The organism is Stutzerimonas sp. Brlt_14, from assembly GCF_051948915.1.
GTDB classification, from domain to species: Bacteria; Pseudomonadota; Gammaproteobacteria; order Pseudomonadales; family Pseudomonadaceae; genus Stutzerimonas; species Stutzerimonas stutzeri.
Genome location: NZ_JAYJLM010000001.1, coordinates 56839 through 113650, shown reverse-complemented (window position 1 = coordinate 113650; position 56812 = coordinate 56839). Strand labels below are relative to the sequence as shown.

Annotated in this window: 51 protein-coding genes and 1 pseudogene (2 of these 52 running past the window's edge); 30 read left to right on the top strand and 22 right to left on the bottom strand. The window is 66.0% G+C overall.

The annotated features are described in order from the left end of the window. The 10 genes from scpB to VF716_RS00485 form a co-directional block, all read left to right on the top strand. On the top strand, positions 1-425 hold the 3' portion of the coding sequence (scpB, locus tag VF716_RS00530) for an SMC-Scp complex subunit ScpB (RefSeq protein ID WP_041755548.1). The gene continues 343 nt to the left of window position 1, outside the view; only the last 425 of its 768 coding nucleotides appear in the window; its start codon lies off the left edge, out of view; it ends in the stop codon at positions 423-425. A 172-nt stretch (positions 426-597) separates the two neighbouring features. Further along, on the top strand, positions 598-2427 hold the full coding sequence (gene edd / locus VF716_RS00525; RefSeq protein WP_011913559.1) for a phosphogluconate dehydratase: 1830 nt from the start codon (positions 598-600) through the stop codon (positions 2425-2427). Next, the gene (locus VF716_RS00520) at positions 2424-3386 is read left to right on the top strand and encodes a glucokinase (RefSeq protein ID WP_011913558.1); all 963 of its coding nucleotides are present in this window, start codon (positions 2424-2426) and stop codon (positions 3384-3386) included. Before edd ends, VF716_RS00520 begins: the two co-directional genes overlap by 4 nt. Positions 3387-3443: 57 nt before the next feature. Next, a complete protein-coding gene (locus VF716_RS00515) occupies positions 3444-4178 on the top strand; it encodes a response regulator (RefSeq protein ID WP_017245224.1) in 735 nt (244 codons plus the stop codon). Further along, complete coding sequence (locus VF716_RS00510) at positions 4162-5613, top strand: ATP-binding protein (protein WP_125865494.1); 1452 nt, start codon at positions 4162-4164, stop codon at positions 5611-5613. Before VF716_RS00515 ends, VF716_RS00510 begins: the two co-directional genes overlap by 17 nt. A gap of 159 nt (positions 5614-5772) precedes the next feature. Beyond that, positions 5773-7020, top strand: a complete 1248-nt coding sequence (locus VF716_RS00505) for an ABC transporter substrate-binding protein (protein WP_017245222.1) — start codon at positions 5773-5775, stop codon at positions 7018-7020. Between the two features lie 109 nt (positions 7021-7129). Next, positions 7130-8047: a carbohydrate ABC transporter permease gene (locus VF716_RS00500; RefSeq protein ID WP_019406089.1), complete on the top strand. Its 918-nt coding sequence runs from the start codon at positions 7130-7132 to the stop codon at positions 8045-8047. Beyond that, the gene (locus VF716_RS00495) at positions 8040-8882 is read left to right on the top strand and encodes a carbohydrate ABC transporter permease (protein WP_013983051.1); all 843 of its coding nucleotides are present in this window, start codon (positions 8040-8042) and stop codon (positions 8880-8882) included. Before VF716_RS00500 ends, VF716_RS00495 begins: the two co-directional genes overlap by 8 nt. An 11-nt stretch (positions 8883-8893) precedes the next feature. Beyond that, positions 8894-10066 carry an ABC transporter ATP-binding protein gene (locus VF716_RS00490; protein WP_011913552.1) on the top strand — a complete coding sequence of 391 codons (1173 nt, stop codon included), beginning with the start codon at positions 8894-8896 and terminating at the stop codon, positions 10064-10066. A gap of 104 nt (positions 10067-10170) precedes the next feature. Further along, complete coding sequence (locus VF716_RS00485) at positions 10171-11394, top strand: maltoporin (protein WP_013983049.1); 1224 nt, start codon at positions 10171-10173, stop codon at positions 11392-11394. Between the two features lie 4 nt (positions 11395-11398). On the opposite strand, the gene VF716_RS00480 is transcribed toward VF716_RS00485, so the two are convergent. Together VF716_RS00480 and VF716_RS00475 are read right to left on the bottom strand one after the other, a co-directional pair. After that, complete coding sequence (locus VF716_RS00480; protein ID WP_011913550.1) at positions 11399-12178, bottom strand: hypothetical protein; 780 nt, start codon at positions 12176-12178, stop codon at positions 11399-11401. A gap of 80 nt (positions 12179-12258) precedes the next feature. Further along, entirely contained in the window at positions 12259-13221 is a 963-nt protein-coding gene (locus tag VF716_RS00475; RefSeq protein WP_017245218.1) for an alpha/beta hydrolase, read from the bottom strand. A 156-nt stretch (positions 13222-13377) separates the two neighbouring features. On the opposite strand from VF716_RS00475, the gene aroC reads away from it, so the two are divergent. From aroC to VF716_RS00440, 7 genes and pseudogenes are all read left to right on the top strand, one after another. Beyond that, a complete protein-coding gene (gene aroC, locus VF716_RS00470; protein ID WP_013983046.1) occupies positions 13378-14469 on the top strand; it encodes a chorismate synthase in 1092 nt (363 codons plus the stop codon). Positions 14470-14534: 65 nt separating this feature from the next. Further along, on the top strand, positions 14535-15686 hold the full coding sequence (locus tag VF716_RS00465) for an MFS transporter (protein WP_011913547.1): 1152 nt from the start codon (positions 14535-14537) through the stop codon (positions 15684-15686). A gap of 7 nt (positions 15687-15693) precedes the next feature. Continuing rightward, a pseudogene (locus VF716_RS00460) lies at positions 15694-15877 on the top strand (methylthioribulose 1-phosphate dehydratase); the annotation flags it as partial. Positions 15878-15929: 52 nt separating this feature from the next. After that, positions 15930-16475 carry a 1,2-dihydroxy-3-keto-5-methylthiopentene dioxygenase gene (locus VF716_RS00455; protein WP_017245216.1) on the top strand — a complete coding sequence of 182 codons (546 nt, stop codon included), beginning with the start codon at positions 15930-15932 and terminating at the stop codon, positions 16473-16475. Positions 16476-16686: 211 nt separating this feature from the next. Then, a complete protein-coding gene (locus tag VF716_RS00450; protein ID WP_011913545.1) occupies positions 16687-16896 on the top strand; it encodes a PLD nuclease N-terminal domain-containing protein in 210 nt (69 codons plus the stop codon). Between the two features lie 6 nt (positions 16897-16902). Beyond that, positions 16903-17094: a PLDc N-terminal domain-containing protein gene (locus VF716_RS00445; protein ID WP_011913544.1), complete on the top strand. Its 192-nt coding sequence runs from the start codon at positions 16903-16905 to the stop codon at positions 17092-17094. A gap of 3 nt (positions 17095-17097) precedes the next feature. After that, on the top strand, positions 17098-17658 hold the full coding sequence (locus VF716_RS00440) for a histidine phosphatase family protein (protein ID WP_048328902.1): 561 nt from the start codon (positions 17098-17100) through the stop codon (positions 17656-17658). Positions 17659-17666: 8 nt separating this feature from the next. On the opposite strand, the gene VF716_RS00435 is transcribed toward VF716_RS00440, so the two are convergent. After that, on the bottom strand, positions 17667-18542 hold the full coding sequence (locus VF716_RS00435) for a DNA-3-methyladenine glycosylase family protein (protein ID WP_440551247.1): 876 nt from the start codon (positions 18540-18542) through the stop codon (positions 17667-17669). A gap of 186 nt (positions 18543-18728) precedes the next feature. On the opposite strand from VF716_RS00435, the gene speE reads away from it, so the two are divergent. Both speE and VF716_RS00425 read left to right on the top strand, forming a co-directional pair. Next, complete coding sequence (gene speE / locus VF716_RS00430; RefSeq protein ID WP_125841512.1) at positions 18729-19589, top strand: polyamine aminopropyltransferase; 861 nt, start codon at positions 18729-18731, stop codon at positions 19587-19589. Between the two features lie 313 nt (positions 19590-19902). After that, positions 19903-20244, top strand: a complete 342-nt coding sequence (locus VF716_RS00425; RefSeq protein WP_011913540.1) for a ribonuclease E inhibitor RraB — start codon at positions 19903-19905, stop codon at positions 20242-20244. A gap of 3 nt (positions 20245-20247) precedes the next feature. Here the strand turns inward: VF716_RS00425 and VF716_RS00420 are convergent, their stop codons facing one another. Continuing rightward, complete coding sequence (locus tag VF716_RS00420) at positions 20248-21204, bottom strand: LysR family transcriptional regulator (protein ID WP_440551243.1); 957 nt, start codon at positions 21202-21204, stop codon at positions 20248-20250. 109 nt (positions 21205-21313) lie between these two features. Here VF716_RS00420 and VF716_RS00415 point away from each other — a divergent pair, with 109 nt between their 5' ends. After that, positions 21314-22066, top strand: a complete 753-nt coding sequence (locus tag VF716_RS00415) for a sulfite exporter TauE/SafE family protein (protein ID WP_440551240.1) — start codon at positions 21314-21316, stop codon at positions 22064-22066. 6 nt (positions 22067-22072) lie between these two features. Here the strand turns inward: VF716_RS00415 and chrA are convergent, their stop codons facing one another. Together chrA and VF716_RS00405 are read right to left on the bottom strand one after the other, a co-directional pair. After that, a complete protein-coding gene (chrA, locus tag VF716_RS00410; RefSeq protein WP_084904664.1) occupies positions 22073-23293 on the bottom strand; it encodes a chromate efflux transporter in 1221 nt (406 codons plus the stop codon). A gap of 58 nt (positions 23294-23351) precedes the next feature. Further along, a complete protein-coding gene (locus VF716_RS00405) occupies positions 23352-24314 on the bottom strand; it encodes a DUF1853 family protein (protein WP_011913536.1) in 963 nt (320 codons plus the stop codon). A gap of 201 nt (positions 24315-24515) precedes the next feature. Between VF716_RS00405 and VF716_RS00400 the strand changes: the two genes are divergently transcribed. The 8 genes from VF716_RS00400 (at position 24516) to VF716_RS00365 (ending at position 35123) form a co-directional block, all read left to right on the top strand. Further along, positions 24516-25403, top strand: a complete 888-nt coding sequence (locus VF716_RS00400; protein WP_013983038.1) for an NAD(+) kinase — start codon at positions 24516-24518, stop codon at positions 25401-25403. After that, positions 25403-26374, top strand: a complete 972-nt coding sequence (locus VF716_RS00395; RefSeq protein WP_440551237.1) for a metallophosphoesterase — start codon at positions 25403-25405, stop codon at positions 26372-26374. The genes VF716_RS00400 and VF716_RS00395 overlap by 1 nt, the downstream gene beginning before the upstream one ends. Further along, positions 26371-27231, top strand: coding sequence for a rhomboid family intramembrane serine protease (locus VF716_RS00390; protein WP_440551234.1), 861 nt, complete (start codon positions 26371-26373; stop codon positions 27229-27231). Before VF716_RS00395 ends, VF716_RS00390 begins: the two co-directional genes overlap by 4 nt. A gap of 71 nt (positions 27232-27302) precedes the next feature. Beyond that, the gene (locus VF716_RS00385; protein WP_011913532.1) at positions 27303-27581 is read left to right on the top strand and encodes a YeaC family protein; all 279 of its coding nucleotides are present in this window, start codon (positions 27303-27305) and stop codon (positions 27579-27581) included. Continuing rightward, positions 27581-28420 (top strand): DUF2797 domain-containing protein, encoded by an 840-nt coding sequence (locus VF716_RS00380; RefSeq protein ID WP_440551231.1) that lies wholly within the window; start codon positions 27581-27583, stop codon positions 28418-28420. Before VF716_RS00385 ends, VF716_RS00380 begins: the two co-directional genes overlap by 1 nt. A gap of 219 nt (positions 28421-28639) precedes the next feature. After that, complete coding sequence (gene pepN / locus VF716_RS00375; RefSeq protein WP_440551228.1) at positions 28640-31300, top strand: aminopeptidase N; 2661 nt, start codon at positions 28640-28642, stop codon at positions 31298-31300. A 441-nt stretch (positions 31301-31741) separates the two neighbouring features. Continuing rightward, on the top strand, positions 31742-32740 hold the full coding sequence (locus VF716_RS00370; RefSeq protein ID WP_014596959.1) for a WD40/YVTN/BNR-like repeat-containing protein: 999 nt from the start codon (positions 31742-31744) through the stop codon (positions 32738-32740). Positions 32741-32756: 16 nt separating this feature from the next. Then, positions 32757-35123: an efflux RND transporter permease subunit gene (locus tag VF716_RS00365; protein WP_440551225.1), complete on the top strand. Its 2367-nt coding sequence runs from the start codon at positions 32757-32759 to the stop codon at positions 35121-35123. An 81-nt stretch (positions 35124-35204) separates the two neighbouring features. On the opposite strand, the gene cobA is transcribed toward VF716_RS00365, so the two are convergent. From cobA to nirB, 4 genes are read right to left on the bottom strand one after another with little or no spacing between them, the layout of a single operon-like run. Beyond that, a complete protein-coding gene (cobA, locus tag VF716_RS00360; RefSeq protein ID WP_048328911.1) occupies positions 35205-35942 on the bottom strand; it encodes a uroporphyrinogen-III C-methyltransferase in 738 nt (245 codons plus the stop codon). Between the two features lie 25 nt (positions 35943-35967). Next, complete coding sequence (locus VF716_RS00355; RefSeq protein ID WP_437208343.1) at positions 35968-38673, bottom strand: nitrate reductase; 2706 nt, start codon at positions 38671-38673, stop codon at positions 35968-35970. Positions 38674-38715: 42 nt separating this feature from the next. After that, the gene (gene nirD / locus VF716_RS00350) at positions 38716-39045 is read right to left on the bottom strand and encodes a nitrite reductase small subunit NirD (protein ID WP_013983030.1); all 330 of its coding nucleotides are present in this window, start codon (positions 39043-39045) and stop codon (positions 38716-38718) included. Between the two features lie 23 nt (positions 39046-39068). Next, positions 39069-41534: a nitrite reductase large subunit NirB gene (gene nirB, locus VF716_RS00345; RefSeq protein WP_440551220.1), complete on the bottom strand. Its 2466-nt coding sequence runs from the start codon at positions 41532-41534 to the stop codon at positions 39069-39071. Positions 41535-42022: 488 nt separating this feature from the next. Here nirB and VF716_RS00340 point away from each other — a divergent pair, with 488 nt between their 5' ends. Beyond that, positions 42023-42331 carry a hypothetical protein gene (locus tag VF716_RS00340; RefSeq protein WP_011913523.1) on the top strand — a complete coding sequence of 103 codons (309 nt, stop codon included), beginning with the start codon at positions 42023-42025 and terminating at the stop codon, positions 42329-42331. A 1-nt stretch (position 42332) separates the two neighbouring features. Here VF716_RS00340 and VF716_RS00335 read toward each other — a convergent pair whose 3' ends face one another. Beyond that, positions 42333-44006 carry a bifunctional protein-serine/threonine kinase/phosphatase gene (locus tag VF716_RS00335; protein ID WP_125841503.1) on the bottom strand — a complete coding sequence of 558 codons (1674 nt, stop codon included), beginning with the start codon at positions 44004-44006 and terminating at the stop codon, positions 42333-42335. Between the two features lie 61 nt (positions 44007-44067). Continuing rightward, positions 44068-45279 (bottom strand): nitrate/nitrite transporter, encoded by a 1212-nt coding sequence (locus tag VF716_RS00330; RefSeq protein ID WP_011913521.1) that lies wholly within the window; start codon positions 45277-45279, stop codon positions 44068-44070. Between the two features lie 350 nt (positions 45280-45629). On the opposite strand from VF716_RS00330, the gene VF716_RS00325 reads away from it, so the two are divergent. Next, on the top strand, positions 45630-46565 hold the full coding sequence (locus tag VF716_RS00325) for a 1-phosphofructokinase family hexose kinase (RefSeq protein ID WP_011913519.1): 936 nt from the start codon (positions 45630-45632) through the stop codon (positions 46563-46565). Here VF716_RS00325 and VF716_RS00320 read toward each other — a convergent pair. From VF716_RS00320 to VF716_RS00275, 10 genes are all read right to left on the bottom strand, one after another. Beyond that, entirely contained in the window at positions 46562-47005 is a 444-nt protein-coding gene (locus VF716_RS00320) for a thioesterase family protein (RefSeq protein ID WP_011913518.1), read from the bottom strand. The two genes, VF716_RS00325 and VF716_RS00320, sit on opposite strands and share 4 nt — an antisense overlap. A gap of 205 nt (positions 47006-47210) precedes the next feature. After that, positions 47211-47909 (bottom strand): hypothetical protein, encoded by a 699-nt coding sequence (locus VF716_RS00315; protein ID WP_125841502.1) that lies wholly within the window; start codon positions 47907-47909, stop codon positions 47211-47213. A 289-nt stretch (positions 47910-48198) separates the two neighbouring features. Beyond that, positions 48199-48777: an ANTAR domain-containing response regulator gene (locus VF716_RS00310; protein ID WP_125841501.1), complete on the bottom strand. Its 579-nt coding sequence runs from the start codon at positions 48775-48777 to the stop codon at positions 48199-48201. 13 nt (positions 48778-48790) lie between these two features. Beyond that, on the bottom strand, positions 48791-50008 hold the full coding sequence (locus tag VF716_RS00305; RefSeq protein WP_440551213.1) for a CmpA/NrtA family ABC transporter substrate-binding protein: 1218 nt from the start codon (positions 50006-50008) through the stop codon (positions 48791-48793). A gap of 136 nt (positions 50009-50144) precedes the next feature. After that, on the bottom strand, positions 50145-51773 hold the full coding sequence (locus VF716_RS00300) for a BatD family protein (RefSeq protein ID WP_125841500.1): 1629 nt from the start codon (positions 51771-51773) through the stop codon (positions 50145-50147). Next, on the bottom strand, positions 51770-53479 hold the full coding sequence (locus VF716_RS00295) for a VWA domain-containing protein (RefSeq protein ID WP_053527233.1): 1710 nt from the start codon (positions 53477-53479) through the stop codon (positions 51770-51772). The genes VF716_RS00300 and VF716_RS00295 overlap by 4 nt, the downstream gene beginning before the upstream one ends. Next, a complete protein-coding gene (locus tag VF716_RS00290) occupies positions 53476-54495 on the bottom strand; it encodes a vWA domain-containing protein (protein ID WP_020307856.1) in 1020 nt (339 codons plus the stop codon). The genes VF716_RS00295 and VF716_RS00290 overlap by 4 nt, the downstream gene beginning before the upstream one ends. Next, positions 54488-54982: a DUF4381 domain-containing protein gene (locus tag VF716_RS00285; RefSeq protein ID WP_011913511.1), complete on the bottom strand. Its 495-nt coding sequence runs from the start codon at positions 54980-54982 to the stop codon at positions 54488-54490. The genes VF716_RS00290 and VF716_RS00285 overlap by 8 nt, the downstream gene beginning before the upstream one ends. Next, a complete protein-coding gene (locus tag VF716_RS00280) occupies positions 54979-55941 on the bottom strand; it encodes a DUF58 domain-containing protein (RefSeq protein WP_125871766.1) in 963 nt (320 codons plus the stop codon). Before VF716_RS00280 ends, VF716_RS00285 begins: the two co-directional genes overlap by 4 nt. Then, positions 55941-56812: the 3' portion of an AAA family ATPase gene (locus VF716_RS00275; RefSeq protein WP_013983016.1), read on the bottom strand. The gene runs 88 nt beyond the window's last position; only the last 872 of its 960 coding nucleotides appear in the window; its start codon lies off the right edge, out of view; the stop codon is at positions 55941-55943. The genes VF716_RS00280 and VF716_RS00275 overlap by 1 nt, the downstream gene beginning before the upstream one ends.

Genomic DNA, 56812 nt, shown 5'->3' with positions numbered 1-56812 from the left:
AGGACATTCGCGGCGTTGCGGTCAACAGCCAGATCGTCAAGACCTTGCAGGAGCGCGAGTGGATTCGCGTGGTTGGCCATCGTGACGTGCCGGGGCGCCCGGCGATGTTCGCCACCACCCGACAATTCCTCGACCATTTCAATCTGAAGAACCTCGACGAATTGCCGCCGCTGGCCGTGCTGCGGGAAATGGAGCCCGAGCTGCGCCCGTTGCTCGACGAAGATGCGGCCGTGCCGGTCGCCCTGCAAGCCCGCGCCGACGAGACGTTGGACGAGCCGCAGGCGCCCGCGCGCGAGCAGACCAGCTTCCGTAGCCTGCTGGCCGAACTCGATGGCATGGAACAGGGGCTCAAGACCGACTTCGACGACCTGCTCGAAGCGCAAGCCGCGGATATCGACTCCGACGAGGAGCAATCGACCCCCTGAGCCCAGGCATGTCGCCGGGGCGCCGGCGGCCTCGCTGCAGCCGGCCGCTGGGGGCATAGCTCTGCAGTCGCATGTCGTGCGCAACCATTGGCCTTGCGTCCTGTCCGAACGCCAACCGACTCCGGATGGTTTATGGTTGTCGAAGAACAAAATTCCGCAGCAGGAGAGACGCATGCACCCGCGAGTTCTGGAAGTCACCGAGCGCCTGGTCGAGCGCAGCCGCAAGACGCGTGAGCGTTACCTCGCGATGATGGCCGCCGCTGCCAGCGAGGGCCCTCAGCGAGGCGGGCTGCAATGCGCCAACTTCGCCCATGGCGTCGCCGGCTGCAATTCCACTCAGGACAAGCAGAGCCTGCGCCTGATGAACGCGGCGAACGTCGCAATCGTTTCCGCGTACAACGACATGCTTTCGGCGCATCAGCCCTACGAGCATTTTCCGGAGATGATCCGCCAGGCGCTGCGCGAGATCGGTTCGGTCGGCCAGTTCGCCGGCGGCGTGCCGGCAATGTGCGACGGCGTGACCCAGGGCGAGGCGGGCATGGAGATGAGCCTGGCCAGTCGCGAAGTGATCGCCATGAGCACCGCGGTGGCGCTGTCGCACAACATGTTCGACGCCGCGCTGATGCTCGGCATCTGCGACAAGATCGTCCCCGGGCTGATGATCGGTGCGCTGCGCTTCGGCCATCTGCCGACGATCTTCGTACCGGGTGGGCCGATGCCATCGGGCATCCCCAACAAGGAAAAGGCCGCGGTGCGCCAGCGCTACGCCGAAGGCAAGGCGAGCCGCGAGGAGCTGCTGGAATCGGAAATGAAGTCCTACCACAGCCCGGGCACCTGCACCTTCTACGGCACCGCCAACACCAATCAGGTGGTGATGGAGATCATGGGCCTGCACCTGCCGGGCTCCTCGTTCGTAAATCCTTACACGCCGCTGCGCGATGCGCTGACCCGCGAAGCCGCGCAGCAGGTCACCCGCCTGACCCATCAGGCTGGCAATTACACGCCGCTGTGCCAGGTGGTCGACGAGAAGTCCATCGTCAACTCGGTGGTCGCGCTCAACGCCACCGGCGGTTCGACCAACCACACCCTGCATATTCCCGCATTCGCCCGCGCCGCCGGCATCCAGCTGACCTGGCAGGACATGGCCGACCTTTCCGAGGTGGTGCCGACCCTGGCCAAGGTCTACCCCAACGGTCAGGCCGATGTGAACCATTTCCATGCCTGCGGCGGCGTGCCCTTCATGGTGCGCACGCTGCTCGACGCCGGCTTGCTGCATGAGGATGTGCACACGGTGGTCGGCAAGGGCCTGCGCCGCTATATCCAGGAGCCGTTCCTCGACGGTGACAAGCTGGTCTGGCGCGATGGGCCCGCTCAGAGCCTGGACGAAACCATCCTGCGCCCGGCAGAGCGGCCCTTCTCGCCGGAGGGCGGCCTGCGTGTGCTGGAAGGCAACCTGGGACGCGGCGTGACCAAGATCTCGGCCGTGGCGCCGGAGCATCGTGTGGTCGAGGCGCCGGCACGGGTGTTCATCGACCAGAGCGAGCTGGCAGCCGCTTTCAAGGCCGGCGAGCTGGAGCGCGATTTCATCGCCGTGGTGCGTTTCCAGGGGCCGAAGGCCAATGGCATGCCGGAGTTGCACAAGCTCACGCCCTTCCTTGGCGTGCTGCAGGACCGCGGCTACAAGGTGGCGCTGGTTACCGACGGGCGCATGTCCGGCGCCTCCGGCAAGGTGCCGGCGGCCATCCATGTCTGCCCGGAGGCGCTGGACGGTGGGCCGCTGGCGCTGGTCCGTGATGGCGACATCATCCGCGTCGATGGCGAGACCGGCGAGCTGCGGGCGCTGGTCGACCCGGCCGAATGGGCGACGCGCCAGCCGGCCATCCGCCCGGAAGACATGGGTATCGGTTGCGGTCGCGAGCTGTTCGCCTTCATGCGCGCGTCCTTCAGCACGGCAGAGCAGGGCGCCAGCGCGTTCACCGAGAGTCTGGAGGCGCTCAAGTGAAGACAGCGCTGGTTGGCGACATCGGTGGTACCAATGCACGCTTCGCGCTGTGGCGCGATCAGCGGATCGAGCAGATTCGCGTGCTGCCCACGGCAGACCATGCGCGTCCGGAGCTGGCAATCCGCGCCTACCTCGACGAGGTGGGCCAGCCGCTGGATGCGCTGGAAGCAGTATGCCTGGCCTGTGCCGGGCCGGTGAGCGGCGATCACTTCCGCTTCACCAACAACCACTGGCAGCTGAGCCGACAGGCGTTCTGCCGCGAACTGGGCCTGAAGGATCTGCTGCTGATCAACGACTTCACCGCCATGGCCCTGGGTATGACCCGGCTGCGCGATGACGAGCGCGTCACGGTCCGCGAGGGCGAGCCTGAACCCGGCCGGCCGCGTCTGGTCATAGGCCCCGGCACCGGGTTGGGGGTTGCCGGGCTGCTGCCGCTGGTGGGCGGCGGCTGGCGCGCGTTGCCGGGCGAGGGCGGGCATATCTGTCTGCCGATCGGCAGCGAGCGCGAGGCGGCGATCTGGACCCAGCTGCACCGCGCACAGGGCCACGTGAATGCCGAAGCCGTGCTTAGCGGGCCGGGTTTGCTGACGCTCTATCGTGCCTGTTGCGCGCTGGATGGCCGAGCGGCCGAACACGACTCCCCGGCTGGGATCACCAAGGCCGCGCTGGCTGGCGAGCCGTACGCCGTGGCCGTGCTGGAGCAGTTCTGCCGCTGGCTTGGGCGCATCGTCGGCGACAACGTGCTGACGCTCGGTGCACGCGGCGGGGTATATATCGTCGGCGGCGTGGTACCGCGCTTCGCCGAGTTCTTCATGCACAGCGGCTTTTGCGATGCCCTGTGCGAGAAGGGCCAAATGAGTGGCTATTTCGATCGCCTGCCGGTATGGCTGGTGACCGCGCCTTATCCGGGCCTGGAAGGCGCCGGCGTGGCGTTGCAATCGCTGCTGGAGGGCGTCTAGGCGGCTGGCAGGGAAAGGCGACGGGCGATCGGATAACAACAAGAAAAGGGACGTGACGTGAGCCAAGCAGGTAAGAACATCCTTCTGGTCGACGACGATCAGGAAATCCGCGAACTGCTGCAGACCTATCTCAGCCGCTCGGGCTTTCAGGTCCGCGGCGTGCCGGACGGCGTGCAGTTTCGCAGCGCGCTGTGCGCCGAACCGGCCGATCTGGTGATACTCGACGTGATGCTGCCCGACGAGGACGGCTTCAGCCTCTGCCGCTGGATTCGCCAGCACGAGCGGCTGGCCTCGATGCCGATCATCATGCTCACCGCCAGTTCCGACGAGGCCGACCGGGTGGTCGGTCTTGAGCTGGGCGCCGACGATTACCTCGGCAAGCCGTTCAGCCCACGCGAGCTGCTGGCGCGGATCAAGGCCTTGCTGCGGCGGGTCAGCTTCGCCCAGGAGCGCGGCAGCGACGTGCTGGCCTTCGATGAATGGCGGCTGGACATGATCAGCCACCGTCTGTTTCACGCCGATGGCGAGGAAGTCTTTCTGTCCGGTGCCGATTTTGCGTTGCTCAAGCTGTTTCTCGATCATCCGCAGCAGATCCTCGACCGCGACACCATTGCCAACGCCACCCGCGGGCGCGAGGTGATGCCGCTGGAGCGCATCGTCGACATGGCGGTGAGCCGTCTGCGCCAGCGCCTGCGCGACACCGGCAAGTCGCCCCGGCTGATCCGCACCGTGCGCGGCTGCGGCTACCTGCTGGCTACCCAGGTGACGCCGCACCATGAATCTGCGCACTGAGCGGCGGCGCCTGCGGCTGGTGCCGCGCTCGCTGCTCGGGCGCATGCTGTTGCTGACCCTGCTCGCGGTGCTGCTGGCGCAGGGCCTGTCGAGCCTGATCTGGCTATCGCAGCTGCGCGCCAGCCAGATGGAAGGGCTGTTGGCCAGCGCCCGCAGCCTGGCGCAGTCGATGGGGGCGAGCGTCAGCTACTTCCGATCGCTGCCGCTGGGCTACCGACCGCTGGTGCTCGACCAGCTGCGCAGCATGGGCGGCACGCGCTTCTTCGTCTCGCTCAACGACAAGCCGCTGGAGATGAAGATCCTGCCGGAGACGCCACGCAAGCGTGCGGTGCTGCACGAGGTGGAGCAGGTGCTGCGCCAGCGTCTGGGTGGCGCGGTGGACCTGACCATCGAGTTCGTCAGCCCGGACGATCTGCGCATCTTCAACAGCGGCATCAAGCTCGAGGAGCTGCCGCGCTCCTGGGCCCACTACGCGCTGGGCTTCGAACCACTGGCGCCACCGGTGCTGGTGACGCAGATCCAGATCGCGCCGCAGGAATGGCTCTATCTCGCCTCGCTGATGCCGGCACCCTACGTCAGCCTGGAAGACGAGGGGCTGCCGGTGCAGCAGCTGTGGTTCATCGTGCTGACCAGCGCCTTCCTGCTGCTGTTCATCGGCCTGCTGGTGCGCTGGCAGAGCCGGCCATTGAAACGCCTGGCCAAGGCGGCGCGGGAGCTGTCGGTGGGAGGGGAAGTGCGGCCGCTGGCCGAGATCGGTGCCAGCGAGATCGTCGAGGTCAGCCGCGCCTTCAACAACATGCGCGAGCGCATCAGTCGCTATCTGACCGAGCGCGGCCAGTTGTTCAGCGCCATCTCCCACGACCTGCGTACGCCCATCACACGGCTGCGGCTGCGGGTCGAGCTGCTGGAGGACGAGGCCCAGCAAGTCAAGTTCAACCGCGATCTCGACGAACTGGAGCTGCTGGTCAAGGGCGCCCTGCAGTGCGTGAAGGACACCGATATCCACGAGAACATCGAGGCCGTGGACCTCAATCTGTTGCTCGAACACATCGTGGAGCCCTACCAGGCCTGCGACCAGACCCGCGTGACCCTGGATGGACGCGCGCTGGCGACTTACCCCGGCAAGCCGCTGGCACTAAAGCGCTGCATCGGCAACCTGCTGGACAACGCCCTGAAGTATGGCGAGCGCGCCCACCTGCACGTCGAGGATGGCAAGGAGGCGCTGGTGCTGCACGTTGACGACGAGGGGCCGGGCGTGCCGGAGCAGCGCCTGGAGCACGTTTTCGAACCCCATGTACGGCTCTCCGGCCAGCAGCAGGGCTACGGCCTGGGGCTGGGTATCGCGCGCAACATCGCTCACGCCCACGGCGGCGAGCTGAGCATGCGCAACTTGCAGCAGGGAGGGCTGAGGGTGACCCTCACACTACCGAGCTGAAGCCCGCCGGGCGTGCCTGTTACCTGTGGCGTGTCTTTGTAACCGGTTGGTGACCATCGGCCATCCCTTCGTTACCCAGTGTCCATTTTTCCGGGCATAGACTCGGTCCATCGCAAGCGACCCACGACTTGCCGGATAAAAACAAGAAGGTACTCCTCCATGAATGCGATCCATCGTCTCGCTCTTTCCGTTTCCCTTGCCCTGCCATTGCTCGCCCACGCCGGCGAGGTCGAAGTCCTGCACTGGTGGACCTCCGGCGGCGAGAAGCGCGCCGCCGACACCCTGCAGAAGATGGTCGAGCAGAAAGGCCACACCTGGAAGGATTTCGCCGTCGCCGGCGGTGGTGGCGAGGCTGCCATGACCGTGCTGAAGACCCGCGCGGTTTCCGGCAACCCGCCGTCCGCCGCACAGATCAAGGGCCCGGACATCCAGGAGTGGGGCGAACTCGGCCTGCTCGCCAACCTTGACGACACCGCCAAGGCCGAACGCTGGGACGAACTGCTGCCCGAGCAGGTCAGCAAGATCATGCAGTACGACGGCTCCTACGTGGCCGTGCCGGTCAACGTGCACCGGGTCAACTGGCTGTGGATCAACCCGGAGGTATTCGAGAAGGCCGGTGCCACGCCGCCGAAGACCCTCGACGAGTTCTTTGCCGCTGCCGAGAAGCTCAAGGCAGCCGGTTTCGTGCCGGTCGCCCACGGTGGCCAGCCGTGGCAGGACGGCACCGTGTTCGAGGGCTTCGTGCTCAGCATTCTCGGGCCGGACGACTACCACAAGGCATTCGTCGAGCTGGACGAGGACACCCTGACCGGCGACAAGATGGTCCAGGCCTTCACCGCGCTGAAGAAGCTGCGTGATTACCTCGACGCCGATGCCGCAGGCCGTGAGTGGAACCGTGCCACTGGCATGGTCATCGACGGCAAGGCCGGCATGCAGATCATGGGTGACTGGGCCAAGAGCGAGTTCACGGCCGCCAACAAGGTCGCGGGCAAGGACTACCAGTGCCTGCCATTTCCCGGCACTCAGGGCAGCTTCACCTTCAACATCGATTCGCTGGCGATGTTCAAGCTGAGCAGCGATGAGAACCGCAAGGCCCAGGAAGACCTGGCGCGCGCGGTGCTGCAGCCGGAGTTCCAGACGTTCTTCAACCAGAACAAGGGCTCCATCCCGGTTCGCCAGGACCAGGACATGAGCGAGTTCGACGCCTGCGCCCAGCAGTCGATGAAGGACTTCAAGGCGGCGGCCCAGGGCAGCGGCCTGCAACCCAGCCTGACCCACGGCATGGCCGCTTCGAGCTACGTGCAGGGCGCGGTGTTCGATGTCGTGACCAACTTCTTCAACGACCCCAAGGCCGATCCGCAAAAGGCGGCCAGGCAGCTGGCGGCGGCGATCCAGGCCGTGCAGTGACGCCAAGGGCGGACCGCGTCCGCCCGATTTCCCGAACCGTTGTCCCGGCACAGGCCAAGGCCCGTGCCGCGGGCGACGACATCCCGGATTCTGACGAGGGATCACCTCCATGAGCTCCATCGCGCTTCCCGCCAGGCCCGCCAAGGTCTCGCCGCTCGATGCCCTGCAGCGCTGGCTGCCCAAGCTGGTGCTGGCGCCGAGCATGCTGATCGTGCTGGTCGGCTTCTACGCCTACATCGGCTGGACCTTCCTGCTGTCGTTCACCAACTCGCGCTTCATGCCCAGCTACAAGTGGGTCGGCCTGCAGCAATACGAGCGCCTGTGGGACAACGACCGCTGGTGGGTGGCCAGCCAGAACCTGCTGGTGTTCGGCGGCCTGTTCATCGCCATCAGCCTGATCATCGGTGTCGTGCTAGCCGTGCTGCTGGACCAGCGCATCCGCCGCGAGGGGCTGATCCGCACCATCTACCTGTACCCCATGGCACTGTCGATGATCGTCACCGGCACCGCCTGGCAGTGGTTGCTCAATCCCGGCCTGGGCCTGGACAAGCTGCTGCGCGACTGGGGCTGGGAAGGCTTTCGCTTCGACTGGCTGGTTGATCCGGATCGGGTCATCTATTGCCTGGTGATCGCGGCGGTGTGGCAGGCCTCGGGCTTCGTCATGGCGCTGTTCCTCGCCGGTCTGCGCAGCGTCGATCAGTCGATCATCCGCGCGGCCCAGGTGGACGGTGCGAGCCTGCCGACCATCTACCTGCGCATCGTGCTGCCGAGCCTGCGTCCGGTGTTCTTCAGTGCGTTGATGATCCTCGCCCATATCGCCATCAAGAGCTTCGACCTGGTGGCGGCGATGACCGCCGGTGGGCCGGGTTATTCCAGCGATCTGCCGGCGATGTTCATGTACGCCCACACCTTCACCCGCGGCCAGATGGGCCTGGGTGCGGCGAGCGCCATGCTGATGCTCGGCGCGGTGATGGCGATCATCGTGCCCTACCTGTACTCCGAGCTGAGGAGCAAGCGCCATGTCTGATTTCGCGCAACCGCGCCTGACGCTCGGGCGCCTGACCATCCACGCTACGCTGCTGCTGGCTTGCGCCGTCTACCTGGTGCCGCTGATCGTGATGCTGCTGACCAGCTTCAAGACCCCGGAAGACATCCGTACCGGCAACCTGCTGAGCTGGCCGGAGGCGTTCACCGCCATGGGCTGGCTGACAGCCTGGGATGCCGTCGGTGGCTACTTCTGGAACTCGGTGAAGATCGTCATCCCGGCGGTGCTGATTTCCACCGCGCTGGGCGCCATCAACGGCTACGTGCTGTCGATGTGGCGCTTCCGCGGCTCGCAGCTGTTCTTCGGTCTGCTGTTGTTCGGCTGCTTCCTGCCGTTCCAGGTGATCCTGCTGCCGGCGTCCTTCACCCTCGGCAAGCTGGGCCTGGCCAATACCACCACCGGTCTGGTGCTGGTGCACGTGGTATACGGCCTGGCGTTCACCACACTGTTTTTCCGCAACTTCTATGTCAGCGTGCCGGAAGCGCTGGTGCGGGCGGCGCGGCTGGATGGCGCCGGTTTCTTCACCATCTTCGGGCGCATTCTGCTGCCGATGTCGGTACCGATCATCATGGTCTGCCTGATCTGGCAGTTCACCCAGATCTGGAACGACTTCCTCTTCGGCGTGGTGTTCGCCAGCGGCGATACCCAGCCGGTCACCGTGGCGCTGAACAACCTGGTCAATACCAGCACCGGCGCCAAGCAATACAACGTCGACATGGCCGCCGCGATGATTGCCGGCCTGCCCACGCTGGTGGTTTACGTGATCGCCGGCAAGTACTTCCTGCGCGGGCTCACTGCCGGCGCCGTCAAGGGTTGAGGAGAACAACGATGGCTTCCCTGGAACTGCGCAACGTTCAAAAGAATTATGGCAACAGCCAGATCGCAACGCTCAAGGACATCGCGCTGAAGATCGACGCCGGTGAGTTCCTGATTCTCGTCGGCCCCTCCGGCTGCGGTAAATCCACCCTGATGAACTGCATCGCCGGGCTGGAGAACATCACCGGCGGCGAGATCCTCGTCGACGGTGAGGACATCAGTCAGGCCAGCCCGAAGGATCGGGACATTGCCATGGTGTTCCAGTCCTATGCGCTCTATCCGACCATGAGCGTGCGCGACAACATCGCCTTCGGCCTGAAGATGCGCAAGGTGCCGGCGGCGAAGATCGAGGAGGAGGTGGCACGGGTCGCCAAGCTGCTGCAGATCGAACCGCTGCTGGAACGCAAGCCGTCGCAACTGTCTGGCGGTCAGCAGCAGCGCGTGGCCATGGGTCGGGCGCTGGCGCGGCGGCCGAAGATCTATCTGTTCGACGAGCCGTTGTCGAACCTCGACGCCAAGCTGCGGGTGGAGATGCGCACAGAGATCAAGCTGATGCACCAACGGCTGAAAACCACCACGGTGTATGTCACCCATGACCAGATCGAGGCAATGACCCTCGGCGACAAGGTCGCGGTGATGAAGGACGGCGTGATCCAGCAGTTCGGTACCCCCCACGAGATCTACAACAACCCGGCCAACCTGTTCGTCGCGAGCTTCATCGGCTCGCCGCCGATGAACTTCGTGCCGCTGCGCATTCGTCAGCGTGACGGCCGCTGGGTGGGCGTGCTCAACAGCGAGCAGGGCAGTTGCGAGCTGCCGCTGCCGATCACCAGTGACGAAGGTCTGCGTGACCGGGAGCTCATTCTGGGCATTCGCCCCGAACAGATCGGCCTGTCGAATGGCTCTGCGGCGGACCTTTCGCTGCTGGTGGATATCGAAGTGGTGGAGCCGACCGGCCCCGATACGCTGGTCGTCTTCGCGCTCAATCAGGTCAAGGCCTGCTGCCGGCTGGCGCCGGATCAGGCGCCGCGGGTGGGGGAGACGCTCAACCTGCAGTTCGATCCGCGCAAGGTCCTGCTGTTCGACGCCCAGAGCGGCGAACGGCTGGGCCTGGCGCAGCCTGCAGCCACGCGCGAAAGCAAGGTCACCCGGCTGGTTTCCAACGGAGCGGGGCCGGTGCAGTGAGGTACCGGCCTGCCTTGCCAGCAGGCTGGGGATAACGGAGACAGGAACCAACGGAGCCGAACAGGCTCGATCCAGCGATCAATAACAACAAAAGCGGAGTGGATATGAAAAAAACACTGACAGCCCTGGGCGTTGCCAGCGCCATTGCGGGTCTGACGCTGCCTTTGGGCGCCCATGCACTGGAGTTCACCGGCTACATGCGCAGCGGGGTCGGCGAATCGGTCAACAGCGATTCGCAGTCCTGCTTCCAGTTGCCCGGCGCGCCGAGCAAGTACCGCCTGGGTAACGAGTGCGAGCAGTACGCCGAGCTCGATCTGCGTCAGGACCTCTACACCTTCGCCGACGGCTCGGTACTGAGCCTGGAAGGCATGGCGGCGCTCTACAACCAGTACAACCATACCCCTGAGTTCACCGGCGATCACGGCTGGGCGCGAATGGTCCAGGCCTATGCCGAGTGGAGCAAGGTGCCGGCGTTGTACAACGGCTCGCTGTGGGCCGGGCGGCGCTTCTACAAGCGCAACGACATCCATATCTCCGACTTCTACTACTGGAACCAGAGCGCCACCGGTGCCGGCGTGGAGGACATGGAGATTGGCGGGCTGAAGTACAGCTACGCCTTCTCGCGCAAGGACAGCGTGTTTCAGAAGGACTACGTCACCCGCCACGACTTCAACGTTGGCGGCTTCGACAGCAACCCTGGCGGTGAGCTGGAGTTCGGCCTGAGCTACCTCGACAAGCCCAGCCGTGACGATGCCAACAGCGGTTGGGCCGTGACGGTGCAGCATGTGCAATCCGACTTCCTCGGCGGCAAGAACACCTTGGCGCTGCAGTATGGCGAGGGCCCGGGCACCGGCCTCGGCTATACCGGCGACGTCACCCTGGACAACAGCGCCAAGAGCTGGCGAGTGGTGGAGTATTTCGACTGGCAGCTGACGCCGCGCTTCGGCGGCCAGTTCCAGGTGGTATACCAGAAAGACAAGCGCGACGACGGCGGCGACCAGGACTGGTGGTCGGTGGGCGCGCGTCCGGTCTATGCGTTCAGCGAGCAGTTCAAGCTCGTCGCCGAGGTCGGTCACGACCAGATCGATGCCACCGATGGCACGCGCAAGCTGAGCAAGTTCACCATCGCGCCGACCTGGTCACCCGCCGGTCCTGGCTTCTGGGCGCGGCCGGAGTTCCGCCTGTACTACACCTACGCCAGCTGGAACGACGCGGCGCAACGGGCGGCCAACGTGATGGCCGAAGGCTCGGCGCTGTCGGATACCGGTGCGTTCGGCAACGCTCGCCACGGTTCGAACTTCGGCGTGCAGGTCGAGCACTGGTGGTAAGCGGCTAGCGGGTCGCCATCCAGATCAGCAGGCCGGCCTGGAACAGCGCCAGCGCAATCAGGCAAACAATGGTGAATCGCAGCGCACCGTCCTCGCGGCGGAAGCGGGCGATACGCTCCTGCAGGTCGCGGATCTGGTTTTCCTGCGCCTGCAGGTTGCGGTCGGCCTGTTCCAGCATCGCCGCCGCATCCTGCAGCTCCACAATCTGGACCTTCTCGCTGTTCCAGTCCGGCCTCAGGCTGCTGGCGCGCGGCGCGCCGTAGGTCGCCTTGCCCGCCTGGTCCTTTGGGTAGTCCACATCGAACCCCTGGGTGCGCAGGCAGTGGTCACGCCGCAGGCGCTGGTCGTCGCTCGTCACATCCTTGGGCAGCGATCCGCCCTCGACCAGATAATGTCCCCAACGCTTCTGCGCCCAGGCCGCGCCTTGTGCCAGCAGGAAACGGCCGAGGCCACGATTGGCGGGTTCCAGATGCAAGCCGCTGTCCGGGCCGAAGCGCAGTTCCTTGCTGCGATGGTCGGCCCATACCTCCAGCACGTTGTACTTGCGCGAGCGCGCCTGCCCCGGGATGTTGACGAACATCCGCAGCAGGCTCTGCTCTGGCGTGTGGCGTTCCAGCTGCGCCAGCTCGACGAAGCGCAGTGGCCGCGCGCCGCCGTCGCGTTCGGTGGGCAGCGGCGCCAGGCGCAGCAGGCGGAAACGATCGGGGCGAAGTTCGGCCCACGGATGCTTCGGCGGCGCCGGTGGCTCTTTCTCTGTGCTCTGGGTGATTTCGGTGTCGGTCATCTGCGCGTTCCTGGGCCTGCGCGGCGGCTCGTTCAGAACTGGTCTCGGCCATCGTCACGGGGCTATCGGCGGCGCGGCGCCTAACTGGAGGCTGGCAGCATGCCATTATCGTTCAGGAAGCGCTGGATTCGTTCGAGCAGGCCGCGGGCCAACGGCAGATCGGGATCGTCGTAAGACGCGAGCTGCGCAGCGCTGGCCGGCACGATGCGCAGCACATGATTCATGCCGTCGATCAGCGCGAGTTCGGCGTCGGGCTTGGCGCGGTGCAAGGCCTCGGCGTCATCGATGCCCACCTGGATATCGTGCCGGCCCTGAACGATCAGCGCCGGAACGTTCACCGCCGCGAAGGCCTCGGCCGGATCATAGGCGAAGAGGGAGATCAGATATGGCTGCACGCTGGGGCGGAACAGCACCTGCAGAGGCTCTGGAATGTCCGCGTGGGTGCGACCGGCCTTCAGTTCGTCGATCAGATAATGGCTGGTGGCGAGCAATGCCGGTGGCAGGCGTCCCTGCAGCTGCTCGCGCAGCACCGCGTCGATCGGCCGGCCGCTGCCGGCGATGCTGATCAGCGCCGCGGCACCTGAGCGAGGCGCCGCAAGGCTGGCGATCAGCGCACCTTCGCTGTGGCCGACGAGGATCAGCTCGCCGAAGCGCGGGTCACCCTTGAGCCGTTCGCTCCAGGCCAACGCATCGCTGACGTAGGCTTCGACGCTGAGGTCGCGCTCGTCCGGTGCGGCGGCCAGGCTCGCGCCGACGCCGCGCTTGTCGTAGCGCAGGCTGGCCACGCCCTGCCTGGCCAGGCCTTGGGCCAACCGCTTGAGGCTGTCGTTGTGGCCGGCCGGGTTGTTGCCGTTGCGGTCGGTCGGCCCGGAGCCGGCGATGAGCAGGGCGACCGGCAGCGGCCGCTCGCTTTTCGGCAGCAGCACTGTGCCCTGCAGCAGGCCATGGCCGGTGTCGAGGTTCAGCGTCTGCGTGAGCAGGGTCTGCGCATGTACGAATGAGAGGGGCATGGTCAGCAGCAGTAGGATCAGCAGGGCACGCATGGAAGGCTTCGCCGGTTACGGAGCGGGTTTGACGCGAGGATCGGTGCGAGGTTCGCCGCTGCGCCAGTATGCGCGCCGAAGACAGGCAGTGAAACCGCGGCGCCCTCAGGTATACTTCCGGCCCCTGTTTTTTCGGTCGATCGCGGAGCGTCCTGCATGTCCGGCAATACCTACGGCAAGCTGTTCACCGTCACCACTGCCGGCGAAAGCCACGGGCCTGCGCTGGTGGCCATCGTCGATGGCTGCCCACCCGGGCTGGAGCTGTCGCTGGACGATCTGCAGCGCGATCTCGACCGTCGCAAGCCCGGCACCAGCCGGCACACCACGCAGCGCCAGGAAGCCGACGAGGTGGAAATCCTTTCCGGCGTGTTCGAAGGCAGAACCACCGGGTGTCCGATCGGCCTGCTGATCCGCAATACCGACCAGAAGTCCAAGGACTACTCGGCGATCAAGGACCTGTTCCGCCCGGCCCACGCCGACTACACCTATCACCACAAGTACGGCCTGCGTGACTACCGCGGCGGTGGCCGCTCCTCGGCGCGCGAGACCGCCATGCGTGTCGCCGCCGGTGCCATCGCCAAGAAGTACCTGGCGACGCTGGGCATTCAGGTGCGCGGCTACATGAGCCAGCTCGGGCCGATCGAGATTCCGTTCAAGACCTGGGACAGCGTCGAGCAGAACGCCTTCTTCAGCCCGGACCCGGACAAGGTGCCGGAGCTGGAGGCCTACATGGACCAGCTGCGCCGTGACCAGGATTCGGTGGGCGCAAAGATCACCGTGGTCGCCGAGGGTGTGCCGCCGGGCCTCGGTGAGCCGATCTTCGACCGCCTGGACGCGGAGCTTGCCCATGCGCTGATGAGCATCAACGCGGTCAAGGGCGTGGAGATCGGTGCCGGTTTCGCGTCGGTGGCCCAGCGCGGCACCGAGCACCGCGACGAGCTGACCCCGCAGGGCTTTCTGTCCAACAATGCCGGCGGCATTCTCGGTGGCATCTCCTCGGGTCAGCCGATCGTCGCCCATCTGGCGCTCAAGCCGACGTCCAGCATCACCACGCCCGGTCGCTCCATCGACGTGAACGGCGAGGCGGTGGACGTGATCACCAAGGGTCGCCACGACCCCTGCGTCGGCATCCGCGCCACCCCGATCGCCGAGGCGATGATGGCCATCGTGCTGCTGGATCACCTGCTGCGCCACCGCGCACAGAATGCCGATGTGCAGGTGACGACGCCGGTGCTGGGTCAGCTTTGAGCGGCCATTCGGAGCGCGGCGCGCCGGCGTTGACGCCGCGCGCTGCAAACTGAACGCCTGTTGCCATGACCGCTTCGCTCCCTTACTGGCGCCTCTCCGGGTTCTATTTCTTCTACTTCGCGCTGCTCGGTTCGACGGCGCCGTTTCTCGGCCTGTACTTCGCCCATCTGGGGTTCTCGCCGGAGCGCATCGGCGAGCTGATCGCCATTCCGATGTTGATGCGCTGTCTGGCGCCGAATCTCTGGGGCTGGCTGGGCGACGTCAGCGGCCGCCGGCTGGAGATCGTCCGCCTCGGCGCCCTGTGCACGCTGCTGTCCTTCGGCCTGATCTTCTTCGACAAGAGCTTCGCCTGGCTGGCGCTGGTGATGGCCCTGCATGCCTTCTTCTGGCATGCCGTGCTGCCGCAATTCGAGGTCATCACCCTGGCGCATCTGCACGAGCAGCCCGAGCGCTACAGCCAGGTACGGTTGTGGGGCAGCATCGGCTTCATCCTGGCGGTGGTGGGGCTTGGGCTGCTGTTCCAGCGGCTGAGTCTGGACCTGTATCCGACCGCTGTCGCTGCGGTGATGCTGGGCATCGTGCTGAGCAGCGTCTGGGTCCCGAACGCGCAGCCGCGCCAGCGCGCCGAGTCGGCCGGGCAGGGCGGCTTTCTCGCCCAGCTGCGGCGCCCCGGCGTACTGGCCTTCTACGGTTGCGTGGCCCTGATGCAACTGGCTCACGGCCCGTACTACACCTTCTTCAGCATCCACCTGGAAGCGCTCGGCTACAGCCGCAGCTTTATCGGTCTGATGTGGGCGCTGGGCGTCGTCGCGGAGATTCTGCTGTTTCTGGTCATGGCGCGTCTGCTGGAGCGTTTCTCGCTGCGCCAGGTGCTCCTGGCGAGCTTCCTGATCGCCGCGCTGCGCTGGCTACTGCTCGGGCAACTGGCCGATCATCTCGGCGTACTGCTGATCGCGCAGCTGATGCACGCGGCGACCTTCGGCAGCTTCCATGCGGCGGCCATCCATTTCGTCCAGCGCAGCTTCGGCCATCGCCAGCAGGGTCAGGGGCAGGCGCTGTATGCCAGCCTGTCCGGAATCGGCGGCGCGCTGGGGGCGTTGTATGCCGGATATGCCTGGTCCGGGCTCGGCCCGGGCTGGTCGTTTGCCATCGCCAGCCTGGCGGCGCTGGCAGCAGCCGTTATCATTGCCTTCCGTTTGCAGGAGGATAGGGCGTGACCGCCACGCAGCGCTGGCTTCCAGGCGGCAGTCCTGGCTTGACCGGCACCGCTATTGCGTCGGCTGGCTGATCCGCGGCCATGGGTCTGTACACCCGGGGCGAGAAGACGAGCGACGCGCTGCGCCAGATCGAGGCGTTCGAGTTCCTTTTCGAATGCGAACTGAAGATGGGCGCCCTGCACAACAGATGAATTCCTGCCTGGCCGGCTGTGATCGGCCGGGCAATCCTTCGGAGAGCCGAACATGAGTGTCCTCAGTGTCTATCACGAATCCCGCCCCGAGCAGCCGCTCAAGGTCCTGACCCACCTCGAGGACATCGCCGCGACCCTGGCCGAGGTCGGTGTGCAACTGGAGCGCTGGGACGCCAGCGCGCCGGTCGCCGCCGGCGCCAGCCAGGAGGACGTGATCGCCACCTACCGGCCGCAGATCGATCGGCTGATGGCCGAGCGCGGCTACGTGACCGTCGATGTCATCAGTGTGTCCCGCGATCATCCGCAGAAGGACGAACTGCGCGCTAAATTCCTTGACGAGCATCGTCACGCCGAGGACGAGGTGCGCTTCTTCGTCGCTGGCCGCGGGCTGTTCACCCTGCATATCGAGGACATGGTCTACGCCGTGTTGTGCGAGAAGAACGACCTGATCTCCGTGCCTGCCGGCACCCGCCACTGGTTCGACATGGGCGAGCAGCCGAGCTTTGTCGCCATTCGCCTGTTCAACAATCCGGACGGCTGGACGGCGCAGTTCACCGGCGAACGCATCGCCGATCAGTTCCCGCGCCTGGACGACTGAGCGGCCGATCCAGCGCTCACCCTCACCGAACATACGGCCAGCGAGCAAAAGCAGGAGCTGGCCTCCTGCCCGCGCGCGCCAGCGGCGTGCTCGTTAACCATGAACCAGCAGCTAGTACCAATGCGCTGCTGAGCCGCTCTGGCACGGGAACTGAACCCTGCCGCCGCGCCGGCATCCTAATTTAGGTACCCACCCAAACAGGAGCGTACCCATGGGAGATGCATTCGGCGGAATTTTCGGCCTGCTCATCCTGATACTGGATATCTGGGCAATCATCAGCATCGTTCGCAGCGACAGCACCAGCGGCAAGAAAGTGCTCTGGGTTCTTTTGATCGTCATCCTGCCCGTGCTCGGTCTTATCATCTGGGGAATCATGGGACCGCGCGGCAATCGCCCCGACGACCGTGGGCCCTTGCGGTAAACACCGATGGAAAGCCTCAGCGCTCCGTTGGCCCTGGTGGTGCTGGTGCTGGATGTGCTCGCCATCGCGCATGTCTGGCGCAGCCCCATCGAGGCTGGTCGCAAAATCATCTGGACGCTGGTGATCGTACTGCTGCCGGTGGTCGGCCTGATCATGTGGGCGGTCGCGGCCGGGCCGTTTGGCAAGGCGCGGCTGTGAAGCATGCGTGGCATCGGCCTGGCGCTCGTCGCGCTACTCTTCGTCGTAGGCCCGCTGCAGGCCGATGATGGTGACGCCTGGCAGGCGTTACGCGAAGGGCGGGCACTACTGCTCCTGCGCCACGCGAATGCGCCGGGGCTGGGCGACCCGCCAGGCTTCGTCCTCGATGACTGCAGCACCCAACGCAATCTTGATGAGCATGGCAGGGCGCAAGCCCGACGCTGGGGCGAGCTGCTGCGCGAGAAAGGCCTGACCAGGGTACGTCTGTTGAGCAGTCGCTGGTGCCGTGCACTGGACACGGCGCAGCAGATGGCACTCGCGCCGGTCGAGCCGCTACCGGCGCTGGATTCCTTCTTCGCCTCGCCGACCAGCGAGCGACTGCAGACCGCCGCGCTGCGCGAAGCCCTCACCGAGCTGGAACCCGGCGAGGTAGCGGTGCTGGTCACCCATCAGGTCAATATCACCGCGCTGACCGGCATCTTTCCGCAGTCGGGCGAGGGGCTGATCCTGGCCCGGCCGCTGGCCGTTGCGCCGAAGGTGCTGGCGCGCGTCGCGCCGCCGTAACCGTTTCCTCAGCCGCCCCGGGCGTAGTTATCCCAGATGTGGATGGCTGCGTAGGCCCGCCATGGGCGCCAGGCTTCGGCACGTTCGGCCAGCGCCTTGGCGGTCAGGCCATCCGCTCCCCAAAGCGGCGCCTTGAGCAAACCCAGATCGGCACTGGGAAAGGCGTCCGCCACGCCAAAACCGCGCAGCGCGATGTATTCGGCCGTCCAGGGGCCGATGCCGGGCACCTCGCACAGCCGACGGACCAGCGTATCGGCGCCATCCTCCACATGCAGGTGCAACGCGCCCTCGGCCACCGCGCCGGCCAGGCGGCGCAGCGCCTGAGCGCGCTTGGCCGGCATGCCGATGTTCTCCAGCGGGTCGTCGGCGATCGCCCGCGCGGTGGGAAACAGCACCTCCAACCCGATCGGAGCCTGTGCCAACGGCTCGCCGAGACGCTCCACCAGGCGGCGGGTGATGGTCACCGCCGCCTTCACCGTGACCTGCTGGCCGACCACCGCGCGCACGGCCTGCTCGAACGGGTCGTACGCCGCCGGCAGACGCAGGCCGGGTTGTGCCGAGACCAGCGGGCCGAGTGCCGGGTCGCCGGCGAAATGCGCCGCGATCGCCTGTGGGTCGGCATCCAGGTCGAACATCTTGCGCACCCGCGCCACCAGCGGTTGGCTGGCGTGCCGCAGCGAGTCGCTGAGGGTCAGCTCGAGCGCCGGCCGGTCGTCCGCCGCGCTCACACCGAGCCAGCCGCGGGCATCACCCAGGCGCAGCGTACGGGCATAGCCGCGCAGGTCCAGGCGCTCCACGCCCGGCAGCAGACGCAGGGCGAAGTGGCGGTGGAACTGTTGCCAGTCCCAGGGTTCGAGGTAGAGCAGGTGGATGGTTTCGGTCATTTCCAGACCCTAGCGCCTGGGCGCCGCTTTGTCGCCCCGAAGTGTGCTTTCAAACCCTCGCGGTTCCCCCTGTCATCTTGGCCAACGTAGAATGCGCCTCTTTTCGGTGGGCGATGCGATCGCCCGTCCTCAGCCAGCCTGCAGACGTCGCGGCCTTGCGCGCGATGGCTGCCAAGGGAGACACCCATGAGCGACTTTCAGGAAACTCTCTACGAGGGATACGGGCAGCGGTTCCAGATCGACAAGCTGCTGCATGAAGTGCGCACCGAACGCCAGCATCTGGTGATCTTCGAAAACGCCCGCATGGGATGCGTCATGGCCCTCGACGGCGTGGTCCAGACCACCGAAGCCGACGAGTTCATCTACCACGAAATGCTTGCCCATGTGCCGATCCTGGCCCATGGCCTGGCACGCCGGGTGTTGATCATCGGTGGCGGCGACGGCGGCATCCTGCGTGAGGTGGCGCGCCATCGTGATATCGAGAGCATCACCATGGTCGAGACCGACCGCACCCTGGTGGAGCTGTGCAAGGAATTCCTGCCGAATCACTCGGCCGGCACCTTCGATGATCCGCGATTGAACCTGGTGTTCGATGACGGCATGCACTTCGTGGCGACCACTGAAGAGCGGTTCGATGTCATCATCTGCGATTCCACCGATCCCATCGCCCCGCGCGAGGCGCTGTTCTCCGAGCACTTCTACCAGGCTTGCCGCCGTTGCCTGAACGAGGGCGGCATCCTGGTCGCGCAGAACGGCACGCCATTCATGCAGCTGGGCGAGCTGCAGACCACCGCCAAACGCATGCAGGGGCTGTTCGCCGACTGGCACTTCTACCTGGGCGCGGTGCCGACCTACATCGGCGGTGCGATGAGCTTCGCCTGGGGCGCCTGTAACGCCGAGAGTCGCAAGTTGCCGCTGGAAACCCTGATGCAGCGCTATAGCGGCAGCGGGATTGTGACCCGTTATTACAACCCGCACGTGCACATTGGCGCCTTTGCGCTGCCGCAGTACCTGCTGCACGCGATTGCCAAGCCCAGCAACGACTGAGCGAGCACGGCGGCATCGCCCTGAACGGCCCGCCCGGCAACGGCGCGGGCCGTTTTGCATTGCCGGCCCGGTTGAACTGCTGCAGGTTCGGCGGGTTCTACTGATGGAGCCCGCGACTCTGGCGCGCGGTGGCGTCGAGCCATCCAGCCCGTGCAGTCAGACGCGTGGCCTGCTAGCTTGTCACTGTGGACACCGTCCACCGCGTCTCTTCGACTAGCTGTTGCGACTCCCGTTTGCCCGATGTCTCGACGACGGAGCCGATCTCCCGCTGAGCTCGTGGCAACTTCATCCAGGTATGAGAGGAGGTTGAATCATGAGCACCACCTTCCATGAGGATGTCAGCAGCACCGTTCTGCGCCGGATGAAAGAGGGCGGTTTCGATTTCGCCCGCGTGCATCCCATCGAGTTCTATGCGGTCTTCCCCGAGCGGGACCGCGCCCAGACCGCCGCCGAGAACTTTCGCGGTGAAACCATCAACACCCAAGTCTTTCCGCGTGAGGACGGAAGCTGGAATCTGCAGGTCAGCAAAGTGATGTACGCGACGTTCGACGGCATCGGCGACTTCGAGCAGGATCTTGAGGACCTTGTCGAACCCCTGGGTGGGGTACTCGATGGCTGGGGCGTCACCCAGGAAATCGAAAGCCAGAGTCTGTGACCGTCACTCCCTTTTCAGACCGCTGTTGAGCGCCTGGTCCCACGGCGGGACCGGGCCGAAGCGGGACTTGAGAAACTCCAGTAGCAGTCGGGTCCGCGAGTCGGCCTCGCGCGTCAGGCGCAGGGCATAGATGCCGCTGGCTTCCGGTTGCGGCAACCCGCCTTCGCAGAACAACGGCAACAGCTCGCCGCGCAGCAGGTACTCGCTGATCAGCCAGGTCGGCAGGTGGGCGATGCCGAGCCCGGCCAGCGCTCCCGCCAGCAGCGCTTCAGCATTATTGGCCACCATCCGCAGACGCCCCGGGCGCAACAGCTGCGATCGGCCGTTTCGTTCGAAGCGCCAGGCGTGCGGCGGGGCCAGCGCATCCCAGTCGAGGCCATCATGTTCAGGCAACTGCTCGGGGGTCAGCGGCACGCCGCGACGCTCCAGGTAGGCCGGGCTGGCGCAGACGATCCGCACCATCGGCGCCAGCGGCGTGGCGACCAGCCGCGTGTCGGCCAGCGGACCGATGCGCAACACCAGATCCACCTCCCCCAGATGTTCACCTTGCAGATCGACGAAGCTGTCGATCAGCCGCAGCTGGATATCGACACCTGGATAGGCCTGCAGGAAGTCAGCCAGCGCCGGCGCCAGGTGCCGACGCCCGAATGGCGCAGGGGCGTCGATGCGGATCCGACCTTCCGGTGCGCTGTCCAGCGACGTCGCTTCGGCACGCGCCAGATGCAGTTCCTGCACGATGCGCCGGGCGCGCTCGGCGAAGGCCAGTGCCGCAGGCATCGCCCGCACGGCGTGGGTGCTGCGGCTGAACAGCTGACCGCCGAGGGCCTGCTCCAGTGCATCGATACGCCGTGCCACGGCAGAGGGCGTGAGGCCATGCCGGCGCGCAGCAGCGGAGAAGCTGCCGCATTCCAGCACGTCGAGGAAGAGTTCGAGTTGAGCGGAAAGGGCGTCTGGCAGCATTGTCGACTCGGCTTGTGCGTAAAGTGCAAAGCCATTGTGCGCGGCTGTGCGTATCGATGCCAGCCGTAGCGGCGTAGCATTCGCGTCTCTCTGATAATGGAACGCGCATATGCTGCTGGACATCGGGCTGAACATTCTGCTGGGACTGGCGTTGGGCACGCTTGGCGGACTGTTCGGCATTGGCGGCGGGCTGATCGCGATTCCGGTGCTGGGCGTGCTCTTCGGATTGGACCAGCAACTGGCCCAGGGTACGGCGCTGGTGATGGTAGTGCCCAACGTGCTGCTCGCCATCTGGCGCTACCATCAGCGCAACCGCATCGACTGGCGCCACGCCGCAGCGCTGGCCGGAGCCAGTTTTGTCTTCGCCATTCTCGGCGCGGGCGTGGCAGTCTCGCTGGACGCCGGCCGCATGCGCCTGGCGTTCGTTGGCTTTCTCTTGGCCCTGGCGGCCTACAACCTGCTGCGTGTGTTTCTGCGGCCTGCGCCCGGTAACGGTCAGCTGCGTCATTCCTGGCCATGGCTCAGCGTCCTCGGCGCAGGGGCGGGGGCGGCGGGCGGGCTGTTCGGCGTGGGCGGTGCGGTGATCGCCACACCGATTCTGACCAGCGTATTCGGCACTTCGCAGGTGGTTGCCCAGGGGCTGTCACTGGCGCTGGCAGCGCCGAGCACCGGCGTTACCCTGGTGACCTACGCGCTGCATCACCAGGTCAACTGGCTGCTGGGCTTGCCGCTAGCCGTTGGCGGGCTGCTCAGCATCAGCCTGGGCGTGCGCCTCGCCCATGCGCTGCCGGAGCATCTGCTGCGCCTGCTGTTCAGCGGATTTCTGGTGGCCAGTGCGGTGCTGCTGGCGATGGAAAGCTGAGCGGTTTCAGCTCGTCAGGCCGAGCAGGCCGCCGCCGAGCGCACCGGCGATCACCACCAACCACGGTGGCAGTTTCCAGTAGCTCAGCGCGGCGAAGGCCAGCACGGCCAGGATGAAGTGTTCCGCGGCCTTGATCGCACTGGTCCAGACCGGGTCGTACAGCGCCGCCAGCAGCAACCCGACCACGGCGGCATTGACGCCCGCCAGCGCCGCCTGGCTGCGGCGATTGCCGCGCAGTCGCTCCCAGAACGGCAATGCGCCGAATACCAGCAGGAAGGAGGGCGCGAACACCGCGAGCAGGCAGATGGTTGCGCCGAGCCAGCCGCTTGGGCCGCTGTTCATCGAGGCGCCGAGAAAGGCCGCGAAGGTGAACAGCGGTCCAGGTACGGCCTGGGCGGCGCCATAGCCAGCGAGGAAGGCGTTGTTGTCGACCCAGCCGGACGGCACGACCTCGGCCTGCAGTAGCGGCAACACCACGTGTCCACCACCGAACACCAGCGCACCGGTGCGATAGAACGCATCGACCTGCGCCAGCGCCTGGCTGCCGCTGACGCCGGCCAGCACGGGAAGCAGGATCAGCAGGGCAAAGAACGCAGCCAGGGCAGACAGCGCGGTGCGCATCTTGATGCGTACGGGCAGGTCGGGGTGCACCTCGCCTGACGCCGGGCGGAACGCCAGCAATCCGATCAAGCCCGCCACGACGATGATCGCCACCTGGCTCCAGACGAAAGGCAGCAGCAAGACGGCGCTCGCCGCGGCGAGCATGATGGCCAGCCGCGGGCCATCGCTGCACAGCGTTCGCGCCATGCCCCAAACCGCCTGGGCGACGACCGCCACTGCCACGATTTTCAGACCCTGGATGAACCCGCTGGGCAGGGCGTCGCCCCAGCGGGCAATGCCCAGAGCGAACAGCGTCAGCGCGACGGCCGAGGGCAGCGTGAAGCCGGCCCAGGCCGCCAGCGAACCTCGGTAGCCGCCGCGCAGCAGCCCGATTGCCAGGCCGACCTGGCTGCTGGCCGGGCCCGGAAGGAACTGGCAGAGCGCGACCAGATCGGCGTAGCCGCGCTCGTCCAACCAGCGGCGGCGCTGGACGAATTCGTCACGAAAGTAGCCCAGATGCGCCACCGGGCCGCCAAAGGATGTCAGCCCCAGGCGCAGGAATATCAGGAAGATGCTCCAGGCTCTCAGAGGCTCGCCGGACGATAGGCGTTGGGCGTCGATGGGCATGCGAATTCGTGCTGGTCTGCAAGGGTGAATCGAGCGGAAATCCTAGCCGGCAATTGTGTCACGCCGATGACGCGCGTGCCGATTCACCGTTGTGCGGCCAGTCGTCCGCCACCAGGAACAGCCGCTCCTGCTCCAGCCAGTCGCCGGATGCGTGGGGTTCGAGACGCACCAGCAGTTGCGCCCGCGCGCGTGCCGGATCGCCGGCCAGCCACTCGGCAAGGCGGTCCGAGGTCCACAGGTCCGGTTGCGGCACGCGGGCAGCAGCCAGCCAGGCGGCACGCGGAAGTGGCTGCCAGATGGTGCCGGCCGCCGCGGCCTGATACACCGGCCAGTCGGCCTGGCGCAGCCAGCGGCCGCTCAGGTGGTGCGGGTTGGCACCATGGGGCGGGGCGCAGCCCTCTGGCCAGGGTTGAAACAGGTAGCCGCTGAGCCAGAAGCTGCTTTGTACCTCCCGCCCGGTAAGCTCGGCGAGCACGGCGCGGGCGGCCGGCTGGTTGCACAAGGGCAGCTGGTGTTGGCGCAGGTGGGCGAGCTTCAGGTCCAGGCGATCGTGGTTGCCGGGGCCGAGCCAGTGGTCGTGCTGGCTGCCGTCACCGGGCCCGAAGCCCAGATAGAGCTTTATCGCCAGCTCCAGATGGTGCACGCCCTGGTCATCGCAGAACAGCAGGTCCAGCTCGCCGAGGGTGCTGCCGTTCTGCCGGATCGGCAGGTTGGCCGCGATCAGCTGCAGGTCGGGCGCCTGGCACAGCGCGTACTGCCAGAGCCGTTCGTAGTACAACCCCAGGCGCCGATTGCTGCGCTGCGACAGCCAGGCCTCGAGGACCGAAGGCTCGGCATCCTGGCACAGCAGCCAGTCGGCCAGCAGCCCCGGCTCGCTGTGCCAGCGGCTTGCGCTCAGGGGGTGACGCTGGCGGGGAGGTGTTTCGCTCAGCAGGGGCGGCGACAGCAGCGTCCAGGCGAGATCACGCACCTGCGGATGGCGAAGGACGCTGGACAGCTCGGCAAGACTGATAGGGTTCATGTCAGCAGCATAGCCGTCGGTTTGCCGCCGGTTCGACGTTTCGCCGATAATCCGGTGCCGCTGAACACCCGCGCCTGACCGAGGCTCTAACCACAGTCGGTGCAGGCCGCGTCGATCCGCTGCGGCGGCCTCGCAAGTGCATGTTGGTGTTCAAGCGCTGCGAACGCCTGCAACTTCTGCCAGCCACACCAGGGAACTTCAATGGAGCAATTCCGCAATATCGGCATCATTGGCCGCCTGGGCAGCTCCCAGGTGCTGGATACCATCCGCCGGCTGAAGCGATTTCTCGTCGAACGCCATCTGCATGTGATCCTCGAGGAGAACATCGCCGAGGTGCTCCCCGGGCACGGCATGCAGACTTCGTCGCGGCAGCGACTGGGCGAATCCTGCGACCTGGTGATCGTGGTCGGCGGTGATGGCAGCCTGCTCGGCGCCGCCCGGGCAATGGCCCGGCACCGCGTGCCGGTGCTGGGCATCAACCGCGGCAGCCTTGGCTTTCTCACCGACATCCGCCCGGATGAGTTGGAAGAGAAGGTTGCCGAGGTGCTCAACGGCCAGTACACCCTTGAGAACCGCTTCCTGCTCGAGGCCCAGGCGCGTCGCTTCGACGAGCCGATCGGCGAGGGCGATGCCCTCAACGACGTGGTGCTGCACCCGGGCAAGTCGACGCGCATGATCGAGTTCGAGCTGTACATCGACGGTCAGTTCGTCTGCAGCCAGAAGGCCGACGGCCTGATCGTGGCGACGCCCACCGGTTCCACCGCCTACTCGCTGTCCGCCGGCGGGCCGATCATGCATCCGCGCCTGGATGCCATCGTCATCGTGCCGATGTACCCGCACACGTTGTCGAGCCGGCCCATCGTGGTGGACGGCAACAGCGAGCTGAAGATCGTGGTATCGCCGAACATGCAGATCTACCCGCAGGTGTCCTGCGACGGCCAGAACCACTTCACCTGCGCGCCTGGCGACACCGTGACCGTGCGCAAGAAGCCGCAGAAGCTGCACCTGATCCACCCGCTGGATCACAACTACTACGAAGTCTGCCGGACCAAGCTGGGCTGGGGCAGTCGCCTCGGCGGAGGCGATTGATGCAGCTGGATCCCGAGCGTGGCTACGACCTGATCGGCGATATCCACGGCTGTGGCCATGCGCTGGCGCGGCTGCTGGATCAGCTGGGCTATCGCCTGCAGGGCGGTGTCTGGCGTCATCCGCGCCGGCAGGTGATCTTCCTCGGCGACATCATCGACCGTGGGCCGCACATCCGCGAGGCACTGCACCTAGTGCATGCGATGGTCGACCACGGCCAGGCCCATTGCATCATGGGCAACCACGAGTTCAACGCGCTGGGCTGGTACATGCCGGCCCCGCCGGGCAGCGGTCGCGATTTCGTGCGCGAACACTCGCCACGCTTCGCTCGGCTGCTGCAGGAAACCTTCCAGCAGTTCGAGCACTACCCCGAGGAGTGGAAGGCCTTTCGCGAGTGGTTCTACGACTTGCCGCTGTTTCTCGAAACCGAGCGTTTTCGCGTGGTACACGCCTGCTGGGACAGCCGCGTGATCGCGCGCCTGCGTCCGTTGCTGAACGATGGCCGGATCAACCCGGCGATCCTGCGCGAGGCCGGCCTGCCGGGCACCTTCATCTGCCAGGCGCTGGATCGGCTGCTGCGCGGCACCGACATGCCGCTGCCCGAGGGGATGACCCTGACCAGTGAGGAAGGCTTCGTGCGCACCTTCTTCCGCACCAAGTTCTGGGAAGAGAACCCGCAGACCTACGGCGACGTGGTATTCCAGCCCGATGGCCTGCCGGAGCACGCGGCGCGCCTGCCGCTGTCGCCGCAACAAAAAGATCGGCTGTTCCTTTACGGGCCGGACGAGCCGCTGCTGTTCGTCGGTCATTACTGGCGCCGCGGCCAGCCGGGGCCGCTGCGCGGCAACCTGGCCTGCCTGGACTACAGTGCGGTGAAAAACGGCAAGCTGGTGGCCTATCGGCTGGACCAGGAAACGCGCCTGGACCCGGCGAAGTTCGCCTGGGTCGAGGTCTGCGCGGTGTTCCGTCCATGAGTGTCGCGGTGAGCGAAGCGCTGCGCCTGCCGCTGTCGGAAGACCTCAGCGGCTTCATCGCGCTGCTGCGCCGCCTGCGCGTGCCTTGCCGGGTTTCGGAAGAGGGCGACCAGCAGGTGCTGCGGGTACCGAGCGAGGTGGTCGAGCAGGTGCGCGATCTGTATGCGCGCTACCCCCAGGGCGACGACAGCGTGCTGGTCGAGCAGCCCCGGCGGCGCGGCGGCTTCGTCGCTGCCCTGCGTGCCAGCCCGCTTACCGCGGCGGTGCTGCTGATCACCCTGGCGGTGGCGGGGATCACCCTGCTCGGCGAGAACTTTGCCACGATCCGCTGGCTGAACTTCGTCGACTTTCGCATCGACGGCGAGTACGCCTACTTCGCCACGCTGGAGCAGAGTCTCGCGGCCGGCCAGTGGTGGCGGCTGATCACGCCTATCTTCGTGCACTTCGGCATCCTTCACCTGGCCATGAACAGCATGTGGTACTGGGAGTTGGGCCGGCGCATCGAGGCTCGTCAGCGTGCGCCAATGCTGCTGGCGCTGACGTTGCTGTTCGGGCTGATCTCCAATTTCGCGCAGTATCTGTTCGGCGGGCCGGGCATCTTCGGTGGTTTGTCCGGCGTGCTCTACGGCCTGCTGGGCCATTGCTGGCTGTATCACAAGCTCGCCCCCAACGAGGCCTACCGGCTGCCCCCTGGGGTGGTGGTGCTGATGCTGGTGTGGCTGGTGATCTGTCTGACCGGCGTCATCGAGGTGCTCAGCTTCGGCGCGCTGGCCATCGCCAACGCGGCGCATGTCGGCGGGCTGGTCGCCGGATGCGTGACCGGCGTGATCGGCGGCACCCTGGCGCGGCGGCGCTAGCGGGCTGTCGCGCTTTTCCCTAAAGCGCGACAGCCCGGTAGAATGGCCGCTCGTTTCCCTCGGAGCTGGCCATGTCGACCTTTATCCAAACCGCCGAAAGCATCACCCCCGAAATCTACGCGAGCCTCAAGCAGGCCCTCGAACTGGGCAAATGGGCTGACGGCCGCAAGCTGACCCCCGAGCAGAAGGAAACCTGCATGCAGGCGGTGATCGCCTGGGAGATGAAGAATCTTCCCGAAGAAGAGCGCACCGGCTACATGGGTGGCCAGGAATGCGGCTCCAAGAGCAAGAAGGCCGAGGCCGCCATCGACACCAGCCTGTTCGCACCGGCTTCCGGAACCCGCCACTGATGCTGGAGCTCGGACGCGGCGCGCTGGAGAAGATGTCGGTTCAGCTCGAATCGGGCGTGCCGGTGCAGTATGCCTTTCGCTTCGGTGAAGGACTGGTGCCGGTCAATCCGCTGATCGGCAGGACGCTGCGGCTGGAGTACCTGGGCGCCATCCACTGCACCCATTGCGGGCGCAAGACCAACAAGAGCTTCAGCCAGGGTTACTGCTATCCCTGCTTCAAGAAACTGCCGCAGTGCGATGTCTGCATCATGAGCCCGGAGAAGTGCCACCACGATTTAGGCACCTGTCGCGATCCGCAGTGGGGCCTGGATTTCTGCATGACCGATCATGTGGTCTATCTGGCCAACTCGTCTGGCATCAAGGTGGGCATCACCCGCGCCACCCAGCTGCCGACGCGTTGGCTCGACCAGGGCGCGAGCCAGGCGTTGCCGATCATGCGGGTCGCCACCCGCCAGCAGTCGGGCATGGTCGAAGACCTGCTGCGCAGTCAGGTTGCCGATCGCACCAACTGGCGAGCATTGCTCAAGGGTGACGCCGAGCCCATCGACCTGATCGAGATGCGCGAGCGGATCTTCGATGCCTGCGCCGACGGGGTGCGGGATCTGCAGCAGCGCTATGGTCTGCAGGCGATCCAGCCGGTGGCCGACGCCGAGGTGGTGGAGATCCGCTATCCAGTGGAGGCCTATCCGACGAAGGTCGTGAGCCTGGATCTGGACAAGACCCCGGTGGTCGAGGGCACGCTCCTGGGCATCAAGGGTCAATACCTGATCCTGGATACCGGCGTGATCAATATCCGCAAGTTCACCGCCTATCAGGTGGCCGCCAGCGCCGCCGCGTAGGGTGGATGACGTTTCGCTTGCCCGCGGTCATGGGGCGCCAGGCTCAATGACGAGCGGCCTGGAACAAGGGGTGGAGCAGGCTTCGCCGTTCTCCACCCTACAAGTCCGCCGCGACAGACGCTAAGCTCGAACTCATTCGCACGCCGGCCCCCGGGCTGGCAGTCCATCGCCATATCCCGCTTGAAGCTTGCCGCTTGAAGCTCAGTCGACGAGGTTTCCATGCGCACCGAACAACCGAAAGTCATTCATCTGAAGGATTACCAGGCCCCCGAGTACCTGATTGATGAAACCCACCTGACCTTCGAGCTGTACGAGGATCGCACGCTGGTGCACGCCCAGTTAGTGATGCGCCGCAACCCCGAGCGCCCGGCAGGCAAGCTGCCGCCGCTGGAGCTGCATGGCCAGCAGCTCGAGCTGCTGGCCATTGCGCTGAATGACCGCGCCCTGAGCCTGGGCGACTACCAGATCAGCGAAGATTGCCTGACCCTGCAGCCGGATAGCGACAGCTTCGTCATCGACAGCTCGGTGGTGATCCACCCGGAAACCAACACCGCGCTGGAAGGGCTGTACAAGTCCGGCAGCATGTTCTGCACCCAGTGCGAGGCCGAGGGCTTTCGCAAGATCACCTACTACCTCGACCGCCCGGACGTGATGAGCAAGTTCACCACCACCGTCAGTGCCGAGCAGAAGGCCTACCCGGTGCTGCTCTCCAACGGCAACCCGATCGCCAGCGGCAGCGAAGAAAACGGCCGCCACTGGGCGACCTGGGAAGACCCGTTCAAGAAGCCGGCCTATCTGTTCGCCCTGGTGGCCGGTGACCTCTGGTGCGTCGAAGACAGCTTCACCACCATGAGCGGGCGCAACGTGGCGCTGCGCATCTACGTCGAGCCGGAAAATATCGACAAGTGCCAGCACGCCATGGACAGCCTGAAGAAGTCGATGAAGTGGGACGAAGAGGCCTATGGTCGCGAGTACGACCTGGACATCTTCATGATCGTCGCGGTCAACGATTTCAACATGGGCGCCATGGAGAACAAGGGCCTCAATATCTTCAACTCCAGCGCCGTGCTGGCCCGCGCCGAAACCGCGACCGATGCCGCACACCAGCGCGTCGAGGCCATCGTCGCCCACGAATACTTCCACAACTGGTCGGGCAATCGCGTGACCTGTCGCGACTGGTTCCAGCTGTCGCTCAAGGAAGGCTTCACCGTCTTCCGCGATTCGCAGTTCAGCGCCGACATGAATTCGCCGACGGTCAAGCGCATCGAGGATGTCGCCTACCTGCGCACTCATCAGTTCGCCGAGGATGCCGGCCCCATGGCGCACTCGGTGCGCCCGGAATCCTTTATCGAGATTTCCAACTTCTACACCCTGACCGTCTACGAGAAGGGTGCCGAAGTGGTGCGCATGATCCAGACGCTGCTCGGCAAGGAAGGCTTCCGCAAGGGCAGCGACCTGTACTTCGAGCGACACGATGGCCAGGCCGTGACCGTCGATGATTTCGTCAAGGCGATGGAAGATGCCAACGGCGCCGATCTGTCGCAGTTCAAGCGCTGGTACAGCCAGGCCGGCACCCCGCGCCTGTCGGTCAGCGAGCAGTACGACGAGGCGGCGCAGACCTATCGCCTGACATTCCGCCAGAGCTGCCCGCCGACGCCGGGCCAGCCGACCAAGGAGCCATTCGTGATTCCCGTGGAGCTGGGCCTGCTGGCTGCCGATGGCAGCGATTTGCCGCTGCGCCTGCAAGGTGAGGCGCAGGCCCAGGGCACCAGCCGGGTACTGGCGGTCACCGAGGCCGAGCAGAGCTTCACCTTCGTCGACGTACCCGAGCGTCCGCAGCCGTCTCTGCTGCGCGGCTTCTCCGCACCGGTGAAGCTGGACTATCCGTACAGCCGCGATCAGCTGATGTTCTTCATGCAGCACGATTCCGACGGCTTCAATCGCTGGGAAGCGGGTCAGCAGCTGTCGGTGCAGGTGTTGCAGGAGCTGATCGGCCAGCAACAGCGCGGTGAAGCACTGGCGCTGGACGAGCGTCTGATCGAGGCAATGCGCAGTCTGCTGCAGAACGAGACGCTGGATGCAGCGATGGTTGCCGAGATGCTCTCGCTGCCAGGCGAAGCCTACCTCACCGAGATCAGCGAAGTGGCCGACGTGGATGCCATTCATGCCGCCCGAGAGTTTGCCCGCAAGCGTATCGCCGATGCGTTGTTCGAGCCGCTGTGGCACCGCTATCAGGCCAATCGCGAGACCTCCCGCAACACGGCCTATGTTGCCTCCGCGGAGCACTTCGCGCGCCGCGCCCTGCAGAACATCGCGCTGTCCTACCTGATGCTGAGCGAGAAGACCGAGGTGCTCGAAGCCTGCCTGGAGCAGTTCGAGCATGCCGACAACATGACCGAGCGTCTGACGGCCCTGGCGGTGCTGGTCAACTCGCCGTTCGAGGCCGAGCGCGACAAGGCGCTGCAGGCCTTCGCCGAGCACTTCAAGGACAACCCGCTGGTGATGGACCAGTGGTTCAGCGTGCAAGCGGGCAGCCCGCTGCCCGGCGGGCTGGAGCGCGTGCAGCAGCTGATGCAGCATCCGGCGTTCACCCTGAAGAACCCGAACAAGGTGCGCGCGCTGATCGGTGCCTTTGCCAATCAGAACCTGATCAACTTCCACCGCGCCGATGGCGCCGGTTACCGCTTCCTGGCCGATCAGGTGATCACCCTCAACGCCCTGAACCCGCAGATCGCTTCGCGTCTGCTGGCGCCGCTGACCCGCTGGCGCAAGTACGACGGCGCCCGTCAGGCGCTAATGAAGGGTGAGCTGGAGCGCATCCTGGCCTCCGGCGAACTGTCCAGCGATGTCTATGAAGTGGTGAGCAAGAGCCTCGCCTGAGTCCGAAGGCCGATCGTGCCCGCGATCGGCCGTCTTTGCCGGTAGGGTGGGGCTTCAGCCCCACCCGCACCCCATAGCCCGCTCAAGACTCGGCAGCGCAATCGACGTATCGCATCCCCGCTGTCGTGACCATCCCCTGGCGCGCCGCGTCCGATCGTCACTTCGACGGCGACCCAGTCAGTTGCCATACTGGCCACTGGCCCAATCAGCCTCAGTGATCACGCGTCAATCATTGCGCGAGAGTTAACAATTCATAACGTCCGGCCAATTGTGCCTGTCCGCGGAAGCTGGCTAGGATGGCTGCGCCTGTAGTGCAGGCCTTACCTAATAAGAATAAAGGGGGTATGTATGAGTGAGCCCGTTCAGCGGCGCACACTATTCGGCCGCGCCGTGGTTCCATGCCAGGCGAGGGCGTCGCGTTTTCACTCATCGGTTGCCGGCATGCTCTCGCTATGCGGCGCCGTTTCGCTCCTGTTGCTGTCGGCAACGGCGCCGGTCCAGGCTGCTACCGATGGCCAGACCCGCTACTCCATCGAGTCGGCGAAAGCCGCATCCAACCTTCTGCTCGATATCACCGAAGCCGGTGATCGCCTGGTCGTGGCCGGTGATCGTGGCCATATCCTCTATTCCGACGATGGCGGCAACAGCTGGACCCAGGCCAAGGTGCCGACCCGTCAGCTGCTGACGGCCATCGATTTCGTCGACGACAAGCATGGCTGGGCGGTCGGCCATGATGCCCTGGTCCTGTCGACCAGCGACGGCGGACAAAGCTGGCAAGTGCAGTACGAAGATCGCGAGCGTGAAGCACCCCTGCTCGACGTGTGGTTCGAAGACACCCAGCACGGCATTGCGGTCGGTGCCTATGGTGCGCTGATCGAAACCATCGACGGCGGCCAGAGCTGGGACGACATCAGCGACCGGCTCGAGAACGAAGACGGCTTCCACCTGAATGCCATTGCCCATATCGAAGGCTCCGGCCTGTTCGTGGTTGGCGAAATGGGCGGCATGTTCCGCTCCGCCGACATGGGCGAAACCTGGGAGAAGGTCGAGTCGCCTTATCAGGGCTCGTTCTTCGGCGTGGTCGGCGGCTCGGAGCCCGGTGTGGTGATCGCCTTCGGCCTGCGTGGCCACCTGTTCCGCTCCGCCGATTTCGGCGACAGCTGGGAGGGCATTGAACTGCGCAACGGCAGCGGCCACGCGCTAGAGTCCGGGCTCGCCGATGGCAGCCTGTTGCGCGATGGCCGTATCGCGGTGGTCGGCCATGGCGGAGCCGTGCTCACCAGCGACGATCAGGGTCGCAGCTTCAAGCTCGTCAACCGTCCCGATCGCCGTTCGCTGTCGGGCGTCACCTCCGATTCCCAAGGCAACCTGATCCTGGTAGGGCAGGGCGGTGTTCGCATCGCCTCGCCATCGGGCGCGGATCTGGCCCCAAAACAATAAAGCCGGGAGAGTCTGCATGACCAAGCACCAACAGAAGCCGGCGTCGTTCCTCGAGCGCCTGATCTTCAACAACCGGCCGGCAGTGGTCGTCCTCTGCCTGCTGATCAGCGCGTTCCTGTTCTACCAGGCGGCCCAGGTTCGGCCGCAGACCAGCTTCGAAAAGATGATTCCGCTGGGGCATCCGTATATCCAGAAGATGCTCGAGCACCAGAACGACCTGGCCAACCTCGGCAACACCGTACGGATTTCCGTGGAAGCGGTGGAGGGCGACATCTTCTCCAAGGAATACATGGAGACGTTGCGGCAGATCCACGATGAGGTGTTCTACATCCACGGCGTCGACCGTTCCAACATGAAGTCGCTGTGGAGCCCCAGCGTGCGCTGGACCGAGGTCACCGAGGAAGGCTTCGCCGGTGGCGAGGTGATCCCGCAGACCTACGACGGCTCGCCCGAGAGCCTCGAGGACCTGCGCGACAACATCCTCAAGTCCGGGCAGATCGGCCGCCTGGTGGCGAACAACTTCAAGTCCAGCATCATCGACGTGCCGCTGCTCGAGTCCTATCCGGATCCGGAAGACCAGGGGCGGCAGATCAAGCTGGATTACCAGAAGTTCTCCCACGAGCTGGAAGAGAAAATCCGCGAGAAGTACCAGGCGCAGAACCCGAACGTGAAGGTGCACATCATCGGCTTCGCCAAGAAGGTCGGTGACCTGATCGACGGGCTGGTGGGCGTGGCGCTGTTCTTCATCGTCGCCATCGGTATCACCTTCGTCCTGCTGCTGTGGTTCACCCGTTGCTTGAAGAGCACCATCGCGGTGTTGATCACCACGCTGATCGCGGTGGTCTGGCAGCTCGGCCTGCTGCACACCCTCGGCTTCGGGCTTGACCCGTATTCGATGCTGGTGCCGTTCCTGGTGTTCGCCATCGGCATTTCCCACGGCGTGCAGAAGATCAACGGCATCGCCATGGCCTCCGGTTTCACCGAAGACCCGGTGACGGCAGCGCGCATGGCGTTCCGCCAGCTGTTCATCCCAGGCATGGTGGCGTTGCTGTCGGATGCGGTGGGCTTCGTTACCTTGCTGCTGATCGACATCGGCGTGATCCGCGAGCTGGCCATCGGTGCGTCGCTGGGCGTGGCGGTGATCATCCTGACCAACTTGATCCTGCTGCCGGTGGCGATTTCCTACATGGGCATCAGCCAGAAGGCGATCAAGCAGGCCCGTGAAGAGGCCTCGCGCGACCATCCGTTCTGGCGTGCGCTGTCGAACTTCGCCAGCCCGACCGTGGCACCGATTTCCATCACCATCGCCGTGGTGGCGCTGGCTGGCGGGCTCTGGTACGGCCAGAACCTGAAGATCGGCGATCTCGACCAGGGCGCGCCGGAGCTGCACCCGGATTCGCGCTACAACCTGGACAACGATTTCGTCATCCGCAACTACTCGACCAGTTCCGACGTGCTGGTGGTGATGGTCAAGACCGCACCGGAAGGCTGTTCGCACTACGACACGCTCGCCGCCATGGACGAGCTGATGTGGAAGATGCAGAACACCGAGGGTGTGCAGTCGGCAGTGTCGATGGTGTCGGTGGCGCGCCAGGGCATCAAGGGCATGAACGAGGGCAGCCTGAAATGGGAAACGCTGTCGCGTAACCAGCACGTGCTGAACAACTCCATCGCCCGCGCCGAAGGCATGTACAACAGCGACTGCTCGCTGGCGCCGGTACTGGTATTCCTCAACGACCACAAGGCCGAGACGCTGGAGCACGTGGTCGCCGCGGCCAAGGATTTCGCCGAGGAGAACAACCGCGAGGGCCTTGAGTTCGTACTGGCAGCCGGCAACGCAGGGATCGAGGCGGCGACCAACGAGGTGATCGCGGCATCGGAAACCACCATGCTGATCGCCGTCTACATGGCCGTGAGCATCATGTGTCTGCTGACCTTCCGCTCGCTGGCCGCGACGCTCTGCGTGATCCTGCCGCTGGTGCTGACCTCGATCCTCGGCAACGCGCTGATGGCGTTCATGGGCATCGGCGTGAAAGTCGCCACGCTGCCAGTGATCGCGCTGGGCGTGGGAATCGGTGTGGACTACGGCATCTACATCTACAGCCGCCTGGAATCCTTCCTGCGTCAGGGCATGACCTTGCAGGAAGCCTACTACCAGACCCTCAAATCCACCGGCAAGGCGGTGATCTTCACCGGCGTCTGCCTGGCGATCGGTGTGGTGACCTGGGTGTTCTCGGCGATCAAGTTCCAGGCCGACATGGGTCTGATGCTGACCTTCATGTTCCTCTGGAACATGGTTGGTGCGATCTGGCTGCTGCCGGCCCTGGCGCGCTTCCTGATCAAACCGGAGAAGCTGCGTCAGCAGGGGGGAGCCGGGATGTAGCGAAGAACCGCGGCCCTTGGGCCGCGGTTTTTTTTTGAGTGGAAGTAAAGGGAAGGGGCCAACGCTCCGGGCCCCGGAGGATCAGGCCGTCTGGCTCAGCATTTGCGCAATGGCCTGCGCGGCCACGTCACCGATCACCAGGATGGCCGGGCTCTTCAGCTCGAAGGCGTGGGCGTCGCGACACATGCCGGCGAGACTGGAGCGGCACTCGCGCTGCTGGGGCAGCGAGGCGTTCTCGATCATGGCCACCGGCGTGCTGGCGTTCATCCCGCCTTCCAGCAGCCCGGCCTGCACCTGCTCCAGCTTGCTTACACCCATGTACACCACCAGCGTGGTGCCGCTTTTGGCCAGCGCCTGCCATTCGAGGCTGCTGTCATCCTGGGTGTGCGCGGTGACCAATGTTACGCCACGCGCTACGCCGCGCTGGGTCAGCGAGATGCCGCATTGCGTGGCGCCGGCCAGGCCGGCGGTGATGCCGTTGACCAGCTCGACCTCGATGCCGCGCGCCGCCAGCCATTCGGCCTCCTCGCCGCCACGGCCGAAGATGCACGGATCGCCACCCTTGAGGCGCACCACACACTTGCCCTGACGGGCGTAGCGCAGCATCAGCCGGTGGATGAAGGCCTGCGGCGTCGAGCGGCAGCCGCCGCGCTTGCCCACCGGGATGATGCGAGCGTTCGGGCAGTGTTCGAGCACGGCGGGGTTGACCAAGTCATCGATCATCACCACCTGTGCCTCGCCCAGTGCGCGTACGGCCTTGAGGGTCAGCAGCTCCGGGTCGCCAGGGCCGGCGCCTACCAGCCAGACTTTTGCGCTCATGGGGTAATCCTCGTCTTGGTTGGTATCAGAGAAGTGCGCGTTCCGGCTGGTGGGCCAGCAGGCGCTTGAGTTCGGGCACGCAGGAGCCGCAGCTGGTGCCACAGCCGAGTTCCTGCTTGAGGCCGGCCAGATCGAGACCGCGCTCGATGCCAGCGCAGATCGCGCTCTGGCTGACGTTCAGGCAGTTGCACAGCGTGCGGCCGGTTCCGACCTTGGCATTGCCCGGTGGCGCACTGAGCGGCGCCAGCAGCCAGCGGCGCAGTTCGGCGTCCGCACTGCCGCTTTCCCAGAGCCCGCGCAGCCACTGCCGGGCGGCGGTTTCGCCGGCCAGGCGCAGGGCGACGATGCGGCCGTCCTCGATGCGTACGCGCTTGCCGACAGCACGGCGGGGATCGTCATAGGCCAGCACCGGACCTTCATCGAGGCCGAGCAGGTGGTCGATGGCATCCAGCTCGACTGCCGTTGGCGCCGCATCCCGGGCGCCGCGGATCAGCAGCGCCGAACGCTCGCGACCGCCGAGGCTGAAGCTGGCGTAGTCGAACGTTTCGAACAATGGCCGCAGCGCCTCGAAACGTCGCTGCACGTCGCCCTCGACCAGCGCAAAGAACTGCCACGGCAGTTCGACTCGTTCCACTTCGATGCCGGCATGCTTGAGTTCCGGTTGCTTCGACAGCGGATCGACGCTGGCCAGGGTCAGGACATTACTGCCCAGCCCCTTGAGGAAGCGATCGCCCCAGTGCATCGGCAGGAACGCCTGGCCGGCGCGCAGGCTGTCATCCTTCTGCACCGGCAGGATCAGGCTGCCGCGCCGACTCTTCATCTTCACCAGCTGGCCGTCCAGCAGACGCCGGCGACGCATGTCCTCGGCGTTCATGCAGAGCAGAGCCTCTTCGACATGGCCGAACAGCCGCGCCGCGGTGCCGGTGCGGCTCATGCCGTGCCACTGGTCGCGCAGCCGACCGGTGTTGAGCGTCAGCGGATAGCGTGCCTCGCGCTTTTCCTTCGGCGCCTGGTAGTGCTCGGCAACGAAGCGCGCACGACCAGTGGCAGTGGGGAACACACCGTCGCCATACAGCCGCGCGGTGCCCAGTTCGCTGCCTGGCGGAAACGGCCATTGCTGCGGACCGAGGGTGTCGATCAGTGCGTAGCTCAGGCCGCTGTAGTCCAGATCGCGGGCGGCGGTGAGCGGCTTGTACTCCTCGAACAGCGCTTCGGCACTCTCGAACGCGAACAGGCTCGGCGCGCCGGGACGCAGGTGACGTTCCAGCCGTCGGGCAAAATCGCAAGTGATCGCCCAGTCCGCGCGGGCTTCGCCGGGCGCCGGCACGGCGCGACGTACATGGCTGATGCGGCGCTCGGAGTTGGTCACCGTGCCTTCTTTCTCGCCCCAGCTCGCGGCCGGCAGCAGAAGGTCGGCGTGGCGGCAGGTCTCGGTGGTGAAGAAGGCTTCCTGCACCACGACGAAGGGGCAGGTGGCCAGGGCCTCATGGACTTTCTGCTGGTCCGGCAGCGACTGCGCCGGGTTGGTACAGGCGATCCACAGCGCCTTGATCTTGCCTGCACGCACCGCCTCGAACAGCCCAATGGCGGGCAATCCAGGCTGTTCGGGCAGCTGCTCGACACCCCAGTAGGCCGCCACTTCTGCACGGTGTTCGGCATTGGCCGCGTCGCGGTGGCCGGGCAACAGGTTGGACAGGCTGCCGGTTTCGCGGCCGCCCATGGCATTCGGTTGGCCGGTGAGCGAGAAGGGCCCGGCGCCCGGCTTGCCGATCTGTCCGGTGGCCAGGTGCAGGTTGATCAGCGCGCTGTTCTTCGCGCTGCCGGCGGTAGACTGATTCAGACCCATGCACCACAGGGAGAGAAAGGCTGGCGCGCTTCCGATCAGCCGTGCGCAGGTTTGCAGATCATCTACCGAGATGCCGCAGAGGTCCGCGACCATCGCCGGGGTGTAGTCGCGCACCAGGCTTTTCAGCGCATCGAAGCCCTCGGTATGCGCATCGATGAAGCGGCGGTCGATCCAGCCTTCCCACATGAGGATATGCAGCAGGCCGTGGAACAGCGCGACATCGGTGCCGGGCAGGATCGGCAGGTGCAGATCGGCCAGCTCGCTGGTGTCGGTGCGCCGCGGGTCGACGACGATGATGGTCATCTCCGGTCGCTTCGCCTTGGCTTCTTCCAGACGGCGGAACAGCACCGGATGCGCGTAGGCCATGTTGCTGCCGGCGATCAGCAGGCAGTCGGCCTGCTCGATATCTTCGTAGGAGCAGGGCGGGGCGTCGGCGCCCAGGCTGCGCTTGTAGCCGACCACCGCCGAGGACATGCACAGCCGCGAGTTGGAATCCAGGTTGTTGGTACCGACCAGGGCGCGGGCCAGTTTGTTGAAGGCGTAGTAGTCCTCGGTCAGCAGCTGGCCAGAGACATAGAAGGCGACGCTGTCCGGCCCGTGTTCGCGGATGGTCTCGGCGAATACGCTGGCCGCATGCTCCAGCGCGCTGGCCCAGTCGGTGCGACCGCGGGCCAGGCCCTTGCCCAGACGCAGCTCAGGGTAGAGCGCGCGGGCCCCCAGGTCGCCGGTCAGGTGCAGGGTCGAGCCCTTGCTGCACAGCTTGCCGAGGTTGGCCGGATGGCTGGGGTCGCCGGCCACATCGAGGATGCGCTCGCCGTCGTGCTCGATCAGCACGCCACAGCCGACTCCGCAGTAGCAGCAGGTCGAGGCGGTTGTCATACGCATGGCGTCGTCTCCTGGAAAAAGGTGCTGGTCAATTGCGCGTGTTCAGGCCGCGCATTCCTTGCGTGGGTTCAGCGAAAGCTGTACACGCCCGTTCTCGACGCGCGCCGCGTGACGATGGGCGCAGCCGACGTCCGGGGCCAAGGCCTCGCCGCTGGCCAGATCGATCTGCCAGTTGTGCAGCGGGCAGGCGACCTGCTTGCCGTAGACGATCCCCTGCGACAGCGGCCCGCCCTTGTGCGGGCAGCGATCGTCGAGGGCGAAGACCTGATCGTCCGCGGTGCGGAATATCGCAATGTCACCCTTGGGGCCAGCGACGATGCGCGAGCCGAGCGGGTTGATCTCATCCAGTGCGCAGATATCGAGCCAGTTCATGCGGTGTCCCTCCAGGTCGGTGCTCAGGCGTTTTCCAGCTGCTTGACGGCGATGCGGTCGAATTCCTTCTTCAGCTGCGGCTTGGAAAGCTGCTCCTGCCACGGGTCCTGCTCGAAGGAAAGCGAGAACAGCAGCCGCTGGTGCAGCGCCTTGCGCCGCTCGGCATCGTTCAGCACGGCCTGTTTGATGTGATCCATGCCGACGCGCTGCAGGTAGTGCACGGTGCGTTCGAGGTAGAAGGCTTCCTCGCGGTAGAGCTGGAGGAACGCCAGGCTGTATTCCATGACCTCCTCGGCGCTCTTCACCTTGACGAAGAACTCGCCGGCCTCGGTCTTGATGCCGCCGTTGCCGCCGATGTACAGCTCCCAGCCGGAGTCCGCACCGATGATACCCACGTCCTTGATGCCGGATTCGGCGCAATTGCGCGGGCAGCCGGAGACGGCCAGCTTGACCTTGTGCGGCGACCACATGTTGAACAGCGCGTGTTCCAGGTCGATGCCCATCTGCGTCGAGTTCTGCGTGCCGAAGCGGCAGAACTCGCTGCCGACGCAGGTCTTCACGGTGCGGATGGATTTGCCGTACGCATGACCGGAGGGCATGTCCAGGTCTTTCCAGACGCCCGGCAGGTCTTCCTTGCGGATACCCAGCAGGTCGATGCGCTGGCCGCCGGTGACCTTGACCATCGGCACCTGGTACTTGTCCGCCACGTCGGCGATGCGTCGCAGCTCGGCGGCATTGGTGACGCCACCCCACATCCGCGGCACCACGGAGTAGGTGCCGTCCTTCTGGATGTTGGCGTGGGCTCGCTCGTTGATGAAACGTGACTGCGGATCGTCCTTGGCCTCGCCCGGCCAGGTGGAGATCAGGTAGTAGTTCAGCGCCGGACGGCAGGTGGCGCAGCCGTTCGGCGTGCGCCATTCCATGAAGGCCATGGCCGCCGGGATGCTGATCAGGTGGTGCTCGCGAATGGCCTTGCGCACCTGGCCATGGTTGAGGTCGCTGCAGCCGCAGATGGCCTTCTCGCTCTTCGGCTTGACGTCGGCCGCGCCGCCCACGGTGTTGATCAGAATCTGTTCGACCAGCCCGGTGCAGGAACCACAGGAACTGGCGGCCTTGGTGTGCTTTTTCACCTCGTCCACCGAGAACAGCCCGTGCTCCTGGATCGCCTTGACGATGGTGCCCTTGCACACCCCGTTGCAGCCGCAGACTTCCATGTCGTCCGGCATGGACATGGCCTTGCTCTGGCCCTGATGGCCGGCATCGCCGATGGCGCCCTCGCCTAAGCCGGCCGCGCCAAACATCAGATGGTCGCGGATCTGCGCGACGTTCTGGCCCTCGCGCACCTGGCGGAAGTACCAGCCGCCGTCGGCGGTGTCGCCGTAGAGGCAGGCACCGACCAGCACGTCATCCTTGATCACCAGTTTCTTGTATACGCCGCCGATGGGGTCGGAGAGGGTGATGGTCTCTGTGCCTTCGCCGCCGATGAAATCGCCGGCCGAGAACAGATCGATGCCGGTAACCTTGAGCTTCGTCGAAGTCACCGAGCCGAGATAGCGGGAAAAGCCGAGCATGGCGAGGTGGTTGGCGCAGACCTTGGCCTGTTCGAACAGCGGAGCGACCAGGCCATAGGCGGTGCCGCGATGATTGGCACATTCGCCGACGGCGTAGATGCGCGGATCGTAGGTCTGCAGGGTGTCGTTGACCAGGATGCCGCGGTTGCAAGGCAGGCCTGCCTGCTCGGCCAGCTCGCTGTTGGGGCGGATGCCGGCGGCCATCACCACCAGGTCAGCGGGAATCACCTCGCCATCGGCGAAGCGTACGGCTTTGACGCGGCCTTCGTCGTTGCCGATCAGCTCGGCTGTCTGCTTTGGCAGCAGGAACTTCAGGCCGCGGCTCTCCAGGGCGCTCTGCAGCAGGGTGCCAGCGGTCTTGTCCAGCTGGCGCTCCATCAGCCAGTCACCGATATGCACCACGGTCACATCCATCCCGCGCAGCTTGAGGCCATTGGCGGCCTCCAGGCCGAGCAGGCCGCCGCCGATGACCACCGCGTGCTTGTGGGTCTTGGCGGTTTCCATCATCACCTGGGTATCGGCGATGTCGCGGTAACCGATCACTCCCTGAAGGTCGTTACCGGGAATGGGCAGGATGAACGGATTGGAGCCGGTGGCGATAAGGAGGCGGTCATATTCGGCCTCGCTGCCGTCGTCGGCGATGACCCGGCGACGGGCGCGATCGATCTTCACCACCTTGCGCTTGAGCATCAGGCGAATGCCGTTCTCGGCATACCAGTCCAGGTCGTTGAGCACGATCTCTTCGAACTGCTGCTCGCCGGCCAGCACGGGGGAGAGCAGGATGCGGTTGTAGTTGGGATGCGGCTCGGCGCCGAACACCGTGATGTCGTAGAGCTCGTTGGTCAGCTTGAGCAGCTCTTCGAGGGTTCGCACGCCGGCCATGCCGTTGCCGATCATCACCAGTTTGAGTTTCTTCATGCCCGTTCTCCGTGCCATCCGGTTCGCCGTCTGGCCTGCTCGAATTCTTTTCAGCAACAAAAAGGCGTCCCACCGGTTCTCCGGTGAGGACGCCTTTGTCCGTGTCCCGCTCAGTCGGGAAACCTGCCGCTCCACGTTGAGGGTCAGGTCGTATGTCATCTTCGACGTTTGCTTTGCAGAGCCTGTGCCAATTCTGAAATACGCCGCTTTTCAACGCTTTGCGCGAACTGATGGCTCCCCTCGGCGGGCGAATGCTGCACCGATATGCGGCAGCTTGCGCTGTCATGGTGCGGGAAGCCCTGGCTCGTTCCGAGGACGGAGCGTTGACAGGGGGTGGCCGGCTTTTCTAAAGTCTTGCCCATGCGCCGATTTAGTCAGCTACTTGCGGGGCGCCTGGAGCCGAAGGCTTCGAAATACCGCTAAAGCGCTGGTTCCGGTGTCGCCTCCCACCGCTGCCCAGCGGAATTCTCGAGGCGGAAGTCGAATCAATGAATGCAAAGCACGCTCAGCTGCGCCTGGCCCCTATCACCAGCGGCCTCACTCCCAGCAATCCCAAGATCCTCCTGGGTGGTTCTCACCAGCCCTCCTTGTTGCGCTACCTGGAAGGCTGGCCGCGACGCCATCGCAAATCCCGCGCCCTGCTTATCCAGTTCGCTACGGCCGACGAGTCGCTGGCGCGTTTCGCCACCGACAGCTTCGACCTGGCCGTGATCCAGGCGCCGACAGCAGAGCGCCTGGAAGAATGCGTGCGTGAGCTGACCCGCGTCGCGCGTCAGGGCCTGATCACCCGGCGCTGAATCAGGCGCTCTTCATCAGCAGTACGACCAGCAACAGGTTGAGCAGCAGCGACAGCAGTGCCATGCCGCGCCAGACCTTCAGCGGCTCGCGTTCGAGTAGCGGGCGTGGTCGAAGACTGGCGCTGCGCTGTTCGCCCTGTTCCAGTTCCAGCAACCACTGCTCGGCGGTTTCGAAGCGCTGGCGTGGATCGACCGCCACCGCGCGGCTCAGGCTTTCCTCCAGCCAGCTCGGCAGGTCGGGGCGATAGCGGCTGGCTGCCGTCGGCTGGCCGAATCGTGGACGCTGAAACGCCTCGATCTCGCCGTAGGGGTAGTGCCCGGTCAGCAGGTAATAGAGCGTCACGCCAGTCGCATAGAGGTCTTGCGCGGGGCTTGGCTCGGCACCGGCGAAGGCCTCCGGGGCTATGAAGCTGGGCGTGCCCGGCAGGTGGTTGGGCAGGTCGCGGGATAATCCGGGACAGAACGCCAGGCCGAAATCGAGCAGACGCAGTTCCCCGTCTTCGCCCAGCAGCAGGTTTTCCGGCTTGATGTCGCGGTGCAGGATGTTGCGCCGATGCAGCATGCCCACCGCGCGGATCAACCGTGGGGCGATCTGCAATAGATCGGTAAGTGGCAGCGGACCTTCTTCTGCGAAGCGTCGCGCCAGGGTGCAGCCGGGGTACTCGCGCTGCACGTAATAGAGATGCTGGCGCTGTGGCAGGGGATGCAGCTCGGCGAAGTGCCGCCCGGCGACGCGGCGCATGAACCACTCTTCCTGCAGCAGGGCGGGGCCGGCGTCCAACTCGTCCTGCCGGCTGGGCGGCAGCGTCTTCAACAGCCACGGTTGGCCCTGACCATCCAGTACGCGGTAGATCAGCGACTGCCGCGACTCATGCAGCAGCGCGGTTACCTGCCAGCCCTCGAAGGTCTGCCCGGCGCGCAGCTTCGGTGGCAGCGGCCAGTGATCGAGCTGCGCCAGGGTATCGGCGAGCACCGCCTCGGGCAGCGCGTCCACCCGTAGCAGCAGGGCGCTGGCGTTGTCCTGGCTGCCGCTCTGGTGCGCGAGGCTGACCAGCGCCCGGGCGGCGGCACCGAGGTCGGGTTGATCGTGCAGGATATGCGCGATGTCGCGCTCGGGGACGCACGACCAGACCCCGTCGCTCAGCAGCAGGTAGCTTTCGCCTTCCTGCAGCTCGCCGTCGAGGTAGTCCATCACCAGGTGTTGATCCAGCCCCAGGGCACGCTTGAGGACATGCTGCATGCCCGACTGTTCCCAGACGTGGTCTTCGCTGAGTCGCTCCAGTTCGGCGCCGTTCCAGCGATAGGCGCGGCAGTCGCCGACATGCGCCAGGGTGAAGCGTCGGCCGCGCAGTACCAGCGCTGTGAGCGTGGTCAGCAGCGGCTGGTTGCCGCCGTTGGCCTGCAGCCAGCGGTTGTGCGCCACCAGCACGCGATCCAGCGATTGCGCAACGGCCCAGGTTTCCGGTGTCGCGTAGTAGTCGAAGGCCAGCGCCTGCAGTGTCGCGCGGGCCGCGAGCCCGCCATCGGCGCACTGGTTGACGCCATCGGCCAGGGCGAACAGATAGCCCTTGCCGGTGGCCAACCCAGGCGCCGGCGTGACGATGCGCAGCGCATCCTGGTTTTCCGGCCGCGGGCCGGCGGCGCTGGCCTCGCCGTAACTCAATCGCAGGGGCATGATCGTTCTCGAAAGGCTCGGTACGGCGGCGCAGCAATAATCGCGCCCTGCGGCATCGGCATCAGACCCGCGCGGCGGTGACGGCGGCCGAACCCCAGGTGGTGCGCCAGCGACGCTTGACGCCATGCAGGCCGAACCAGGCGAGCACACCGAGGCTGGCGAACAGCCAGAGGCCGAACTGGTAATCGCCGGTGGACTGCTTGACCGCGCCCAGCCCGGCGGTGAGCAGGAAGCCACCGATACCGCCAGCCATGCCGACCAACCCGGTCATCACGCCTATTTCCTTGTTGAAACGCTGCGGCACCAGCTGGAACACCGCACCGTTTCCGGCACCGAGGCTGAGCATGGCGACCACGAACAGCGCCAGGGCGGCCGTGGAACTGGGCAGGTTGAAGCCGACTGCGGCGATACAGATGGCCGCGACCGTGTACATCACCAGCAGCGCGCGAATGCCGCCGATGCGGTCGGCCAGGGCACCGCCGAGTGGGCGCAGCAGGCTGCCGGCGAACACGCAGGCGGCGGTGTAATAGCCGGCCTTGACCGGGTCGAAGGCGTACTGGTCGTGGAAATAGCCGGGCAGGGTGCTGGCCAGGCCGAGGAAGCCGCCAAAGGTCACGCTGTAGAAGAACATGAACCACCAGCTGTCGCGGTCGCCTAGTGCCTTCATGTAGTCCGCCAACGACTTGGGTGCCGGGCGGTTGGGCGCGTTCTTCGCCACGCTGGCGAAGATGATGAGCGTGAGTACCAGCGGGATCAGGGCCAGGCCGAACACATTGTTCCAGCCGAAGATCGCCGCCAGCACCGGGGCGAACAGGGCCGCCAGCACGGTGCCGGAGTTGCCCGCGCCGGCGATGCCCATGGCCTTGCCCTGATGTTCCGCCGGATACCACTGCGAGGCCAGCGGCAGCGCCACGGCGAAGGAGGCGCCAGCCATGCCGAGGAACAGGCCGAGCAGCAGCGCCTGCTCATAGCTGTTGATGCCGTGCAACCAGGCCACTAGCAGGGCAACGATGACCACGCTCTGGCCGAACAGCCCGGCGGTCTTCGGTGAGGTGCGGTCGGCGAGGATGCCAAGCGCCAGTCGTAGCACGGCGCCGGCGAGGATCGGCGTCGCCACCATGAACGCGCGTTGCTGGGTGGTCAGGCCCAGGTCGGCGGCGATCTGCACGCCGAGCGGGCCGAGCACGTACCAGACCATGAAGCTCAGGTCGAAATAGAGAAAGGAGGCAAACAGGGTAGGCGCGTGGCCGGCTTTCCAGAAACTTGTGCTCATTGGATCGACTCCAGGGCGTTACGTGGCGCGGCGTTGGCCGCCAGGGCTGCTCGATCCGCCCCATCGGCGAGGCGGAAAACAAAAAGGCGCCGCAGCACGCCTGCCGGAGCAGGAATGTTGTGACGCCTTTGTCGTATGGGCAGACCGCCGTTGGCCTGCGTGCCAGAACAAAGCATCTAGCGTGCCAGCCATCGCGAAGGCCCGTCGCGCGTGGCTCCCGGCGGTCCAGTTGCACGTGGCGGGTGCGGCAGCTGCACAACGAGTGCGCAGCGGTGGGCCAAATCGGGGCAGGGCGGTGCAGTCGCCGCGGTTGCTGGTAGGCTTGGGCAGCACTTGCCAAGGAGCGAGCGATGCCCCTGATTGCGACCCTGACCCTCAACCCGGCGATGGACCTTTCGGTCAGCACCGCCCGGGTCACCGATACCCAGAAGCTGCGCTGTTCTGCGCCTCGCCATGACCCTGGCGGTGGCGGCATCAACGTGGCGCGGGTGGTGAAGACCCTCGGTGGCAAGGCGGTCGCCGTCTACCCGGCCGGGGGGCCGTTCGGCGATCTGCTGCGGCGGTCGCTCGACGAACTCGGACTGGTGCATCGCCCCGTGCCCATCGCCGGCGATACGCGGGAGAGTTTCACCGTCGATGAGCTGCAATCGGGCCTGCAGTACCGCTTCGTGCTACCTGGTCCGGTGCTGTCGGCGCAGGAGCTGGAGCGCTGCCTGCAGACGCTGGCGGCGCTGCGTCCGGCGCCAGAATATGTCGTGCTGAGCGGCAGCTTTCCGCCCGGCACGGACCTGGCCTTCTTCGATGACCTGCGCGCCCTGACCCTGCGGCTCGGTGCCCGGCTGGTGGTCGACCTCTCCGGTGAGCCGCTATGCCATGCGGCCCGGCATGGCGGTGTGTACCTGATGAAGCCCAGTCTCGAGGAGCTTTCCACCCTGATGGGCGGCGCCCTGACCAGCGAGGCCGAGCAGCAAGAGGCCTTGCGCAGCCTGATCGCCCGGGGCTGCGCCGAGATCGTCGTACTGTCTCTGGGGGCCGAGGGTGCGCTGTATGCCTATGGCGAACGGCTGGAGCGTCTGCGCTCGCCGCAGGTGCCTGTGGTCAGCGCAGTGGGGGCGGGCGACAGCATGTTGGGTGCCATCGTGCAGGCACTGGCGGATGGGCGTTCGGTAGACGCGGCGGTGCGCCAGGGCATCGCGGCCGGTGCCGCGACGGTGATGCGGCCGGGCACCGAGCTGTGCCATCGCGAGGATGTGCAGCGCTTGCTCGAGGCGCTGGAGCGCGCCTAGTCGATCCGGTTGACCCGTGGAAACTTGGCGGCGAATGCCTCGGGCATCGCTACCACCCGCGCCTGCCCATAGTCGTAGAACACGAAGCCGGACTTGGCCATGGCGATCAGCACGCCGTCGGCCGGCCGGGTGATGCGGAAGATGATGTCCCCGCCGTACTTGTTGAAATCCATCACGCCGACCTCGAACAGCAGCGCATCGCGGGCGTGGGCTTCGGCCTTGTAGGTGGTGGCAAGGTCGGTGACGATGATGCCGCTGCCGTCCTGGCGCGTCTCCGGCACCCCGTAGGCGAACAGAAAGCGCGCCCGCGCTTCGGAGATCATCGAAATCATCGAGTCGTTGGCCAGATGGTTGGCTGCGTTGATATCGGTGATCCGCACGGTGAGTTGGGTGGAGAAGCAGTACTGGTCTTCCGGAAACTGAAGGTTGAGGCGCGCCATGAGGTGCTCGGTCGTCGAATGAAGGCGGGCATTCTAGCGCTGCGTCACTTGCCCGGGGCAGGCGCGGGAGCGGTATTGACTGCGAATGGACCAGCTAAAGGCGGTACTTCATGGACAAGGCCGTTTTACAGAAGACCACCGCTCATGGCCTGGGCCGGTTCCACGGCCACCGCCACGGTCGCCGAACAGCGTGGCCATGATTCCATCATCCCGGCTTATGCGCGGCTGGCAGCCCCTTCAGGCTGTCATGCTGCAGACGTTGCTGGATCGAGCGCAGGCGCGCGTCGATCAACGGCGTGATCAGTGCGAAGCACTGCGGCGGGCTGAGCCTCGGCTGTTGTGCGTGGATCACGCCGCGCTCCAGTTTGCCGATCAGGCGTTTCAGCTCCACGTCCGGGTCACCGCCGAGGCGTCGGCATAGAGACATGAGGCGGGCTTGCAGGCCTGGGGTGCAACCGCCCTGGTTCGAGGCAAGCACGCACAGCCCTCGCAGGCGCGCCACATCCTCCAGCGTACGGCAGGCCTGACCCAGTGGCTCGCGCTCGTCGATGGCGGCGATCAGGCTATCGATCAGGCGACTATGGCCATCGAAATCGGCCGGCGTGTCGCGCAGTTGCGCCCAGTCAGCGGCGACCGCGTGTGGATCGGGCATAGCGCTGCGCTGTTGCAGCCGCTGGGTCAGACTGGCGGCCACGGCATCGCGCAGTGCAACGGCGGCGGCCTCGTGCTGCGCGCCGAGGCCGCGGTGTTGTTGCAGCAGGCGCAGAATTTCCAGGTCTTCCAGCAGTGCCCGTACGCGCAGATCGCGCACGCGCTGGGCGTGGCTGGCAGTGGCCATGCGGTTCAGGTAATGGCCGAGCAGCAGCAGGGCGCAGGTGATCGCCACGGTCGCGGTTATGGTCATCTTGAAACTCCCCAGCCTTGGGCGCGAAGCGCGCAACAAAAAGGCGTCCGATCCGCATGCGTACATGCAGTCGAGGACGCCTTTGTCTGTGCCGACACCTTCGTTGGTTCGGCCTATCCAGCCAAGCAAGCGGCTTGCCAGTTCCGCGCTTGACGCTCGCCGGCCAGTGCGATGCCACTAGGTTGGGGCGCAGCGGCGTTTCTCGGCAGCGGTGGCGCACGATGATTCGCTGTAGCGCCTGCCCGCCGCTGGTGCAGTGGCCTGCCTGGCGCACCGTGACCGGGCGCGGTCATTCGCCGAGCAACTCGTTCATCGCGATGATCTGCTCGGCGACCTGGATCAGCTTCTGCTGCCGGCTCATCGCCTGACGGCGCATCAGGGTGTAGGCCTCTTCTTCCTTGCAGTTTCGCATCTTCATCAGCATGCCCTTGGCCAGCTCGATGCGCTTGCGTTCGACCAGCTGCTGCTCCCGGGCCTGCAGTTGCGCACGTATTGCCTGGTCGCTTTCGAAGCGGGCCATTGCCACGTCGAGGATCGGCTTGAGGCGCTGGGCCTGGATGCCTTCGACGATATAGGCACTGACCCCGGCGCGAATGGCCTGACGCATGGCGTCCGGGTCGCTGTCATCGGTGAACATGACGATGGGGCGTGGCTGATCGCGGCTGACCAGCACCACCTGCTCGAGCACATCGCGGCCGGGTGAGTCGGTGTCGATCAGCACCACGTCGGGACGGATCGCCTCGACCCGCTCGGGCAGGTCGATGGTCAGGCCGGATTCGTCGATGACCTCGAAGCCGGCTTCGATCAGCGCGCTCTTCAGGCGGCCGATCTTCCGCGGGGTGTCGTCGATCAGGAGGATACGCAGCATGCCGGAGTCCTTCTCAAAGCGCAGCCATGGCAGGGCTTGCCATGGCATGCAGCGCGAAACTGCGGGCATAGGTGGCCGGATCGCTGCCGTCCCAGTGTTTGCCATCCATCAGCGTGGCGCTGCGCATGGCTGTGTCAGGCAGGGCGATGCCCAGCGCGCCGGCGGCCTGGCGATACAGTTCGATCTGCTGCACCTGGTTGGCCACCTGCAGGTAGTCCGGGTCTTCGCGCAGCAGGCCCCAGCGGCGTAGCTGGGTCATGAACCAGAGGCCGTCGGAGAGATAGGGCAGGTTCGCCGCTCCCTCACCGAAGAAGCGCAGCGGATGCTCGTCCTGCCAGGCATTGCCGAGGCCATCCTGGTAGAGGCCGAGAAAGCGTGACTCGATGGCCGCCAGCGGTGCATCGACGTAGTCGCGCCCGGCGATCAGCTGTGCGGTGCTGCGGCGATTCTCCTGGCTCTGGTCGATGAAGCGGCTCGCCTCCAGCACGGCCATGACCAGTGCTCGGGCGGTGTTGGGGTACTCCTCGACGAACGCGCGGGTGCAGCCGAGCACCTTTTCCGGGTGGTCAGGCCAGATCGACTGGCTGGTCGCCAGGGTGAAGCCGACGCCTTCGGTAATGGCCTGTGCTCCCCAGGGTTCGCCGGCGCAGAAGCCATCGATGCGACCGGCACGCAGGTGCGCCACCATCTGCGAAGGCGGCAGCACGAGCGTCTTCACGTCCCGCAGCGGATTGATGCCATGGGCGGCCAGCCAGTAATAGAGCCAGAGCGCGTGGGTGCCGGTGGGGAAGGTATGTGCCAGGGTCAGGCGTGCACCGCTATGGCGCACGCTGGCGCGCAGTGCCTCGGCATCGGTCACGCCTGCGGCCTTCAACGGGGCGGACAGGTTGATGCTCTGGCCGTTCTGCGCCAGGCCCATGAGCACGGCCATGTCCACTGCCGGGCTGCCGCCGATGCCCAGATGCACCGCATAGATCAGGCCGTAGAGTCCGTGAGCCGCGTCCAGCTCGCCGCCGATCAGCTTGTCGCGCAGGGCCGACCAGGAGTTCTGCCGCTGCAGGTTGAGCGTCAGTCCGAACGGCTGGGCGAAACCCTGGGTGGCGGCGACGATCAGCGAGGCGGCATCGGTGAGCGGCAGAAAGCCGAGATTGATCGAGCTCTTTTCCGGTGCATCGCTGCCGGCGACCCAGGTCAGTGCATCGTGTCGGGGCGGCGAGAGAGGGTCGGTCATGCTTGATGGCCTTTTTCCGATGGCGCGGTGCGCAAGATTGGTTATGCCAACCCTGAAGCAAGCCATATGCCAGCGAGAAAATGGTGCATGCCGCGAGCGGTCACTGGGGTTCGCCAGTGCCGCCCAAGGACGGCCATCAGCGTGGATAGAGCGGCGGCAATGCACCCTGTTCCTGGTCGAGATCCGGGCTGCTGGCCGGTGGCAGCGCCTGGATCGCCTGCCACAGCGCATCGCCCTGCCAGCGTTGGCCGGCTTCGCTATACAGCGCGCCATTCAGGCCGTCCAGGGCGTCGGAAAGCGGCACGAAACGCGCGGCCATGTCCGCCAGTGTTTCCGGTTGCTGCCGCGCCCAGGCGTCCAGTGCCTGGCGGGTGGCCTGTGTATCGTTGGCCTGGCAGGCGCGGCGCAGATCGTCGAGCAGGCTGCGCGGAGTAGGGCCGGGTTGCAGCGCGCGCTGCACCGCAGGCTGGCGCCGTGCATGCAGCCACAGACCGAAGCCGATCAGCGTGCTGAGTGCCAGCAGCGCTGTGCTCAGCTGCCACGGCCAGAGCACGGCCTGTTCGGCGGGTACTGCTGACAGCACCGGTGGTTCGGCCGCTGGCGGGGCGAGATTCGGATTGTCCGCGACATCCAGCGTACGCGCCTCGAGCGTGGTGCGCTCCAGGCGATCTTCGACGGTGTTCCACCAGACGACTTCGAGAGCAGGCAACTGCAATGGCCCGCTGCGGGTGGGGATCAAGGCTTCGCGCTGTTCGCGACTGCCGACCAGGCCGGCTGAGCTGACCTCGTTGGCCAGGCTGGGCTGGTCCGGGTAACGGCGCAGTTCGGCGCTCGGTGTGGAGCCGATCGCCGGCAGCTGCGTGCTGGTCAGCCCCTCGGCCTTGAGCAGCAGGCTGCGGGTGAGCGATTCGCCGGCCTGGGCCTGCTGCGGCTCCGGGCTCCAGGCTTCGACCAGCGTCAGGCTGCGCGCCGGCAGCCAGGGCGCGCCGGCTGGATAGTCGGCCGGTTTGGTCTTGACCGTCAGCGGGATGCTCGGCGAGCGGACCTGGGTGGACCGGCCGCCGCGCGAGCCGAATACCGAGCTGCTGCCGTTGGTGACGGTGGTGGCGCTGAACAGCTGAGCGGGGATGGTCAGTTCACCGGATTTCTGCGGGAACAGCGCATAGCGCACCTCTATGACGCCGTGGCGGACGCCGTTGATGGTCTTCTCGTAGGTGCGCGGCTCGCCGAGGCGCTCCACAAGCGCTTCGGGCATCTGCAGCGGAGAAAGCGTGCTGTCGTCGTACAGCGAGACCGAATGGTAGATGCGCAGCGTGAGAATCACCTGGGCCTGCACGTAGACGCTTTCCTGATCGACGCTGGAGTCGATGAAGATGGGCGCCAGCTGATCGCCTTCGCTGCTTTTGAGCGACTCCTGGACCAGCAGGGTAATCGGCTCGCTGCGCCAGTCGCCCAGCTGCAGCGGCGGAATGACGACGTAGCCGGTCTGGCGTGGGCGCAGGGTGATCAGCCAGCGGGTGATCGCCCGGGCTTCGCCGTTGCTGCTGGACAGCTGGTTGACCTGGCGGGTGTCGAAGACCTCGAACAGTTCCTCCAGCGGCTCCAGATCGGGTTTGCCGAAGACGGCGCCGCCCTGGCTTTCCAGGCTGAGTTCGAGGGTTTCGTCGATGCTCAGCTGGGTGCGATCCACACGGGCGAACAGGCCGGCGGCGGTCGCCTGGCCGGCCAGGATGCAGAGCAGGAGAAAAGCCATCAGGCGCTTCATCGATTGGTTCCCTGGCGCTTGCGTTGTTCGTAGAGAAACTTTCGCCGCAACAGCTCGCCGGGATCGTCCGGAATCTGCCGCAGCCATTGTTCGGTGGCCTGTTGCCGTTCCAGATCGGGCAGGCCCTCGTGCTGTGCCTGAGCGGACGATTCGCCGGTTTCGTCCGTCGCTTCGCTTGTGGATGCCTGCGGGGCGCCACTGGCTTCGCTGGCCGGCTCGCCCTGTGCGTCCTCTGTCGACGGACTGCTGGCAGAGCCGGACTCCGGTGGTTGCGACTGTGGCTGCGGCTCGTCCGGCTCCGTCTGTTCCTGTTCCTGCTGCTCAGGCTCTGGCTCGGACTGCTCCTGACGGCGGCGCAGCAGCTCCTCCACCAATGCCTTGTTGCGCTGCGCCGCTTGCAGGTCGGGCTGCAGCTCCAGCGCCTGTTCATAGGCTTCGATGGCAGCTTCCAGGGCCTCGTCGCGTGCCAGGGCGTTGCCACGATTGTAGTGGTCGGCAGCCGTACTGCCTTCGGCGAAGCGTTCGGCGGCACCGGTGTAGTCACCGGCCTCATACAGCGCCATCGCCTGCCAGCGCCGGTCGGCAAAGCGCTCGGCGGCCTTCGCCGGTTGTTCCGCCTCCAGCAGGCGTTGGCCTTGCTGGTCGCGGCGCAGCCAGAGGTCTTCGAATTCGAATGCGCTGGCCGGTTGTGGCTGCAACAGCAGCAATGGCAGACAGAACAGCCAGCCGCGACGGCCAGCCAGCGCGGCCAGCAGGAGCAAGGGCAGCAGCAGCCAATAGCCTTGGTCGAGCCAGGCCTCCAGGCGGGTCACTTCGTCGTCGCGCTGCAGTGTGCCGGCTTGGTCCAGCAGCCCGAGCGCCGCGAGGTCTTCATCGCCGAGGCGTGCCTGACGGTAGCGCCCGCCGAGCTCGGTTGCGAAGCGCTGCAGCCCGGCGTTGTCCAGCCGCGGGATCAGGATCGCGCCGTTCGTATCCTTGAGGAAGCTGCCGTTCTCGCCGGCAATCGGGGCACCCTGTTCGGTCCCCACGCCAAGCATCAGCAGCCGCTCGCCTTGCCCTTGCAGCAGCGTGGCAATGGCGCTGCGCTCGTGCTGGTCCAGACTGCTGCCGATCAGCAGCAGGCGCCCGCGGCCGAGGCCCGTTTGACGCAACAGTTCGAGCCCCCTGGCAACGGCCAGGTCTGCACGTTGGCCGGGCTCGGGCATCAGTGCCGGGTGTACGGCCGCCAGCAGGTTGCGGGTGGTCGCCAGATCGTCGGACAGCGGCACCAGGGTATGTGCGCTGCCGGCGAACACCACTACGGCGGTCTGCACGTCCTGGCGCCGCTCCAGCAGGTCCAGCAGCTTGCGTTTGGCCTGTTCGAGGCGGGTGGGGGCGACGTCGGCCGCCAGCATCGAAGGCGTGACTTCCAGCAGGACCACCAATGGGTCGCTGCGCTTGATGCTGGGCTGCTCGAAGCGCTGCCAACTCGGGCCGAGCAGCGCGATGACCGCCAGCAGCCAGGCGAGCCCCAGCACCAGCCAGGGCAGGCGACTGTGGCGCAGCCGGCCGCGGGTCAGCAAGGCCGCGTGAAAGGCTTCCGGCAGCAGCCGCTGCCACCGGCCGACCTGCAGTTGCCGATGCCAGAGGCGCCAGAGCAGCCAGGCCAGCAGCGGCACGATGGCCAGCCACCAGGGGCGAAGCAGGTGGGGCAGCAGCTCGCTCATCGCCGCTGCTCCCGTCGCCATGCCAGGCGTTGCAGCTGCGCGCTCCAGAGACTGGCCGCGACCATCAGCAGGCTGATCAGTAGCGCAGCGCTGAGGGGCCAGATGTAAAGCGCTTCGGCCAGGCGTGCCTGGGTCGGCTGCTGCGCGGCAGGCTCGAGGCGGTCCAGCGCTGCGCCGATGGCCCTGAGCTCGGCGCTGGACGCGGCGCGGAAGTATTCGCCGCCGGTCTGCTCGGCAATGGCGCGCAGCGTCGGTTCGTCCAGATCCAGCCCCGGGTTGAAGCCGAAACGGCTGAGCACGCCCCCTTCTTCCGGGACCGCGCCAATGCCGATGGTGTGGATGCGCACGCTCTCTTCTGCGGCAAGTGTCGCGGCCAGCAGTGGATCGAGTTCGCCGCCGTTGTTCGCGCCATCGGTAATCAAGACCAGCACGCGGCTGTTGGTCGGGCGCTCGCGCAGGCGCTTGACGGCAAGGCCGATGGCATCGCCGATGGCGGTATTGCTGCCCGCGATGCCGACCCGCGCCTCGTCCAGCCAGACACGCACGGTACGTCGGTCGAAGGTCAGCGGCGCCTGCAGGTAGGCCTTGCTGCCGAAGAGGATCAGACCGACCCGATCGCCGTGGCGCTGCTCGATGAAGTCGCCGAGCAGCACCTTGACCAGCTCCAGTCGGGTGAGCTCCTCGCCTTGCCACTGCATGTCCGGGTAATCCATCGAGCCGGAGACATCCACTGCGAGCAGCAGGTCGCGGCCACTGGTGGGCAATGGCAGCGGCTCGCCCAGCCATTGTGGGCGCGCTGCGGCGAACAGCAGCAACAGCCAGACCGTGAGATAGGGCAGTTGCTGGCGCCAGGCGGGCAACGCGACCCGCGCACGACGGCCGGCCAGCTGCTGCAGTTCATCGAGGAAACTGACCTTGAGGGCGGCCTCGCCGCTATCGGCTGGCGGCAGCAACGCGCGCAGCAGCCAGGGCAGCGGCAACAGCAGGAAGACCCAGGGCCAGGCCAACTCAAACATGTTTGCGAATCCAGATGTCGACGGATTGCTCGAGGCCGTCGATGGCCTTGTCGTCGAGGCGGCATTCGGCCCGATAGGCGCCTTCGACGAGGACCATCCAGCGCGTCAGACCGGCCGCCGGGCAGCGACTGTCGAGAAATGCCAGCCAGGCCCGCCCGCTGAGCGTGTGCGGATGGTCGGCAGGGTAGCGTATGCGGCAGAGGCGCTTGAGCAGGGCGTTCAGCTGCTGCAACCACTGGCTGGCGGGCTGGCCGCCATAGGGTTTGTGCAGGCGGGCCAGTTCCGCCAGCGCTTCCTGGCGTTGCGGGTCCAGTACCGGCTCGGGGCGCACGCGCGGCTTGCGTTTGACGAGTCGATGGCGAAACCGCCAGAGCGCAGCGAGTCCGAGCAGCAACGCCAGCCCAAGCAGCCACCAGCCGGGTGCCGGCGGCCACCAGGAGATGGGCTCCGGATCGATCAGGGGAGCGAGCTGGTCAAGCGGGTTCATGGCCGCGCGCTCGGGTGACGAACGCTCAGGTGTTCGCGCAGCTGCTCGACCAGATCATGCTGGGTATCGAGCGGCATCAGCGGCACCCGCAGGCGATCGGCCAGGCGCTGCCAACGCGCGCTGCGCGCCTCGCCCAGCTCGCGGTAGCGTTGGCGCAGGGTAGCGTCGTGGGTGTCGAGCTCCAGCCGTGCGTTGCCCTGGCTGAAGCGCAGCAGCCCGGCTGCGGGCAATGCACGATCGAGGGGGTCGAACACTGGCAGCAGCAACAGATCGACATGGCGCGCGAGCAGACTGAGCTGCTGTTCGGCGGCGTCGCTCAGGGTGCGTTCGTCGCAGAGGATCACCGACAGGCTACCGGGCCGCAGCACTTCGCGTACGCGGCGCAGCGCCAGGCTGAAGGCCTCCGGGTCGAGTGGGCTGTCCGGTCGCAGCTGCCGGTTGGAGCGGGTGATGCGATCGAGCAGCTGCAGCAGGCTCTGCTTGCTGCGGCGCGGCTTGATCTCCTGCTGCTCGCTGCCGAACACCAGTCCGCCGACGCGATCGTTGTGGCTGAGCGCGGCCCAGCCGATTAGTGCGGCTGCCTGGGCCGCCAGTACCGATTTGAATTGCCGGCCGCTACCGAAGAACAGGCGCGGGCTTTGTTCGACGACGATGTAGATGGGCCGTTCGCGTTCTTCGTGGAACAGCTTGGTGTGCGGCTCCTGGGTGCGGGCAGTCACCCGCCAGTCGATGGTGCGCACGTCATCGCCGGCCTGGTAGACGCGCACCTGATCGAAATCCACGCCGCGGCCGCGCAGCTTGGAATGATGCAGCCCCACCAGCGGGCTGCGCCGGTGTGGCGTGGAGAACAGCGGGACCTCGCGCACACGGTGACGAATGTCGATGAGTTCGGACAGGCTCACCCGGACACCGTTGTCCTGTTCGGGCGGCTGCCCGGTGCCCGATGCCTGCGGTTGCATCAGGCCACCGCGACCACGTCCAGGATGCGCTGGATGACCCGATCCTGATCGATGCCGGCCGCCTCCGCCTCGAAGGACAGGATGAGGCGATGGCGCAGCACATCGAAGAGCATCGCCTGGATGTCCTCGGGGCTGACGAAGTCGCGGCCGGCTAGCCAGGCATGGGCACGGGCGCAGCGGTCCAGCGCGATCGAGCCGCGGGGGCTGGCGCCGTAGGCGATCCACTCGGCCAGCTCGGCATCGAACTTGGCCGGCGTGCGGGTCGCCATCACCAACTGCACCAGGTATTCCTCCACCGCATCGGCCATGTACAGACCGAGGATGTCCTTGCGTGCGGCGAAGATCGCCTGCTGGCTGACCCGATGCTCCGGCGCCGCCTCGCCATTGATGGCTTCGCCGCGGGCCTGTTGCAGGATGCGGCGTTCCACCGAGGCATCGGGAAAGCCGATTTTCACATGCAGCAGGAAGCGATCCAGCTGCGCCTCGGGCAACGGGTAGGTGCCTTCCTGCTCGATGGGGTTCTGCGTCGCCATCACCAGGAACAGCGGCGGCAGATCGTAAGTGCTGCGGCCCACGCTGACCTGGCGCTCTGCCATGGCCTCGAGCAGTGCCGATTGCACCTTGGCCGGCGCACGGTTGATCTCGTCGGCCAGCACCAGGTTGTGGAAGATCGGCCCTTGCTGGAAAACGAAGCTGCCGGTTTCCGGACGATAGATCTCGGTGCCGGTGATGTCGGCGGGGAGCAGGTCGGGGGTGAACTGGATGCGATGAAACTCCGCTTCCAGTCCTTCGGCGAGCTCCTTGATCGCCCGCGTCTTGGCCAGCCCCGGCGCCCCTTCGACAAGCATGTGGCCGTCGGCGAGCAGGGCGA

Bases quoted from the DNA above. Each gene is read 5' to 3' on its own strand.
- cobA (WP_048328911.1), bottom strand. From the start codon at position 35,942: ATGAGCGCAAAAGTCTGGCTGGTAGGCGCCGGCCCTGGCGACCCGGAG.
- VF716_RS00330 (WP_011913521.1), bottom strand. From the start codon at position 45,279: ATGAGCACAAGTTTCTGGAAAGCCGGCCACGCGCCTACCCTGTTTGCC.
- VF716_RS00405 (WP_011913536.1), bottom strand. From the start codon at position 24,314: ATGAACCCTATCAGTCTTGCCGAGCTGTCCAGCGTCCTTCGCCATCCG.
- nirD (WP_013983030.1), bottom strand. From the start codon at position 39,045: ATGAACTGGCTCGATATCTGCGCACTGGATGAGATCAACCCGCTCGGC.
- aroC (WP_013983046.1), top strand. From the start codon at position 13,378: ATGTCCGGCAATACCTACGGCAAGCTGTTCACCGTCACCACTGCCGGC.
- VF716_RS00390 (WP_440551234.1), top strand. From the start codon at position 26,371: ATGAGTGTCGCGGTGAGCGAAGCGCTGCGCCTGCCGCTGTCGGAAGAC.
- VF716_RS00385 (WP_011913532.1), top strand. From the start codon at position 27,303: ATGTCGACCTTTATCCAAACCGCCGAAAGCATCACCCCCGAAATCTAC.
- VF716_RS00465 (WP_011913547.1), top strand. From the start codon at position 14,535: ATGACCGCTTCGCTCCCTTACTGGCGCCTCTCCGGGTTCTATTTCTTC.
- VF716_RS00300 (WP_125841500.1), bottom strand. From the start codon at position 51,773: ATGAAGCGCCTGATGGCTTTTCTCCTGCTCTGCATCCTGGCCGGCCAG.
- VF716_RS00305 (WP_440551213.1), bottom strand. From the start codon at position 50,008: ATGACCGACCCTCTCTCGCCGCCCCGACACGATGCACTGACCTGGGTC.
- VF716_RS00495 (WP_013983051.1), top strand. From the start codon at position 8,040: ATGTCTGATTTCGCGCAACCGCGCCTGACGCTCGGGCGCCTGACCATC.
- VF716_RS00455 (WP_017245216.1), top strand. From the start codon at position 15,930: ATGAGTGTCCTCAGTGTCTATCACGAATCCCGCCCCGAGCAGCCGCTC.
- VF716_RS00435 (WP_440551247.1), bottom strand. From the start codon at position 18,542: ATGACCGAAACCATCCACCTGCTCTACCTCGAACCCTGGGACTGGCAA.
- VF716_RS00395 (WP_440551237.1), top strand. From the start codon at position 25,403: ATGCAGCTGGATCCCGAGCGTGGCTACGACCTGATCGGCGATATCCAC.
- VF716_RS00310 (WP_125841501.1), bottom strand. From the start codon at position 48,777: ATGCTGCGTATCCTCCTGATCGACGACACCCCGCGGAAGATCGGCCGC.
- nirB (WP_440551220.1), bottom strand. From the start codon at position 41,534: ATGAAGAAACTCAAACTGGTGATGATCGGCAACGGCATGGCCGGCGTG.
- VF716_RS00500 (WP_019406089.1), top strand. From the start codon at position 7,130: ATGAGCTCCATCGCGCTTCCCGCCAGGCCCGCCAAGGTCTCGCCGCTC.
- VF716_RS00440 (WP_048328902.1), top strand. From the start codon at position 17,098: ATGCGTGGCATCGGCCTGGCGCTCGTCGCGCTACTCTTCGTCGTAGGC.
- VF716_RS00485 (WP_013983049.1), top strand. From the start codon at position 10,171: ATGAAAAAAACACTGACAGCCCTGGGCGTTGCCAGCGCCATTGCGGGT.
- VF716_RS00480 (WP_011913550.1), bottom strand. From the start codon at position 12,178: ATGACCGACACCGAAATCACCCAGAGCACAGAGAAAGAGCCACCGGCG.
- pepN (WP_440551228.1), top strand. From the start codon at position 28,640: ATGCGCACCGAACAACCGAAAGTCATTCATCTGAAGGATTACCAGGCC.
- VF716_RS00475 (WP_017245218.1), bottom strand. From the start codon at position 13,221: ATGCGTGCCCTGCTGATCCTACTGCTGCTGACCATGCCCCTCTCATTC.
- VF716_RS00290 (WP_020307856.1), bottom strand. From the start codon at position 54,495: ATGTTTGAGTTGGCCTGGCCCTGGGTCTTCCTGCTGTTGCCGCTGCCC.
- VF716_RS00285 (WP_011913511.1), bottom strand. From the start codon at position 54,982: ATGAACCCGCTTGACCAGCTCGCTCCCCTGATCGATCCGGAGCCCATC.
- VF716_RS00400 (WP_013983038.1), top strand. From the start codon at position 24,516: ATGGAGCAATTCCGCAATATCGGCATCATTGGCCGCCTGGGCAGCTCC.
- VF716_RS00370 (WP_014596959.1), top strand. From the start codon at position 31,742: ATGCTCTCGCTATGCGGCGCCGTTTCGCTCCTGTTGCTGTCGGCAACG.
- VF716_RS00365 (WP_440551225.1), top strand. From the start codon at position 32,757: ATGACCAAGCACCAACAGAAGCCGGCGTCGTTCCTCGAGCGCCTGATC.
- VF716_RS00510 (WP_125865494.1), top strand. From the start codon at position 4,162: ATGAATCTGCGCACTGAGCGGCGGCGCCTGCGGCTGGTGCCGCGCTCG.
- VF716_RS00450 (WP_011913545.1), top strand. From the start codon at position 16,687: ATGGGAGATGCATTCGGCGGAATTTTCGGCCTGCTCATCCTGATACTG.
- VF716_RS00320 (WP_011913518.1), bottom strand. From the start codon at position 47,005: ATGGCGCGCCTCAACCTTCAGTTTCCGGAAGACCAGTACTGCTTCTCC.
- VF716_RS00420 (WP_440551243.1), bottom strand. From the start codon at position 21,204: ATGCTGCCAGACGCCCTTTCCGCTCAACTCGAACTCTTCCTCGACGTG.
- VF716_RS00355 (WP_437208343.1), bottom strand. From the start codon at position 38,673: ATGCGTATGACAACCGCCTCGACCTGCTGCTACTGCGGAGTCGGCTGT.
- edd (WP_011913559.1), top strand. From the start codon at position 598: ATGCACCCGCGAGTTCTGGAAGTCACCGAGCGCCTGGTCGAGCGCAGC.
- VF716_RS00325 (WP_011913519.1), top strand. From the start codon at position 45,630: ATGCCCCTGATTGCGACCCTGACCCTCAACCCGGCGATGGACCTTTCG.
- VF716_RS00490 (WP_011913552.1), top strand. From the start codon at position 8,894: ATGGCTTCCCTGGAACTGCGCAACGTTCAAAAGAATTATGGCAACAGC.
- speE (WP_125841512.1), top strand. From the start codon at position 18,729: ATGAGCGACTTTCAGGAAACTCTCTACGAGGGATACGGGCAGCGGTTC.
- VF716_RS00340 (WP_011913523.1), top strand. From the start codon at position 42,023: ATGAATGCAAAGCACGCTCAGCTGCGCCTGGCCCCTATCACCAGCGGC.
- VF716_RS00280 (WP_125871766.1), bottom strand. From the start codon at position 55,941: ATGCAACCGCAGGCATCGGGCACCGGGCAGCCGCCCGAACAGGACAAC.
- VF716_RS00295 (WP_053527233.1), bottom strand. From the start codon at position 53,479: ATGAGCGAGCTGCTGCCCCACCTGCTTCGCCCCTGGTGGCTGGCCATC.
- VF716_RS00415 (WP_440551240.1), top strand. From the start codon at position 21,314: ATGCTGCTGGACATCGGGCTGAACATTCTGCTGGGACTGGCGTTGGGC.
- chrA (WP_084904664.1), bottom strand. From the start codon at position 23,293: ATGCCCATCGACGCCCAACGCCTATCGTCCGGCGAGCCTCTGAGAGCC.
- VF716_RS00445 (WP_011913544.1), top strand. From the start codon at position 16,903: ATGGAAAGCCTCAGCGCTCCGTTGGCCCTGGTGGTGCTGGTGCTGGAT.
- VF716_RS00380 (WP_440551231.1), top strand. From the start codon at position 27,581: ATGCTGGAGCTCGGACGCGGCGCGCTGGAGAAGATGTCGGTTCAGCTC.
- VF716_RS00335 (WP_125841503.1), bottom strand. From the start codon at position 44,006: ATGCCCCTGCGATTGAGTTACGGCGAGGCCAGCGCCGCCGGCCCGCGG.
- VF716_RS00315 (WP_125841502.1), bottom strand. From the start codon at position 47,909: ATGACCATAACCGCGACCGTGGCGATCACCTGCGCCCTGCTGCTGCTC.
- VF716_RS00425 (WP_011913540.1), top strand. From the start codon at position 19,903: ATGAGCACCACCTTCCATGAGGATGTCAGCAGCACCGTTCTGCGCCGG.
- VF716_RS00505 (WP_017245222.1), top strand. From the start codon at position 5,773: ATGAATGCGATCCATCGTCTCGCTCTTTCCGTTTCCCTTGCCCTGCCA.